Below are 44,783 nucleotides of genomic sequence, written 5' to 3' on the forward strand. Positions count from 1 at the left end.
ACGATCCGACGCTGATGCAAGGACAGTTGCAGGGGCCGTGCCAAATTCGTAAGTCATTGAGATTGCTAGAGCGACAAATCTCGTCGGCGGATTTTGCTGATTTTCTTGGGTGATTTTCGCCGTAGTTTGGCAATTTCTACCGCTGCCACGTCGGGCAAGGACGAGACAGACGTTTTGTGACGCGATCACCAGATCGCCCGGCACCGGCGATGGAGGTTATTCACCCGATCCGAACGCAGTTTCGGCCGTCGTTCTTTGCGACATAGAGGAGGCGATCGGCGCGCTGGAAGACGGTGCGCGCCGTGTCGCCACGAACGGCTTCGGCGATACCGGCCGACAGCGTGACCGCACCGAGCGGCGCGTCGGTTTCTCGCAGCTTGTACCGCTTGTCGGCAACGTGTCCGCGCGCGCGATCCAAGATGGCATGGACCTGATCCGCGGTCAGATCGCCCAACAGCACGACGAATTCCTCGCCACCATAGCGTGCGACAAAATGCCCGTCGCATTGCTCGGACAGGGCCGTACCGATCGCCTTCAGTACCCGGTCGCCAATGGCATGACCGAACCGATCATTGACCGACTTGAAATGGTCGATGTCGCACACCGCGAGCCACAATCTTTGGCCGAGGGCCAGGCGCTCGGCGAAGGCTTCCTCGAACGCGCGGCGGTTTGGCAGGTCGGTCAGTGGGTCGCGCCGCGCATTGTCACGCGCCTCTTCCAGTTCGGCGCGCAATTGCTCCGCCTCGCGCGTCGTCACTTCCAGCCGCGACTCGGCCGCCTGAACCCGCTCGGCGAGCGCGGCGGTCAGTCGAACGACCTCGTCGGTGTCCAGCGTCGTTCGGATCGCTTCGGCGCTGGCTGCCAGGTCGCGGCTGAAGTCGGCGGTGTCGGCGTGGAGGTCGGAAACGACATCGAACAGGCCTTCGATCTGCATCTGCGTGCGCGCGACCATTCGCGCCGCTTCCGCCTTCGCCTCCATCAACGCCTCGGCCGCGGGGGCGTTCGACACGTCCACGCCCAGCTCTTCGATGTCCTTGACCGTCAGGCGGACACCGCCGTCGGTCAGCGAGGCGACGGCCTTGGCCAGCGGACTGCCGGGCTGGCTGAGCACGTTGTGCGCGAAGACGTAGTTGACCGGATCAGGCGACAGCCGTTGCGCTGTCAAGAAGTCGCCGATCTGATCGAACAGGCCGGATGCCGCGCCGCGCGCGCCGGTCTGCGCTGCAGCGCCCCTTGCGACCATGCCAGAACGATTCCCGAAAGCCATCCGTAGCCGGCCTTAGAGAAGTTTTCCTAACAAGCGATTGACCAGCCCCTGCCGCACGACGGCTTCAACCCCGCTTAATCGCCTTAACCGCAGTTAGCGTTTTCTCGACATGGTGCGCGGCGTCAAGCTCGCTGTGCGCGAAAACGATGCGGCCATCGCGCCCGATGACATAGCTCGTCCGATTGGTGGCGTTGATCAGCGCGCCCGACGGCGTCTTGATCTGCCGACCGAGCGCGACGTCATATCCCGCGACGACCTTTGGCCCGGCACTCGCCACGGTAAATTTACCGGCACATTCCTTGGTCGAGAAATCGCGCAGAACCTCGACCGAGTCTGCCGACATGCCGAGCACCGTCGCACCGGCGGCGGTGAACTGCGGGATCGCCTGGGCAAAGGCCGCCGCCTCGGCGTTGCAGCCGGACGTGCCGGCGGCGGGGAAGAAATAGAGCACGACCGGCCCCTTGCGCAGCAACTGCGCCAGATGCACGTTCACGACCTTGCCCTGATAGCCGCCGCGCGTCTTGAAGTCGGGCGCCTTGGCCCCGGGGGCCAGCGCTGCGGTGGCGGGGGCGGCGGCGAGCGCCAGGGCGGCAAGAGCGAGAAGACGGCGCATCCGGTGAAAAGCCCTTTTGTTGATCCTGGCAAACCTAGCCTCGTCTGCCGCACTCCGCTAGTCGCAACATATGCCGGTATCCGCTTCCGATCTCGCCCTCGCCCATGCCCTTGCCGATGCGGCCGGCGGAGTCATCCGCCGCTATTTCCGCGCCGATTACGGGCTGGAGACGAAGGACGACGAAAGCCCCGTGACGCGCGCCGACCGCGAGGCCGAAGCGGCGATGCGCCGGCTGATCCTGGCCGAGGCACCGCGCGACGGCATCGTCGGCGAGGAGGAAGGCACGACCGTCGGGACGAGCGGGCGGCAATGGGTGCTGGACCCGATCGACGGGACCCGGGCCTTCATCGCCGGCCGCCCGATCTTCGGGACGCTGATCGCGCTGGTCGCGGACGGCTTCCCGGTGCTCGGCATCATCGACCAGCCGATCCTGAAGGAACGCTGGGTCGGGGTCATGGGCCGCGATACCGAACTGAACGGCAAGCCCGCGCGCACCCGCCGCTGTCGCGACCTTGCCGACGCATTGCTGGCGACGACGAGTCCCGCGCTGTTCAACGACGACGAACTCCATGCGTTCGAGCATCTGGACGCCAAGGTGCGATCGACCGTGCTCGGCGGCGATTGCTACAATTACGCCTGTCTGGCCTCGGGGCATCTCGACGTCGTGGTTGAAAGCGGCCTGAAGCTCCACGATTTCGCCGCACTGGTGCCGGTGGTAGAGGGTGCCGGCGGGGTCATGTGTGATTGGAACGGCGACCCGCTGCACGCCGGCAGCGCCGGCGACGTCATCGCCGCAGGCGATGCGGCGCGCGTGGAGGATATCCTCGAAGCGATGAGCTGTCGCGGTCACTGAGCGGGCGGCGCGCGATTTGCGCAAGCAAATCGCCGACTCGCCACGTCGGGCAGCGGTGCCGGCAACGCCGGCTCCGTCTGACGGCGTGGCGCCCCTAGGTCGCTCGCCGCCTTACCCCCAGCCCCAAAAAGTACACGACCAGCCCGACGACGTTCCATCCGAGGAACCACAGTTGCGTGGTGCTCGGCAGGCTCGCGAACAGGTACAGACAGCCCAGCACCGCGCCGGCCCCCACGACCCATGCTGCCGGCGTGCGGAACGGCCGGTGCATGTCGGGCGCGCGTCGGCGCATGACGAGCATGCAGACGGCGACGGCAACGAACGCCGTCAGCGTTCCCGCATTGGCCAGCGCGGCGATCGCATCGATCGGCAGGAAGCCTGCAAACACCATCACGACGGCCGCGGTGAACACGGTGATGCGCACCGGGACGCCGCGGCGCGATACCGTCGCCAGGCGTTCGGGCAGCAACCGGTCGCGCGCCATCACGAAGAAGATGCGGCTTTGGCCGTAGAGGAAGGCCAGAATGACGGTCGGCAGCGCGATGACGGCCGAGCCGGCAAGGAATGCCGCCGCGCCACCCTGCCCCAGTTCGCGCAGGATCAGTGCCAGCGGCTCCGGGCTGTCGGCAAAGCGCGTGTAACCGATCGCCCCGACCGCGGCGACCGCGACCAGCATGTAGATGGCGACGCAGGCGACCATCGACCCGACGATGCCGATCGACAGATCGCGGCCAGGATTCTTGGCCTCTTCCGCGGCGGTCGAGATCGCGTCGAAGCCGTAGAAGGCGAAGAAGATGATCGCGGCGGCTGCCATCACGCCGCGTTCGACACCCCCGTCCGACAGATGCTTGGCGAAGCCGTACGGCGAGAAGGGCTTGAGATTGGCGGCATCGAAATAGGGCAAGGCCACCGCGACGAAGACGGCCAGCGCGATCAGCTTCACCACGACCAGGATGGCATTCAGCGTCGCGCTTTCCTTGGTGCCGAGCATCAGCAGGGCGGAGACGACCGCGACGATGACCAGCGCGGGTACGTTGATGCCCCAGTTCGCGACCGCCCCATCGACCATCGTCGGCCCGTGCGTGAGCGCATCGGGCAGCGCGAGACCGAGGCCGTGGAGGAAGCCGACGGCATAGCCAGACCAGCCGACCGCCACGGTCGCGACGACGAGCGTATATTCGGCAAGCAACGACCAACCGACGACCCACGCGATGACTTCGCCGAGCACGGCATAGCTGTAGGTATATGCGCTGCCCGATACCGGCATCATCGTCGACATCTCGGCATAGGCGAGCGCGGCGCAGGCGCAGATCGCGCCCGCGATGGCAAAGGACAGGATGACCGCAGGCCCCGCGCGGTCCGCACCGACGCCGATCAGCGTCAGAATGCCGGTACCGACGATCGCACCGACGCCGAGCGCGACCAGATGCGGCCAGGACAGGGTGCGTGCCAGCTGGTGCTCCGCCGCCATCTGCGACGGTGGCACGATCGCCTTGCGCCTAAAAATCCCGCTGTCGCTCATGCCGGCTCCCCGTATCCTTTGTTACCACCGGGTGTAGCGCGCACGTCGGCCGGGTCCAAGTCTCACGATTTGTTAACCATTCCCGTCAATATCTCGTCCGCAAATCTTCAGACGAGACCGAACGATGGCGACGACGACCACAATCCGCGCCCATGAGATGGCGACCCTGCTCGACCGCGCGCCGGCCGGGATCACCACGCTGTCGCTCGACTGTTTCGACACGTTGCTCTGGCGAAATACGCATGCGCCGTGTGACGTCTTCGCCGAACTGGCCATTCCCGGCGGCGGCATCGAGCCGCGATCCTGGGCCGAACGCATCGAACATGGCCATGCGCTCAGCCGCACCGGATCGCATGAGGTGACGCTGGACGGCATCTACCGGCGCATGGTGGCGAACGGCGACGACGCGGATGTCGCGGCAGCGGTGGAACGCGAATTGCTGGCAGAAGCGCGCCATCTGTTCGCCTTCGCCCCGACCGTCGCCCTGATGCGGGCGGCCAAGGCGCGCGGTCTGCGCGTCGTCATCGTCAGCGACATGTATCTGTCGGAGACCCGGCTGCGGCGCCTGCTGGCCGACTGTGCCGGTACCGATGTGGTCGCGATGATCGACCATGTCTTCGTGTCGTGCGAATATGGTCGCGGGAAGGCGCATGGTCTGTTCGATCATGTCCTGCGGACCATCGGCGCCCGACCGGATCAGGTGCTGCACGTCGGTGACAATAAATCGTCCGATCACGACGGCGCCGCGCGCGCGGGCATTCATGCCGTCCATCTGAAACAGTTCGATGCGGACACCGCAACGCGGCTGCGATTGGAGATGGTCGCCAATGTGATGATCGACCCGGCCGTGCGGGTCAGCGTACCCGCCCTGCAGCCGCACCGCGCCGCGGTATCGATGAGGACCGACGACACCCCGGCACATATTCTGGGCCACGACGTGATCGGCCCGCTGATGCATAGCTTCGCCGAATTCGTCCATGCCGACGTCCAGGCGATGACGGAGCGCGTCGGCCGCCCGGTACGCCCACTGTTCCTGATGCGCGACGGCCATCTGCCGTTCGAGGTCTATACCGCCGCCTATCCCGACACCGGCGCCGTGCGCGTCGAACTCAGCCGCCTTGTCGCGACGCGCGCGTCCCTCGCCGACGAAGATCTGCTCGACCGATTCCTCATGCGGGACCTGACCGGTTACACCGGAGAGACGCTGGCTCGTCACCTGATGCTCGAGCCCGCGGAATATGCCGCTGCGGTCCGCAAGGCAGCGAAGGGAGACGTCTGCGCCGCCATCGCAGCCAGCGTACAGCGCGGCGACCTGCGCCGCCGTGTCCTGCGCCGGGCCGCTGCCTTCCGCACCCGCATGATCGCCCACCTGCGCGCCGCCGGCGTGCGTGATGGAGAGGCGGTGATGATGGTCGACCTCGGCTATGCCGGATCGGTCCAGAACACGCTGACCCCGGTGCTCGAACGCCAGATGGGGCTGACGGTCGCCGGTCGCTATCTCGTTCTACGCGAATCGGTGCGCAGCGGGCTCGACAAGCGCGGGCTGCTGGACACCGACATGTTCGACACCCGCACGTTGAACGCGATCACCAGCTACATCGCGGTCGTCGAGCAGATGTGCAACGTCGAGCAGGGATCGACGATCGACTTCACCGCCGATGGGACGCCGATCCGTGAGGAGTATCAGCCCAACGCCGCCCAGCACGCCGCGCGCATGCCGATCCAGTCGGCCTGTATCGCTTTCGCGCGGGACGCGCGCAACGCGATGCACACGACCGCTCGTTCCGACGACATGACCGCCCGGCGACGGATGGCGGGTGCGATCCTGACGCGCCTGCTATTCTTGCCGATGCCCGCCGAAATAGCGCTGTTCGAAGCCTTCGAGCATGACGACAATATGGGAACGTCGTCGATCCACAGCGTGCTCGATCGCAATCACGCCGCGACGGGGCTCCGCCAGCGCGGGCTGGCCTATATCAACGGCGCCCAACGCATCTTCGTTACCGCGGAGATCGCCCAGCACGGCTTGCCGCTCAGTCTGGCGCTGATGGCGACGAGCCGCTTCGGGCTCGACATTCGCAACGGCGATTTCCAGGTCGGCGGCATCGAGGTGCCCGTCCTGATGCTCGACGCGACGGATCAGACGATCATTCCGATCACCGCCTATCCAACCCATGACGGTTGGTACCGCATCGCGGTGCCCGTGGCGCGCGGCAGCGTCACAACCGCCGTGCAACTGGGTTCGGTCTGGTCCAGCGTCCAGATCGACGGCGCGACCTGGGTCGCCGCGGCCTATCACGATCTCGACTTCGACCCGGCCAGCCAGCGGCTGATCGTTGCGGAGCGGACGCCGGCGATCACCGTTCCCGACGCGATGAGCGAAATCGCTCCCGGCATCTTCAGTTGCGACGCGACCGGCGTCGTCATCATACCCCCTGCCGGTCGCGACGCGCAGGTGCTGAACCTCGTCTTCCGTCCACTTGCGGTTCGCGAAACCGCCGTTGCCGACGCACACAAGGTCGCTGCCTGACAGGCTTATCGCCGCGTTAAACCGATTTTTAGCGCCTGCGGGGGTAGCAGTCGCCGAATGACCAAGCTGCGCTATCCGCTGATCGCCCCGCGCCCGCCGCGTCCGACCTTGCTGGGGGAGGGCCTGGCCCGGATCGAGGCGGCCGGAATCTACAGCAACAACGGCCCCGAGGTCTGCCGGTTCGAAATGGCAGCTACCGAGCGCCTGTTCACCGGCCGCGGCGACTGCGTGACGGTCGCCAACGCGACGCTTGGCCTGATGCTGGCGATTCGCGAGGCGGCGGAACGGGTCGGGCGCCCCCGCGGCTATGCCCTGATCCCCGCCTTTACCTTTGCCGCGACCGCGCAAGCCGCGATGTGGGCGGGACTGACGCCGCTGATCTGCGATATCGACCCCGGCGACTGGGTGTCGTGCGCCGCGCATGAGGCGGAACTGCTGGCCCGCCATGGCGACCAGATTTCGGTTGTGGTGCCCTATGCGACGTTCGGCAATGCGATCGACCTGACGCGGTACGAGGCCATGGCGCGCACGCACGGTGTCGGCATCGTCGTCGATGCGGCCGCCTCGCTCGGGACGCTTGATGACGACGGCGTGGGTTTCGGCGCGGGCGCGCCGTTCGCGATCGTCTATTCGATGCAGGCGACGAAGCCGTTCGCGGTGGCCGAAGGCGGCCTGATCCACACCGGCGACACGGCGCTGGCCGCCAAACTGCGCACGATGGCCAGCTTCGGCTTCGAAGCGCCGCGCAGCGCCTCGCTGCCCGGCTTCAACGCCAAGCTGCCCGAAGTGCTGGCGGTCATGGCGCTGGCGAAGCTGGACGAGATCGAAGGCGTCAGCGACCGTCGCGCGAGCGTCGAGGCCGCCTATCGGGAAGCGCTTGCCCCGCTCGGACTGCAGACGCCGTATGGCAAGCGCCGCGCGATGGGCTTCATGCCAGCGCTGCTGCCGGCGCATCTGGCGACTCGACGCGGCGAGATCATCGCGGCTCTCGCCGACCGTGGGATCGGCGCCGCGACCTATTTCAGCCCGCATTTGGGCCAGCAGCCGCTGTTCCAGCGCGACGCGCAGATCGAGCCGACCCCGGTCGCCGACGATATCGGAGCCCGCATCCTGTCCCTGCCCGCGACCGACGGCCTGACCGCGGCCGATGCGGTCGGTATCGCGCATGCACTGCTCGAAACCATCGGCGTGTCGCGCGCCGCGCCCGCCGCGCGCACCGCGCCGGTCGCGCGGTTGCTGATCGTCGGCGGTGGCCCGGCCGGCACCGCGATGCTGACCGCCGCGGCGAAGGCGGGCAAGCTGAAGGAGCTTTCGCAGGGCCTGATCCTGGTCGATCGGGGCGATGTACTGGGCAACGGCCGTTTGGGTAACTACGCCATCGCTTCGGACAGCACGGCCCAGACCTTCCTGTCGGCGGTGGAGAACAATCCCGAACCCGCCATCGCCGCCCTCGCCGGCCACCCGACAGCGACCGCGGTCGGCGAATGGCGCGACAAGCTGGGCGTACCGCTGGCGACCGCGGGTCCCTTCCTCGCCGCGACCGGCGAGCGGCTGGCCACACTCGTATCCGGTTACGGCGGCGAAGTGCTCAAGGGGCATGAGGCGCTGAAGGCCACCCGCGCGATCGACGGCATCTGGACCATCCGCCTGCGCCGCCTGTCCGACGGCCATGAATTCGACGCCCGCGCCGAAAATCTGGTCATCGCGACCGGGGGCCATCAGCCGCTCGACCGGCTGGTCGAACAGCGCGTCGCCGGTGAGCGGCTGACCCGCCGGGTCGGCGATAGATTGCTTCAGTCGGACGAGGTGCTGGCCCTCGGCGGGCTGGACCGCGTCGCCGACCTGCTCTCAGGCAAGCGATCGCCGCGGGTCGCCGTGATCGGCGGTTCGACCAGCGCACTGACCACCGTCGCACTGCTGCTGCGTTCGCGGCCAGGCATCCCGTTCGGGGCGGGCGGCGTGACATTGCTCCACCGCCGTCCGCTGCGGCCCTTCTATCACTCGGTCGAAGCCGCACATGCGGAAGGCTTCACCGACTTCGGCGCCGACGACATCTGCCCGGTAACCGGCTTCGTCTATCGCCTTGCCGGTTTCCGGCTGGAGGCGCGCGAACTGGTGCTCAGGATGCTGGCGGTCGATGGGCGTGAGCCCGATCCCCGCGTCCGGATGCACCGCATCGGCGACGACGAAGGCCAGGCGCTCGATGTGCTCGACCGCGCCGATCTGGTCATCGCCGCGCTCGGCTATCGCCCGCGTGTCCTGCCGCTGGAGGATGCCGCCGGGCGTCCGCTCTCGCTGGCCGCCGCTCGAGATCGGCCGATGGTCGACGGCTATTGCCGCGTGCTCGATGGCGACGACGTGCCCATCCCGGGCCTGTTCGGCATTGGCTTGGCCGCGGGCTTCGTGCCGTCCGGCCGGCTCGGCGGCGAAGCGAGCTTCCAGGGGCAGGCCAACGGCCTGTGGCTCTGGCAGAACGACGTCGGCCAGTTGATCGTCGATGCGGTCCTGACCGGCGAGGCGAAAGCGCTCGCCGCATGAGCGCCGCCCCCGCCGTTTCGGTGGTCATGGCCGCCTATAACGGCGCGCATCTGATCGAGGAGACGCTGGCGAGCCTGCGCGACCAGACGCTCGGGAATTTCGAAGTGCTGGTCGTCGACGATTGCTCGACCGACGACACCCGTGCGGTCGTCCGCCGCTGGCCCGACGCCCGCGTCCGCCTGATCGAGGCGCCCGTCAACGGCGGGCCGGTCCGCGCCCGCAATCTCGCGTTCGCACAGGCGCGCGGGCGGTATATCGCAGGTCTCGACCAGGACGACATCTGCCTGGCCGATCGCTTCGCCACGCAGGTCGCCTATCTCGACGCGCACGCAGATACCGTGTTGGTCGCGGCGACCGCGACGGTGTTTGAAGGGCGCAGAGAACGCGCCTCGCAACAGGCTACCAATTCGACCCCGGCGCTGATCCGCTGGCTGCTTCACGTCAAGAATCCGCTGGTCTGGTCGACGACGATGACCCGGGCCAGCGTCGCACGGCAGCTCGACCCGTTCACCCGCCCCGACTGCCTCTATGCCGAGGATTTCGACCTCTACCACCGGCTGCTCGCCCATGGCGACGTCGCACGGATCGACCGGCCGTTGCTGCGCTATCGCGACCATCCCGGCGGCGCGTCGAACCGATATCGCGAAACGATGCTGGCAAACAGCGGCGCCGTGCTGGAGCGGGCGTGGCGCCCCGTTCTTGGCGACGATGCCGCCGATGCGGCGAGGCTGCTCGCGCAATATGTCACCGCGGGCGAACCATGCCAGGACCGCGCGACGCTGATCCGGGTCGGGGCGCTGCTCAGTTCGCTGCAATCGACGTATCTGGCGACCATTTTCCATGACAGCGAAAGCCGTCGCCTGATCAAATGGGAGACGGCACGGCTCTGGTGGCGGATCCTGCGGCACGCCGTCCGGTCAGGCGCGGTGCCGATGAAGGATGCACTGACGGTGCGGCCGGACCATCTGGGGCTTGGCTATGCCGGGATCGACGACCTGATGCTTTCGGGCCTGGTGGGCGGCGCCCGGTCGATGCTCGCCCGGCGCGTACGGGGTTAGCGGTCGGTTAACCATCGGTTGTTACCCATGGTCGGTCATCACTCGCAGACGAGACCCGCCGCTTGGCTTCCTTGCCCATTCCTGCCGCCGATCTGGAGCCCGCACGCAATGACGACGCGATCCGCGCCGTCGCGCGAAGTTGTGGGCAGCTCGCGGTCGGGTGCAGCGATGCCGCCGGCTATGTCGCCGGGGTGTCCGACGGCATCACGCGGCAGCTGACCGCTCTCGGCGAGCTCGAGATGGTCACCGCCGCGCTCGATGCCGACCAGCACGGCGTCGCCATATCGACCAGCGAAGCCCGACGCCTGTCCGAACAGGCGCGTTCCACGCTGGAACGCGAAAGCGCCCAGATTTCGACCGCCGTGTCCGAATTCGGTGCGCTCACCGCGCTGGTCGCCAGCCTGGGCACGCGGATGACCGATTTCGCCGCGGCAATGGAGCAGGTCCAGCGCGTATCCAGCGCGATCGACGCGATCGCGGCCAAGACGAATCTGCTCGCGCTCAACGCGACAATCGAGGCGCAGCGCGCGGGTGAAGCAGGCCGTACCTTCGCCGTCGTCGCCGCCGAAGTGAAGAAGCTGGCGCTCGAAACTCGCCAGGCGACCGACGAGATCAACCGGACGATGGAGACGTTCGTCGCCCAGGCCGGTCACGTCATTCACGACATCGACGAAGGGGTGAAGGCCGGCGAGCGTGCGCAGCGCGGCGTCGCGCAGATCAGCCACACCGTCGCCGAAGTGTCCGACCTGGTCACGAGCGTCGATGCGATTACCGACAGCATCGCACGATCGAGCGAAGTCGCGACCCGTGGCGTGGGTCGCGTGCGCGAGACGTTGGGCCTGTTCGGCATCCAGGCGCGCGAAGGCGCCCAGAATCTGGCCAGCGCGCACGAACGGATGCAGCGGCTGGAGGGGCTGTCGAACACCATGCTCGACCAGCTGGCGCATTCGGGCGTCACGATCGACGACACGCAATATATCGAGCTGATGCTGCGCGAAGTGACGTGCGTTCAGAGCGTCATCGAACGCGGCATCGCATCCGATGAAGTCTCGCGCGACGCGGTGTTCGATGTCGACTATGTGCCGATCCCCGGGACCGACCCCGTGCAATTCAATACGCGGTTCAACGACTTCGCCGACCAGCACATCCGTCCGATTCTCGATCGGTTGACCGCGATCGACAGCCAGCGGATCATCGGTGCCGCGATCGTCGACCGCAACGGCTATCTGCCGACCCATCTCACGGAAAAATCGCAGCCGCAACGCGCCGGCGATCCGGCGTGGAACGCGATCCATTGCCGCAACCGCCGCAATTTCATGGACGATATGACGGCTCGCGCGCTCGCGTTCGAAGGGGATTTCCTGCTCAGCGCCTATCGCCAGGATCTGGGCCAGGGGCGCTATCGGACCGTCAAGAGCGTGTTCGTGCCGCTTTGGATCACCGGGCGCCGCTGGGGCAATTTTGAGATCGGCTGGATCGACTGAGCGTAGGCTCCGTCCCCAATCACGATCCCGTCCTAGTCCATCGCGCGGTGGACGACGTCCAGCTTGCCGCCGTCGATGCGCAATTCGTTGAACCCTGGCCGCGTCTCCCGGGTGCGGCACGACAGCGTGCCCGCGCCGATCAGCCGGATCGTCCGGTCACCCTCCTGGTGCAGCTTGTCGAACGGGTCATGGACATGGCCCGACAGCACGACATCGGCGCCGGCGGCGGCCAGCGCTGCCAGGGCGTCCCGGCCGCCGTGCGTCCGCGCAGTGGCTTGGGTCCCCGCCTCGATCAACGGGTGATGGCAGGCAATGATGACGAGCGACGTCGAATCAGTTTCCGCGACCCCGGCCAGCGCGCGGCGCAACGATCCGTCGCTGACGCTGCCCTTCGACCAGTTGCGCCACTGGAACCGCGTCGTCGTCTTCAACGGCACGACCGCGACTCCGGGCAGCGCCAGCGGCTTCTCGATCATCGATTCGAGCTTCAGATACCGCCGATAGGGGCGGAACAGCCGGGCGAAAATGTTGAACAGCGGTAGGTCGTGATTGCCGACCTCGACCGTCACCGGCCGGTTAAGCCCTTCGAGCCAAGCTGATGCCGCCGCGAATTCCGCACTCTTCGCACGCATCGTCAGGTCGCCGGTCATGATCACGGCATCGGGGCGCTCATCGCGGACGGCGGCATCGAACCAGGCGATCGCGGCGCGATCTTCGGCACCGAAATGGACGTCGCTGACGTGGAACAGACGGATCATAGGCAGGGCAACGCGCCAAAGGCCGGTCGGTTCGCCCGCCCTCGGGCGAAACCGACACCGGCTATCGCGCGCCGGCCATCGTCATCAACGCCAACAGGCCGACGCCCATGCCCTTGATGCTTTCGGGCTTAGCGACGTCGGTCCATTCGTCGAGCGCATGCGCCCGCCCGCCCGACCCGCCCGAGCCGATCGTGACCGCCGGGATGCCCAGGCTCATCGCGATGTTGGCGTCGGTCGACGATGCCTCCAGCGACGGGCTCAGTCCCGCCGCGGTCGCCGCGGCCTGCGTCACCCGGACGATCGCGGCCCCCGCTGGCGTGCTGCCGGCCGGGCGGTCGCCAATCGGCTGGGGATCGGCCGTCACGACGCCGACGCGGGTCGACCGCGCCGCATTCTCGTCGGTCACTGCCTTGGCGACGATGGCCAACACCTGCTTTTCCAGAGTCGCGAGGGCCGCTGCGTCTTCCGAACGCATGTCGATATCGACAAAGACCTCGGACGGAATCGCATTCACCGACGTGCCGCCGCCGGTGACGCTGGCCGAATAGGTCGTGCGCGGGCTGGCAGGCGGGCGGAGGCGATAGATATCGGCGATCGCCGCGCCCATCGCCGCCATCGGATTGACGATGCCGAACGCACCGTAGCTGTGCCCGCCCGGCCCCTTGAACACGATATGATAGCGTTTGGACCCGACCCCGCCGTTCACCACCCGCGCGGGTTCCGCCCCGTCGAGCGAGAAGAAGGCGCCGATCCGGTCCTTGTACGCGCCCTTGGTCAGAAGATGCCGGACGCCGCGCAGATCGCCGCGCCCTTCCTCGCCGACCGTCCCGACGAACAGGATCGGTCGCTTCGTCCGCACCTTCGCTGCATCAAGCGCGCGGATATAGGCTAGCAGCGTCGCCAGCCCGCGCGTGTCGTCACCGACGCCCGGCGCCATCAGCCGCGTGCCCTGTCGGCGCACGGTGACGTCGGTACCTTCGGGAAACACGGTGTCGAGGTGTGCCGACATCACCACCATCTTTTCCGCCGGATCGGTGCCGGGACGCACACCCGTGACATTGCCTTCGGCGTCGATCGTCACCTCGCTCAGGCCGAGCGCACGGAATTTTTCGGCATAGGCCTTTGCCCGCTGCGCTTCCTTAAACGGTGGCGCGGGAATTTGCGTCAGTTCGATCAACTCGGCCACGAACCGATCATAGTCGCGGTCGATCTCCGCCATTGCCGCGCGGTACGGCGCCCCCGCCTGCGTCGCTTTGACGTCGGTCGGCTGCACGTCGCGCGCAGCAGCAGGGGCAATTGCCGCCAGGGCCAGGGGGAAGAGGAGCATATGCGGCAAGATCGCGAGACTGGTCATCGCACGACGATGGCCGCCACGGTGCCGACGGGCAACCCCTGCACCCGTCGATGGCGGTCGAAAGAACCGCATTCGCGCGCGAAGGCGTCTCGCACACAGGACGGTGCGTTTTGTGGCTCGAGCAAGGCTGGTCTAGACAGTGGCGTAGCGGAGGGGAGAGCTATGGACCTGGGCCTCAAGGACAAGGCGATCATCGTGACCGGTGGCGGCGCGGGGATCGGCGGGGCGATTTCGCTCGCGCTGGCAGCGGAAGGGGCGGTGCCGCTGATCGTCGGGCGCAGCCCGTTGACCCCGGACGTCGCCGCGACTCTCGACGCGTTGCAGCCGAACGCTTTCTTCCATCAGGCCGACCTGAGTGACGTCGCCGCGGCCGCGACGGCGATGGCGGCGATCGAAGGGGCAGGGTTCAGCCCCTATGGCCTGGTGAACAATGCCGGCGCCAACGACGGCGTCGGGCTGGATCGGAGGCCGGAGGAATTTCTGGCGTCGGTCGGCGCCAATCTGGGCCATTATTTCGCGATGGCGCATCATGCGCTGCCACATCTGAAGCGGCACCGCGGGGCGATCGTCAACATTTCGTCGAAGACCGCCCTGACCGGTCAGGGCGACACCAGCGGCTATGTCGCGGCGAAGGCCGCACAATTGGGACTGACCCGCGAATGGGCCGCGGCGCTGGCGGGCGACGGCGTCCGCGTGAATGCGGTGCTGCCGGCCGAGGTGATGACGCCGCTCTACCGCCGCTGGATCGACAGCTTCGACGACCCGGCCGCCGAATTGCAGAAAATCACCGCCAAGATCCCGCTCGACCACCGGATGACCGAGGATCGCGAGATCGCCGATATGGTGACCTTCCTGCTGTCGCCCCGATCGGCGCACACGACCGGACAGTGGATCATCGTCGACGGCGGCTACACCCACCTGGACCGCGCGCTGACCTGACAAATCAGGCGGATGCTCGCGCAGCCAGAAGAGCGGCCGTCAGCTGTTCGCCGTCGTGGTCGGCGTGTCCGGATGAGGCGCCTCGAACGTCGCCCAGTCGCCGTCGCCGCCGGGATGCGGCGGGGGACCGGCGATGCTGGTCGGCTCGACCACCGCCCCCGTCCGAAGCCGGTGCAGATGGACCTTCGCGATCATGTTGGCCGAAATGGGCGCGGTGATGAACAGGAACAGCGAGATCAACAGTTCATGCGCCGTCCACACGCCCTGTTTTGCCTGGAAGAAGACGACCGACGCGACCAGCAGCGCTCCCAGCCCCAGCGTCGTCGCCTTGGTCGGCCCGTGCAGCCGCTCCATGGTCGTGCGCAGGCGGACCAGACCCCAGCTGCCGATCAGCACGAAGCCCCCGCCCAGCAGCAGCAGCCCGGCAACCACGATGTCGGCGATGCCGGTCATTCGACGATGTCCCCGCGCAGGATGAACTTGCAATAGGCGATGGTGCTGACGAACCCGACCATCGCGAGCAGCAGCGCCGCTTCGAAATAGGTGTCGTTCGCTCCCGCGATGCCGATCAGTACGATGAGCGCGATGGCGTTGATGACCATGGTGTCGAGTGCCATGATGCGGTCGCCGAGCGAGGGCCCGCGCAACAATCGCCAGCCGTTGAGGACCAGCGCCAGTGCGACGCACCCGAGGGCGATGTGGAGCGCTGTGTCGATCATGCGAACACCTGCTGCAGACGCGCCTCGTACCGGGTCTTGATCCGCGCGACCTCGGCCGCTTCGTCGGCGACGTCGAGAGCGTGGACCAGCAGATAGCGGCCATCCGCCGACACGTCGGAGGATACCGTCCCCGGCGTCAGGCTTATGGTTCCGGCCAGCACCGTGACCGCTTCGGGCGTGTCGAGATCGATCGGGATCACCAGCCAGCGGGCCCGCAGATCGCGGTTGCGCCGGAACAGGATCAGCCGCGCGACATGGAAATTGGCGACGACGATGTCGTAGAGCACGATCAGGCAATAGATGCCGAGCGCACGCCCGAACCGCACCCGCGGCCGGTCGGGCCAGAACGGCTGGGTGAATTTCGGCAGGATCAGCGCAAACACCGCGCCTACCAGCGCCCCACCCAGCGTGATGGTGTTCGCCATCAACAGCCAGACGACCAGCAACATGCCCGACAGGGCGGGGTGCGGGAGCAGCGATTTCATTGCGCGTCGCTCCTGCCCAGCACGGCAGCGCTGTAGCCGTCAGGAGTAAAGAGCTGAGCGGCGGCGGCGTCGGCGCGCTCGACCACCCAGCCGGCGGCGATCGTATAGAGGGCGAGGACGCCCAGCAGCGCGGCCGGTGCGGCGAATTCCGCCCGCGACCGGCGGGGACATGCGATCGCCGTTCCCCCGTCATCGACCTTCCAGAACACGGTGCTGCCCATCCGCGCGAAGCCGATGACGCCGATCAGCGTCGTCGTCAGGATCGTCGCCCAGATCGCCCAGCGCTGCGGCTCCGCAGCGGTCGCGTCGAGGATCAGCAATTTGCCGACGAAGCCCGACAGGGGCGGCAGCCCGACCGCGGCGATGGCGGCGCCGAGGAACAGCAGTCCCGCGACGTCCTGCCCGGCGAAACGGGGCGTTGCGACCACCGCATCGGCATATTGACCGCGCCGTCGCAGCGTCACGTCGGCTGCCAGGAACAATACGCCGCCGGCCAGCGTCGCATGTCCGAGGTAGTAGAGCGCTGCCCCCGTCGCCGCTTGCGTCCAGCACGCGACCGCCAGCAGCAACGTGCCGGTCGATCCCAAGACGGCGAAGGCCGCCCCCTCGCGCAGTCCCCGCGACGCGAGCACACCGGCAAAGCCGATGGCGGCGGTCACGACAGCGGCGGGCAGCAGCCACGGTCGGGTGACCCACGCCGCGGCACCCGCGTCCGCGCCGAAGATCAACGGCACGACACGGATCATCGCATAGACGCCGACCTTGGTCATGATCGCGAACAGCGCGCCGACGACGGGCAGGGTTGCGGCATAGGTTCGCGGCAACCAGAGGTGGAGCGGCGCTACCGCCGCCTTCAGCGCGAAGACCGCGATCAGCAGCAGCCCGGCCACGCGGATCATGCCGGCATCAGCCGGCCCGAGCGCTGCGACACGTCGCGCCAGATCAGCCATGTTCAGCGTACCCGTCAGCGCATAGAGCAGACCGAGCGCGACCAGGAAGATCGCCGACCCGACGATGTTCACGACGACATAGGCGATCCCCGCCTTCAGGCGCAGCGCCCCCTGGCCGTGCAGCATCAGTCCGTAGGAGGCGATCAGCAGCACTTCGAAGAAGACGAACAGGTTGAACAGATCGCCGGTAAGGAAGGCGCCGTTCAGACCCATCAGCTGAAAATGAAACAGCGGATGAAAATGCCAGCCTTTGCGGTCGGCGCCGGTCACGACGGCGTGCGCCATCACCGCGCTCGCCAATATCGCGGCGAGCACGAGCATCATCGCTGCCAGCCGATCGAGGACGATGACGATACCAAAGGGCGCCGGCCATCCGCCGATCGGATAGGCGCGGACGGCGCCGTCCTGGGCCATCCCGAACAGCGCGACGCCCGTCGCCAGCATCAGGGCGCAGCCGACCGCCGACAGGACGACGCCCACCCGACGTTTTCGGCGCATCGCGATCAGCGTCAACGGCGCGATGATCGCCGGGATGACGATCGGCGCGATCGACAGATGGTCGAGCAGCGTCATGCCTCGCCCTCCCCGTCGACCTGATCGGTGCCCGTTTCCAGAAAGCCGCGTAGCGACAGGATGACCGTCAAGGCGGTCATGCCGAAGGTGATGACGATAGCGGTCAGGACCAGCGCCTGCGGCAGCGGATCGGCGTAATCGGTCACACCCTTGGCGTAGATCGGCGGCTTGTCGACGACCAACCGGCCGCTCGCGAACAGGAACAGATTGACCGCATAGGACAGGAGCGTGAGGCCGAGCACGACCTGAAAGGTTCGGGCTCTCAGTGCAAGATAGACGCCGCCAGCGACCAGCACCGCGATCGCGCTGGCGATCAGGAACTCCAGGCTCATGCCGCGTCCTCCGCATCGGGGACGCTGGCGGCGCGCTGGGCGACGTGGCTCAACTGCGCCAGTGCCATCATCACTGCACCGACGACGACGCAGGTCACGCCCAGATCGAACAGCATCGCGGTCGCCAGTTCGACCTCGCCGACCAGGGGTATATGGAAATAGCCGAAGGTGCTGGACAGGAACGGCGCCCCGAAGACAAGCGCGCCCAGTCCGGTCGCCGCGGCGATCAGCACCCCCGTGGCGATCAGGGGATGCTCGCCGATCCGCCGCCGTTCGTCCGTCCAGTCGAAGCCGGAGGCGAGATACTGCAGCAGGATCGCGATCGAGAAGACCAGGGCTGCGATGAAGCCCCCGCCGGGCTGATTGTGCCCGCGCAGGAAGATATAAAGGCCGACCAGCAACGCGAGCGGCAACAACAGTCGGGTCGCCATCACGAACATCATCGGATGGCGCTCGGGCGAATGCGGCATGTCCTCGCGCCATTCGCGCAACCGCCGCCCCGCGATCCCCCGCGCGGCAGGTTCGAGCAGCGCGAAGATCGCCAAGCCGGCAATGCCCAGCACGATGATCTCGCCCAGCGTGTCGAAGGCGCGGAAATCGACCAGCGTCACGTTGACGACATTCGTCCCGCCGCCCCCCGAATAGCTGTTCGCCCAGTGGAAGGCCGACACGCTGTCGAGCGCCGGCCGCGTCAGCATCGCCCAGGCGAGCCAGCCGGCACCGATGCCGATGGCGATCCCGATCGCGGCATCGCGGGTTCGGCGTCCGATGCTGGACAGGCGCGGCGGCGTCTTCGGCAACAGGTGCAACGCCAGGAGCATCAGCAGGATCGTCACGACCTCGACCGAAATCTGCGTGAGCGCGAGATCGGGCGCAGACAGGTGAATGAAGGCAAGCGCGATGACGAGGCCGATGACGCTGATGAAGACCAGCGCCAGGAAGCGCCGGCGCTGGGCGATCACCACCGCCAGGGTCGCCGCGACCAGCGCGAACCACGCGACCACCGCGGCGGGCGAGGCGGGCAACGTCGGGCGCGCGCCTCCCGAAATCCCGACCGGCGCCACCCCATAGGCACCGAGCGACAGGATGGCGGCGAAGAGGACGAAGAGATAGCGTTGCAACGAGGCTGCGTGCAGCGCTGCGCTCGCCGAGCGCGTCCCAGCGATCAATCCCGCGAGGCCGGCGTCGAACATCCGCTTCGCATCGGGGCGTGGCCGGGCCGCGACCCATGTCGCGATCGGCGCCAGTCGCCAGACCAGCAGGGCGCCGCCGACAACGGCGACGACGCTCAGCCCCAGCGCCAGGTTAAGACCGTGCCAGAGTGCCAGATACGGTTCGGGCGGCGCCGCTCGCGTCACTGCGCCGGTCGCCGCAGCTACGATCGGACCGGCCAGCGTCATCGGCACCAGACCGAGGAGGAGCGCCAGCGTGGCGAGCAATGCTGGCGGGGCGGTCATCGCTACGCCGGGATCGTGCGGCGCGGGGACATCGCCCGTCTGCCGTGGTCCGCCGAACACGCCCACCGCGAGACGGAACGAATAGGCCGCCGACAACAGCGCCCCCAGCGTCGCCAGCGCCGCGACGACCCACGCCTGCCCGGCGAACGCGACGTGCAGGCTCTCGTCGAGCATCAGTTCCTTGGAAATGAACCCGCCCATCGGCGGCAGGCCGGCCATCGCTGCCGCAGCCAGCGTGCCGATCGTCGCGGTTACCGGCATCAGCGCGGCGAGCCCGCCCAGCCGCCGAATGTCGCGCGTTCCGGTTTCGTGATCGACGATGCCTGCGGTCATGAACAGCGCGGCCTTGAACGCGGCATGATTGAGGATGTGAAGCATCGCCACCATCGCCGCCGCAGGCGTACCGAATCCGAGCAGCATCACCATCAGCCCCAGCTGACTGATCGTCGAATAGGCGAGGATCGCCTTCAGATCGTGACGGAACAGCGCGACCGCAGCACCGAACACCATCGTCACAAGGCCCGTCGTGGCGACCAGATAGAACCACAGGTCACTGCCCGCCAGAACCGGCCACAGCCGCGCCAGCAGAAAGACGCCCGCCTTCACCATCGTCGCCGAATGCAGATAGGCGCTGACCGGGGTCGGCGCAGCCATCGCGTGCGGCAGCCAGAAGTGAAACGGGAATTGCGCCGACTTGGTAAAGGCGCCGAGCAGGATCAGCACGAGCGCGACCGGATACAGCGGCGATGCCCGCACCACGTCGCCCTGCGCCAGGATCGTCGTCAATTCATACGATCCGGCCGCCTGCCCCAGCAGCACCATGCCTGCGATCAGCGCCAGCCCGCCCGCCCCGGTCACCGCCAGTGCCATTCGCGCACCCTGTCGGGCTTCGGCCTTGTCGCGCCAGAAGCCGATCAGCAGGAATGACGACAGGCTGGTCAGTTCCCAGAAGACCAGCATCAGCAGGACGTTGGCCGACAGCGCGATCCCGACCATCGCGCCCTGGAAAAGCATCAGATAGGACAGAAACCGCCCGGTCGGCTCCGACGGCGCCAGATATCCGCTCGCATAGATGACGACGAGCAGGCCGATTCCCAGGATCAGCCCGGCGAACAATAGCCCCAGGGGATCGAGCCACAGGCTGAGTTCCAGCCCGAGCGACGGAATCCACGCCACCCGCAGCGCCACCGGCTCGCCCGCCACGACCCCCGGCGCCAACGCGGCAAGGATGATCAGGCCGAGCGCACTTGCCCCCGCCGCCAGTGCGAAATGCCACTGACGCGACGCCCCCGCGAGCAGCGCGAGCAGCACAGCGCTCAGAAATGGCAAACACGTCAGGGCCAGCAGGGCCACCCTTTATCCTCCTTGCTGGTTCCGCCCACCCTTTCGCACCTCGATCGACGGGGGTCGACCCCTGTCGACGACAGCATCGCGTTTTTTGGTGCCCACCCCGTCAGATTGCGGCCCCGCGATGTGCGAATGCACCCGATTCACCCACACGCGCCAATCAATAACGATTCGCATTTGCGTTGACTCTGCGATCGACTCGCAATAGCGGGTTTCGTGAAGGGGGACGTGAATAATGCAATCCTATCTCGCACTCGGCTGCGTGGGTTTTCTGGCTACGGCACCGGCTGCCGCAGCGACGATCGATGATGTCACGACGCCGGTTGCCGGCCGTGCGGTTTCGCAAACCAGCACCGGCGAGCGCGACGTGGTCGTGACCGGGCAGAAGGTCGGTGCGCCGCTGGGCGTCGAAAGCCCGAAGGCGACCTCGGCCGTTCTCGACACGCCGCAGACGATCACGATCGTCAGCGAACAGACGATCCGCAAGCAAAACCTCCAGACGCTGCGCGACGTGCTCCAGACGATCCCGGGCATCACTTTCGGGGCGGGCGAAGGCGGCGGCGGCTACGGCGATTCGATCAATCTGCGCGGCTATTCGGCCAACAACGACGTGACCGTCGACGGCGTCCGCGACAGTGCCCAATATAGCCGCACCGACCCGTTCAACCTGCAGCAGGTGGAAGTCTACAATGGGGCGAACAGCGTGTTCAACGGGTCGGGCAGCGTCGGCGGCACGATCAACCTCGTCAGCAAGGTCCCGACACGCGACACGCTGACGATCGTTCAGGGCGCAATCGGCACCGACCGTTACTATCGCGGCGCGATCGACAGCAATGTCCGCGTCGACGACCTGGTCGCGGTGCGGCTGAATGCCGCCTACCACCACAACGACGTGCCAGGTCGCAACGTCGAGCGGTACAAGCGCTGGGGCGTCGCGCCGTCGGTCACCATCGGCATCGACGCGCCGACCAGCCTGACGCTCGGCTATGTCCACCAGCAGGACCGCAACACGCCGGTCTATGGCGTGCCCTATTTCGATAACGGCCTGTTCGATGGCTTCGCCCCCGATTTCGACCGCAGCGCCTATTACGGCATCGTCAATCTCGACCGGCAGGACATCACCGTCGATCGATTGACGGCAACCTTCCGTCACGATTTCGGAGACGGGGCAAACATACGCAACCTGACCCGCTGGCAGCGCGTCGGCCAGTATAGTGTGACGTCGGCACCGCAAGGCACCTTCTGCCTGGCATCGACCGGACGCCAGCCGGTGACGGCGACACCCGGCGCGACCGTCGGCGCGGCGTGTCCCGCCAATGTCCCGGCGGGATTCTACCTGCCAAGCGGCCCGCGCGGGCTGGTGCGTGATCAGGAAAATCAGCTGCTCTACAACCAGACCGATGTCCGGCTCGAACAGGGGCGGAAGGGGGCCTTGCGTAACGTGCTGAACGTCGGCGTGTCGGGAACGCTCGAGGATTATGCCTTGCGCCAGGGATCGCTCCTTCGGTCCGCGAACGGCACCGCCATCTCGCCGCTGCCGCTGATCAACATCGCCAATCCGGACACGACCTGGACCGGCCCGGTCAACGACACCACGACCGCGGTGTCACGCGGCGAGACGCGCAATATTGCGGTCTATGCTTTCGACACGCTCGAACTGAACCCGATGGTCGAGCTGAACGGCGGCGTCCGGTGGGAGTATCAGCACGCGACCTTCCGCAATGTGCCGTTGCTGTTCGTCCCGCCGGGCACGACCGCGCTGACCGCCCTCCAGACGCGACCGCAGCAAAGCCGGGAGCGGCTGTTCTCGTGGCGTGCGGGCATGGTGTTCCATCCGGTGCGCAACGTCAGCCTCTACGGCGGCTACGGCACCGCGAAGACCCCATCGTCGGCAACGGTCCGCCTGGGCTGCGGCGTGCCGACCGCGGCGGGGGCTGCCGATCCGTGCGCGGTCGCGCCGGAAACGGCGCGGAATATCGAGGTCGGGGCCAAGGCCGGCCTGTTCAGCCGCCGGCTGGAGCTGACCGCTGCACTGTTCCGTAACGAACGCACCAATTACCGCGTGCCGTCGAACGATCCGGCACTGCCGGCCAATCTGCAGGTGCTCGACGGGCGCAGCCGGGTGGACGGCATCGCGCTCGGCGCTTCGGGCAACATTACGCCCGCCTGGACGATCTTCGCCAATTACACCTATCTCGACGGCCGGGTGCGCCAGAGCATCTCGAACCATGACAAGGCTGCGGGCGTCGTCGACCTTCAGGCCGGACAGCGACTGGTACAGACGCCGGAGCATTCCGGCAGCCTCTTCACTACGTACAAGCTGCCGTTCGGGCTCGAGCTCGGCTACGGGCTCAACTATCAGGGTAAGTTTGCAACCAACGTGCCGGTCGCGGGCACCGCGCTGCAGTTCGAGGTGCCCGACTATCTGCTCCATCGCGCCTTTGCCGCATATACGATCGCGTCGCGCTGGACGGTGCAGCTGAACGTCCAGAACCTGACCGACGAGAAATATGTCACCGGCGTGCGGAACAACGTCAGTACGACGACCGGCGTCACGGGAGGTTGGGCGATGCCGGGTGATCGGCGGCAGGCGACACTCAGCCTGTTCCACAACTTCTGATTTTGCTAATCGTTATCGCGATGCTGATCGCCATCCCCTCCGTCCTCGATGCGAACGGCATCGCGCAGGTGCGCGGCGTCGTCGATCGCGGCCGCTGGGCGGACGGAAATGCGACGTCCGGCCCGCAGGCAGCGCTCGCCAAGCGCAACGAGCAACTGGTCGAGGACGATGCAGCGACGCTCGAGGCCGGTCGCATCGTCCTCGACGCGCTCGGACGGTCGCCGACCTTCATTGCTGCGGCTCTGCCGCTCAAGATCTTTCCGCCGCTGTTCAACCGCTACGCCAGCGGCCAGGCGTTCGACGCGCATGTCGACAATGCGATCCGGCTCAAGCGCGGTACCGATTTCCGCATCCGCAGCGATCTGTCCTGCACCCTCTTCCTGGAGGATCCGGCGGCCTACGACGGTGGCGAGTTGGTCGTCGAGGATCTGTTCGGCGAGCAGCGGGTGAAGCTCGCCGCCGGCGATGCCGTGCTTTATCCCGCGTCCAGCCTCCACCGCGTCGAACCGGTCACGCGGGGCACGCGCGTCGCCTCTTTCTTCTGGATACAATCGATGGTCCGCGACGACGGTGAACGCCGCATCCTGTTCGATCTGGACCGCGCGGTGCAGCGCGTCGCGGCGGCGCAGGGTCAGGGCGACCGCGCCACAATCGAGCTGACCGGCGTCTACCATAACCTTCTGCGCCGCTGGGCCGACGCATGACGACCGCCGCCAAGCCGAAGCGTCGCTGGCGCAGCTGGTATCTGAAGCAGCTGCACAGCTGGCACTGGATCAGCGCGGCGATTTCGCTCGTCGCGATGCTGTTGTTCTCGGTCACCGGCATCACGCTCAACCACGCCGCGACGATTTCGGCCACGCCGGTCACGACCGAACGCAGCGGCAAGCTGCCGACGGCGCTCGTCGGGCAGCTGGCCGGCAAATCCGGCGACGCGCCGCTGCCCGCTGCGGTCGCCGATGCGGTGCAGACGGCGGTCGAGCTCGACGCGCACGGCAAGCCCGGCGAATGGTCGGATGGCGAAGTCTATGTCGCTTTGCCGCGCCCCGGTGGCGACGGCTGGGTCTCGATCGACCGCACGTCGGGCGCGATCACCGCCGAGGTGACCGACCGCGGATGGATCAGCTATCTCAATGACCTCCACAAAGGCCGCAACGCCGGCACGGCCTGGTTCTGGTTCATCGATATCTTCGCCGCCGCGTGCATCCTGTTCACGCTGACAGGCTTGTTGCTGCTTCAACTTCACGCCCGACATCGCCCGAGCACCTGGCCGATCGTCATCGCCGGGCTCGCCCTACCCGCGCTCATCGCCATTTTCCTGATCCACTGAGGAGCCCCTTCATGCGCCTTGCCTCTCCCGTCCTGATTGCTGGCGTGCTTGCCGCGCCCGCGACCGCGGGTACCGTCAGCGTGACCATCCCGAAGCTCAGCGTCGCGGAATATCACCGCCCCTATGTCGCGGTGTGGATAGAGCCTGCCGCGGGCGGTCCGGCGCGGACGATCGCGGTATGGTACGACATCAAGAAGGGCGGCAACGAACCCGGCACCAAATGGCTCGCCGACCTGCGCGCCTGGTGGCGCAAGGGCGGGCGCAGCCTGTCACTGCCGGCGAACGGCATCAGCGGTGCGACCCGCGCGCCGGGAACCCACAGCATCCCGCTGCCGGCGGACCTGAAGCCGGGCGCCTACACGTTGAACGTCGAGGCCGCGCGCGAAACCGGTGGTCGCGAGCTCGTCCAAGTGCCGCTGACCGTCCCGAACAAGCCCGCGCGCGCCAGCGGCAGCCACGAACTCGGCGCCGTTACCATTGCCGCCCGCTAAGGAATCCGCTCGATGAAGATCTTCACCGCTCGCCTGCTCGCCGCTGCCGCCCTGCTCTCGATCCCGGCCGGCGTATCCGCCCACCGCCTCTGGCTGCTCCCGTCGGGCACGATCTTCTCGGGCACCGACAGCTGGGTAACCGTCGACATGGCCGCGTCGAACGACCTGTTCTATGCCGATCATCAACCCGGTCGGTTGGACGGCATGAAGGTCTGGCAGCCCGACGGCACGCCGGGCCAGATCCAGAACGGCGCGACCGGGCGCTATCGTTCGGTGTTCGACGTTCAGCTCAACAAGCCGGGCACGTGGAAGATCGGCACCGAGACCACCGCGCTGATGGGCAGCTTCAAGGTCGACGGCGTCGAGAAGCGGATTGGCGGCCGGCCGGCGATGGGCGCCAATGGCGAACGGATCGCCCCGCTGACTGTCGCCGACATTCCTGCGACCGCGACCGACGTTCAGCTGACCGAGGTCAGCGCGCGTAACGAGATCTTCGTGACCGCCGGCGCGCCGACCCGCACGGTACTGAAGCCGACGGGCAAGGGACTGGAACTCGACGCCGTCACGCACCCCGACGAATTGGTCGCGGGCGAAACGGCAAAGTTCCGCTTCCTGATCGATGGCAAGCCGGCCGCCGGCCTAAAGGTCACCGTCGTTCCAGGCGGCAAGCGCTACCGCGATGCCGAAGGTGCGCGGGAGCTGACGACGGGCGCCGATGGCGGTCTCGCGGTCGATTGGCCGACCGCGGGTATGTACTGGCTGAACGCAACCTATCAGGACGCGAAAGCGACCGCTCCGCGCGCGACCGGCCGGCGGATGAGCTACACCACCACGCTCGAGGTGATGACCCCCTGACCCCACGCATTGCACTCCCGCGTGCGATCGACCCGGCGGCGTTCGCCGGGCTCGACCCGACGCTGCCCATCGTCACCCTGGAAGGCGAGACGATGGGTACGACCTGGCGGGTGCTCTATGCCGACCGCAATGCCGCTGCCGACGACGTCCGCGCGGTGATCGAGGCCCGGCTCGACGCCATCGTCGACGAGATGAGTCACTGGCTGCCGACCTCGCAGCTGTGCCGCTTCAACGCGGCAACGGCAAGAACCTGGGTGTCGTTGCCGCCCGACTTCGCGAGCGTCGTGGAGATCGCGCTGCGTGTCGCCACAGCGAGCGCCGGCGCCTTCGATCCCACGATCGGCAAGCTGGTCGATCTCTGGGGGTTCGGCCCGCCGGGCGCGACGCCTGTGCCCGACGACGACGCGATAGCGGAAGCGCTGGCTGTCTCCGGCTGGCGCCGCCTGCGCTGGGACCGATCCAGCCGACGCCTGCGCCAGCCCGGCGGCCTGGCGCTCGACCTGTCGGGTATCGCCAAGGGCTTCGCTACCGATGCGATCGCTGATACGCTCGCCAATATCGACATCGCGCACACCCTGGTCGAGATCGGTGGCGAGCTGGTCGGCCGCGGTGTCCAGCCGAGCGGGGAACCCTGGTGGGTCGACCTCGAAACCCCGCCGGGCGTTGCCCTGCCCCCGCTGCGCGTCGCGCTTCACGGCTTGGGGGTGGCAACTTCCGGACGCTACGTTCGCGGCCATCACTCTCTGGACGGCCGCACCGGACGCCCTGCGGCAAACGACGTCATATCGGTCAGCGTCATCGCCCGCACGGCAAGCCTGGCCGACGCCCTCGCAACCGCAATCGCGGTCGGCTACCCCCATTTCGATGCAGCTGAAATGGATGTGGCAGCGCGCATCATCGTGCGAGACGACCGGCGTGTGACGGAGGTCCTGACGCCCCCGTTGCGGGACATGCTGTTGATTTGACGATATGTCCCGCTGGCACCCGGCTGCGCGATATCTGCGTAGGGCGAGGCAGCGGCAATGAAGCCGCCTTCAATCGGCAAACCAACCGTCTCGCTGCAACTGAGCCAAGGCGGACCGGCTGACGGGAGCGGTCACACCATTGGTCAGGACGAGCTCGCCGCGCCCCTCGCCCTTCACGGCCGCGGAGACCGCAGCGCGGGCGACCCACCACGACCGATGGGTTCGCGCGCCCTCCATGCCGTCGAGTTCGGCCATGGCATCGGTCAGTCGCAGCAGGATCAGGTCGGAGCCATCGGTCGTGTGGACGCGGACATAGTGATCCTCCGCCGCCAGCGCCAAGATCGCTGCGTGCCGGCGATGCGGTGGCAGCCGGCTCGATAGCCGCGGACGGCTCGCTCGCTCACCGGTATCTGCAACGACCGGCACCTGACGCACGGATTCCATCTCGGCTTGCCCGGCCACAGGCGCGGACGCTCCCGTCCGGCCGAGAGCATAGTTGATCGCCGTGATGGCCGCGGTGATGACGAACACCGCGACGAACAGGACCGCAGCCTCCCTCAGCCCGACGCTGCGGGCGCCGAAGAACAGTGCGGTCGCCCCGCTGGTGACGAGCGTCAGCGGCAGCGCGATCAGGATACTGATCAGCGTTCCCTCAAGCACCGGCCGGTCGGCCAGTCGCCCCCAGCCTCGGATGCCGCTCGATGCGCCGATTCCGATCAACGCGCCCGATTCCATTACGATCAGCCAGAAGGCCAGCCGCGGAAACAGCGGCACACCGGCGGTATCGAACGCGCCGACGAACGCCATCAGCAGCGCCGCCAGCGTCGCGACGATCAGCCCGCGACGATGCGCACCGTCCGTCATCGCCCCACCGTCTGCAACTGGCGCTTCGCGAACGGTCGTTGCCTGCAAGTCCCGCATTATCGCCGTCCATTCCCGAAAATGCGCGCGACGGGCCGGCCGCAGTGGGCCATCGATTGATCAGCGGCCACATCCGGCCGACCGGAGATCGTCACCATGCAGTTCCTCGACCTAATTTGCATTGCCGCCACCGCCGCCCTTGCTGCCACCGGCGCCGGCTCCACCCCGCCGAGCGTAGCCGTCACCCGTCCTGCGTCCGCGACATTGTCCGTAACCTTCACCGGCGTCGAGGCCAAGCAGGGACGCATCATGGTGGCCCTTTACGACGAAGCCGGGTGGCAGGGCGGCAAGCCGATCCGCGCGGAGATGGTCGACGTGTCGGCCGCTGAGACAGCGATCGATCTGAGCGATCTTCCCGCCGGGCGCTATGGCGTGAAGGCGTTTCACGACGTCAACGGCAATGGCAAGATGGACGCCAACCCCTTCGGCATGCCGATCGAGCCGTTCGCCTTCTCCAACAATGCCCGCGGCGAGATGGGGCCGGCACGCTGGGCCGATGCCGTCTTCACCGTCGCGCCGGGCGCCAACACGCAGACCATCACCATCCGCTAACGCATTCCTTGCCCTGCCACTGGAGCTCGTCATGACCTTCGATCCCGCCCGTCGCGCCTTTCTTGGCCAAGCGACCGTTGCCGCCGGAGCGACCGTCGCCGCATCGCTGCTGACACCCGAACGGGCGCTTGCCGCAGCCATGCCGGTGGACTGGCATCTCGGCTTTGCGGATGTGGAGGCAGACCTGGCGCCACGCCCGCTCGCGCTGGTGCGTGGCAAGGCGCCGGCGGGGCTGGCCGGCCGACTCTATCGCAACGGCCCCGCCAAGTTCCGGCGGGGTACCAGCGCTGCGGGCCATTGGTTCGACGGCGACGGCTTCATTCGCCGTTTCGCGCTGCGCGACGGGACCGTCGAACTGTCCGCTCGCTTCGTCGACACGCCGAAGCGCCGGATGGAAGCGGCAGCGAACGCGATGATCGTACCTGGCTTCGGCACCCCCGCAGGCGCGGGCGTTGCCCTGTCGAACAACGACGACGCCTCGGCCGCCAACACGAGCGTGATGATGGCCGGGGAGGAGCTTTGGGCGCTGTGGGAGGCGGGCTCGCCGATGCGCGTCGACCCCGATACCCTTGCCACGCGCGGCACGCGCACGCTGGGCGAGGGACTGGCTCACATGCCGTTCCTCGCGCATCCCCGCTTCGATTCCGACGGCCGGGTGTGGAACCTCGGCCAGTCGGGAAAGCGAGCCATCGTCTGGCAGCTGGCCGGGGACGGAACGCTGATCGAGGCGACTCCGATCGGATTGCCGCGGGCAAGCTACATCCACGATTTCACCGCGACGTCGCGGCACTTGGTGATCGTCCTGCAGCCGTGGGTGCACGACCGCGACGTCTTTCCGATCGTCGATGCGATGACCTGGCGACCGGTTCTCGGCACACAAGTGCTGGTCCTGGACAAAAGCGACCTGACCCGTCGCCGAACCTTTGAACTTCCGGCCTTCTCCTTCTTCCACCTCGGCGACGCTTGGGAGGATAGTGACGGGACCATCCGGTTCGATGCCTGTATCGAACGCGATCCGACCTTCGCCGCCAACGCCGCCCGGGCGCTGATCGCCGGCAATCGCACCGCGTCACCCTTGCCTCTGCTCGCGATGATTGCACTCCACCCGAACGGCCGGGGAGAATTGATCCCCACCCGCGTCGCCGCCGAATTTCCAAAGTCCGATCCGCGCCGCGCCGGATCATCGCGTCGCTACACCATTCACACCGGCCTCTACGACACCGGCCCGGTCGCGCGCGGCCTGGGGGTGTTCGACTGGAAGACGGGACGGGACGCGAGCTTCGACTTCGGCGCACACCAGATGGTCGAGGAATTCCTTTTCGTCGCCAGCGGGGCGGGTGAAAGCGACGGTTGGCTTGTCGGGACGACGCTGAACCTCGCGCGGCGCGCCAGCGAATTGCACGTCTTCCGTGCCGCCGACATCACCGCCGGACCGGTCGCCACATGGCGCGCCGATACCGCGCTGCCGATCGGGTTTCACGGCATGTTTGTGTCCTGAGCGTCCACTCGCGTCGGGGGGGGGCGTTCTCAACGATGCGTTGACGAAGATTTCGGGCGCAGCGGCGCGTCGATAGGATCCGGCCACGGGAAGCGAGGGACTTGGTGCAGCTGTTTTGCGGGAAGACCGCTCGTCCGGTCGAGGAGACTATCCGTAGCGGATATGCGGATGCCCTGTCGCGGCGTATCGAGAGCGTGGCGGTGTACGCGTACGGGGAGAAATCGCCTCGAGCGCGGATTGCGAATCTTTTGGCGTGTCTCACAAACGGCAACGCTGCCCCTCGGGGCGCCGCCGCGAGTTCTGCAATGTTGTAGAGACACGATTTGAAATTGTGGAACGGGCTACAGGCCGCAGACGAGAAATCCGTTCGACAACAGCATTCGCTTCACCCGCATCGACTATAGAGGCCTTTCGCACCATTCGGGGGTTATCATATGACCTGGATTCTAACGTCAATTGCCAGACATATTCTAGATTAAGTTCCGGATCGCAGTGAATCACTGAGCCGGATGTGCCGCGCCAGACTGTCCTGCATATGGCGGCGCGCCGCCGCCCTCGCACCGTCCGGGTCCAGGCGGGTGATCGCATCGACGATTGCGACATGCTGTTCGTGCACGAGGTTGGAATAGGCCGTGGCGCCGGTGCCGGGATCCGCGCGGAACGCCAGTTCGCGCGGCGGCACCAGCCGCACCCCTAAGAATTCGCAGAAACGGGTGAAATAGGCGTTCTTGGATGCATGGGCGATCGACAGATGAAAATATGTGTCCGCCTCCGCCGCAGCCGCGGGATCGGCGCTGACTTTCAAGATATTGTCCAGAGCAGCGTTCATTGCGCGAACGTCGTCCACGGTACGACGCATCGCCGCCAGCGCCGCCATTTCGGTTTCGACGGCCAGCCGCATCTCGAGCAGGAGGATGACGTCGGAAATGTCCCCCATTTCGTCGCGTGTGACCTGAAAGGCGCGGTAGCGTGCACCATCCGCTACATAGACTCCGTCGCCCTGGCGCGCTGTCGCATACCCCTGCGCCTCAAGCCGGGCGACCGCCTCCCGAACGACGGTGCGGCTGACGGCTTCATCGGAGGCAATATCCTTCTGCGCGGGCAGCCGGGAACCGGGCTCCCACTCGCCTGAGAGTATCTTCGCTTCGAACTTCGCGAAAAGCCGATCGGTCAAAGAAACCACGCTTCCCCTCCCCCATACGCTGCCCATGCGTGTTCAGGACGCAGAGGCGCTTGGCAACACTTGTATGAGATCATATAGATTGATGTTATAAATTGAAATGGGAGGGGGCATGCGAGAGGTCTTTGCTACGATCGGCATCGTCGTCCTGCTGCTCGCGGCCGGGGCCGGTGCCCAGGACCACGAACAGACCGTCCCCGCGCCGCCGCCTCCCGCCACCGCCTTGCCATCGCCGCCCTCCCGTGCCGCGCAGGCGGTCGTGACACTGGCCCCATACCGCCATGACGATCTGCTGTGGGAAAACGACCTGACCGCCCACCGCATCTATGGCCATGCGCTGGAAAGCGTCGAGCCGCCATCGGGCTCCGGCATCGACTCCTGGGGCAAGCGTGCCGCCTGGCCGTTTGCGGATCGCCAGCTGCGCACCGGCGACCAGCATAAGGACCACGGCGAGGGCCTGGATTTCTACAACGTCGGCACAGGCCGCGGCGCCGGCGGTCTCGGCATCTGGGATGACAACAAGCTGTGGACGTCGCGCAACTTCGTGCGTCACCGCATCCTCCAGACGGGCGGCCCGATCGCGGCATTCGAGGTCGACTATGCCCCCTGGCCGGTCGGTGTCGGCCGCAAGGTGTGGGAGACGCGCCGCTTCTCGCTGCCGCTCGGCACCCGCTTCACGCGCATGACGTCGACGCTGCAATCCGACCGGCGCGATCCGCTGATCGTCGGCATAGGCATCGGACGCCGGACGACAGGCCAGGACGCCGGCGACCTGACGATCGACCGGGCGCGCGGCTTCATGAGCTGGTGGGGGCCGGTCGACGGCAGCCATGGGCGAATGGCGATTGCCATCCGCGTGCCTCCCGAGCGGCTGGTCGATGTGAAGACCGATTTCGATAACCAGCTGATCCTGATCCGGGTCACCCCCGGCGAACCCTTCACCTATTATTCCGGATCGGCGTGGAGTGGCGGACGGGGCGGTTTCACGACACGCGCGCGGTGGGACGCCTATGTCCGCGACACGATGCTCGATTTCAATCCGAAGGATGGATGATGACCCAGGGAATCGAACGCCGCAGTCTCTTGGGCGGCTTGGCGCTCGGCGCGGGGCTGGGCCTTGGCAGTAGCGCGAGTGCAGCGGTCGTCGCCGCACAGGGCGCGGCCACGCCGGCGCTGCCCGATGGGGCGACCGACCGCGCGGAGAGCGTTGCCCTGCTTCGCCAGATCGCCGAGCCAGTCCTCAGTCGGATGGCGCGCGGCGGCTTGCAGCGGACATGGAAGCCCGAGCTCAGCCCGACCTGGGACGGCCGCGACCCGCGCGTTGGCTATATGGAGGCATTCGCCCGGCTGATCGACGGGATCGCGCCGTGGCTGGCGCTGCCCGACGATGCCAGCCCGGAAGGGCGATTGCGCAGCCAGCTGCGCGCGGACGCACAAGCCAGCTTGGCGCGCTCGGTCGATGCAAAGGATGCCGATTATCTGCTCTGGCGCGGGCATGGCCAGGCGCTGGTCGATTCCGCCTATTTCACCAGCGCGCTGCTACGCGCACCAAAGGCCCTCTGGGAGCCGCTGAGCGCCCAGACGAAGGCGCGGATCGTCACCGAGATCAAGCAATTGCGCCGCATCTCGCCGCCCTATCAGAACTGGATCCTGTTTGCGGCGATGAACGAAGTGTTCCTGTTCTCGATCGGTGAGGATTGGGACCCGATGCGGGTCGATCTGGCCATCAAGAAATTCCTCGAATGGTATGTCGGCGACGGTTGGTATGGCGACGGCGCGACGTTCCACTTCGATTATTACAACAGCTATGTCATCCATCCGATGCTGGTGCAGATCCTGACGGTCCTGGCCGCCGGAAAGCCCTCGTTCAACAATTTGAAGCCCGCCGAGGAACTGGCGAAGGCGACGCGGCGGATGCAGCGATATGCCGAACATCTCGAGCGGATGATCGGGCCCGACGGCGCCTATGCGGCGATCGGCCGATCGCTGACCTATCGCACCGCCGCCCATCAGCCGCTGGGATATCTGGCATGGCGCGGCCTGCTGCCGGACAGCCTGCCGCCGGGCCAGGTACGGGCGGCGACGATGGCGGCCCAGCGTCGCATATTCGCGGACCCCAGCAATTTCGACGACCAGGGTTTCCTGACAATCGGCTTTACCCGCCACCAGCCGACATTGGGCGACTGGTATTCGAACGCCGGCAGCATGTATATCACGTCCGAGGGCCTGATCGCCTTGGGCTTACCGGCGAGCCACCCCTATTGGACGGTGCCGGCACAGTCCTGGACGATGCGTCGCGCCTATTCCGGCGAGGATTTCCGTAAGGACTATCCGGTCAGCTACTGACCGTCCACGCGCCCGATCGAAAATCCCGATCGCTGGATCGCCGGCTCGATGGTTGTGGACCACTCCGGGCGCCGATGACTCGCTAGCTGGAGCGCCGGCGAGTCAATGTCATTTAGCGGCGCCATCGGGCGGCTGCGCGACAGTCGCCAGGGCAGTTGTGGCACTGGCTCGTTCCGCCGGAGTCATCGCAGCCTCCAGGCCGGCCAGCGCGGCGGCGGCGTCCTGTTGTCCGGCGGCGGCGGCACGCTTCATCCACTGCCATGCCAGCACGGGGTCGCGGGTCCCGCCGGCCCCGTTCGCGAGCGATGTGGCAAGGCTGAACATTCCGTCCGGATCGCCGTCCCGCGCGGCCGCCTCGTACCACTGTCGGGCGATGGCCGGATCGGCCTTGACGACGATGCCGTCCTGAAAATAGCTGCCGACGGCGACCTTCGCCGCAGGCAATCCCTTCATCGCCGCGGATCTAAAGAAGCTAAACGCGAATTCCGCGTTCTTCGGAACCCCGTTGCCGCTGTCATAGGCCAGCCCCAGCGCGAACATCGCATCGCGGTCCCCGTGCCGGGCGGCGGCCTGATACCAGCCGATCGCGGTTCGCATGTCGGGCTTCACTCCCTCTGCGCCGAATTCGAGGATGCCTGCCAGTGCGACCTGTGCCTGCGTCATGTCGAGCCGCGCCGCGCGCCGATAGTATCTGACGGCTTCCTTCGCATCGCGCGGCACGCCCAGGCCGCGATAATAGATGTCGCCCAACATCGTCGCGGCGGCGACATGGCCGACAAATTCGGCCCGGCGGTACCATTTGATCGCCGTCGCCATGTCCTTCGGCACGCCCGGAATGCCGACGCGGTGGATGCCGGCCAGGATCATCGCCGCTTCACCGATCGCGGTGTTGCGCTGCGGCTGGGCAGGATCGAACACCGGCATGTCGCGGATCGCACTGAAATTGGCGCTTGCGGCGCGCTCCAGCCACTTGAGCGCCTCCCGCGGGTCCTTCTCGCCGAAGCCGGCCAGGTTCAGCTTGCCGATGAACAGCGCGGCCTCATCGCCGCCATCGACGTCGCTGAGCTTGTCATAGGCCTTGTGGAACCAGGTCAGCGACTCGCCGTAGCGTCCCTGTTCGAACAGCGCGAACGCCATCGGCAGGGTTTTGTCCTCTCGAACCACGCGGGCGGTGATGTTCTCGAAGTTTCTCGCCGCGGCCCTGAAAGGGTCCCCCGCCGTCAGGCTGTCGACCGGCCCCTCGCCGGGGGCGACACCAGCGTTGCCGCCCCGCCGGAAGAGCGCGCGACAGGCCTGGGCGGCGGCGAGCAGCCCGGTCGGGTCGGCCTCGACGTCGCCGGCCGCCGCGCCGGTGGCGCGATCGAGTTCCAGGTTGGACAGCGCGCCGGGATTGGTACTGGTCAGGATGTTCGGCGTTTCTTCTACCCCGAACCGCGTGGCACCGAGTTCGGGAAGCGGCGAGCCGACCGGCACCTTTGGCGGCGCGCGATAGTCGGGATTGCGCGGCATCCGGGTCGGCAGATACATCTGCGGCATGGCGTAGAGGGCGCCCATGCCCGATCCGCCCAGCGCCGCCAGGTTTCGCTGGAACATCTGCGCCATCATCGGATTGCGCACGATCGCTTCGCATGTCGACTGCTTCGGCGCCTCCGCCGCGGGCAAGCGGCGCCCTTCGACGACCACCTCTTTGGTTTGCGGGGCCGTCTGTGCGGCAGACGGACTCGCTAGAACGATCGTTACCACACCAATGATCGACAATTTGACAGTTCCGAGCACCATCACAAACCCAACCATTGTTAAAGTATAGTTGCAAGACAACCCTTGGAGATTAAGTTATGAGCACCCCTTATGAATAGATAATAATGGACTCTAAATTTGGTGCGGAAACAATCTATTTAAACTTGTAGCTCACCCTCCCGCCATACACGCGAGCCATGTAGATCACGTCACGCGGCTGATCGGGATACCCGTAAAAGCTGCGGCGGGTACTGGCGAGCAGGTTCTGGACTTGCAGCGAAAAACCCAAGTCCTTCAGGGGACCGCTCGGGATCGTATAGTTGATCGCGGCGTCCATCCAGTCTCGCGGAACGATATAGGTCGTGTTGCGAACGGGATTGGCAATGCCGCCGTCGATCACGGTTCCGTTGTAGTTGTACGACAGTCGTGCGTTTAGGCTGCCGCGCTCGAACAGCGCAGCGATGTTGTAGACGTGCTTGGGCGTCCGCTTCGGGGGTGCTTGCCGGGGGCGCATTGCGGGCGCCCGGGATTGAACTGAACTCGCGCTTCGATTCGACGTAGGTGTAATTCAGCAGCACGCCGAAGTTACGGAGGATCCCGGGCAGGAAGGTGAAGAACGTCTGCAGCTGCGTCTCGACACCACGCCGATAGCCGCGACCCGCATTGTACGGACGCCATATTGTGTACAGGACGTCGGGAATCCCTTCCGGAATGACCTCCTGGGTCTGGAAGGACGCAAACTGGCCCTGACGCTTCCAATAGAACGGGTTGACGGCAATGAGCGCGTTGCGGCCGAAATAATATTCGAAACTCGCGTCGAACTTGATCGTCCGTTCGGGCTTCAGGTCCGGATTGCCGGCGGAGCCGCTCAAGCCCTCATCGTTAAGGCTGAGAAACGGCGTGATCTGGCCGACGCCCGGCCGGGTGATGGCTAAATTGTACGAGAAGCGCCCCTGGAATTTATCGGTAAAGCTGACGACCGCAGTCGCCGTCGGTTCGATGACGAGCAGGTTTGCCGTCGACGTGATCGGTTCCAGCGTCGTGACGAACGCATTGGTGACACCGATCCGTTCGCGATACGATATGATCGACGTATTTTTGCGAATGTCGTTGGTGACACGCGCGCCGATTAGGCCCTTTACTGGAAACAGGAAGTTAAATCCGTAGTTGAGCGTCCCGTAGAACGCCACCGAGCGCTCGTCACCATCGAACTTGCTGCTGATGTCCACCGGCGGCTCGTCCGTCGCGAACGCCGCGCCACCGGCCAGGCCCGACACGAACTGACGCAATTTGTCGTAATTGGCCCGTGCCGCAAATCGATCGTAGCTCAACCAGCGGGCGTTGTTGACGACGCCGGTCCCGCCGAAGCCTTCGGCGATCGGCACGAGCGTGTTGAAGCCCTCCGGCATATCGGCCAAGGCGATCTGCAGGTTGGAGATCGTCCTGTTCGCATTCTGACGGGTCGACGTCCGCTTGGCGAAACGCACGCCGAAATCCAGACGTCGGACGAAGCCGTCGCCCAGCTTGAGCTTCAGATCAGCGCGCGAGAACAGGTTCCGATTGCTGGCGACGTTATGCTGCTCGATGACGCCGAAGAAGCGATACTGGTTTGGATCCAGCATATCCAGGTCACGGAACGTCGCGTTCATCATCGGATACGGCGTATCCTTACTTGCGAAATCGACGTCGAACGTCGGCCGGTTCACGAACCGGTTTCGGGTTTCGATTTGTCGAAAATCGCTGTTCGCGCCGGCCGTACCGATTTCGACATAACCATCGACGAACTCGCCACGATGGGTGACGGCGAACTTGCCGAGGAAATTGCTGTCGTTGTTTTTGGAGATATACGCGATCGGCCCGATCTGGGTGACGGGCGATACCGTCATCGATTGGACGCGGTTGGTGCCCGGGACCAGCACGACATTGCTGAGCGCGGGAAGGTTGTTGGTCGAATTCGCCTGAATGACCGTAGGCAGGAACAGCTGGTTGGTGAATCGGTCGAACGTCGGCTGCGCGTAGTTGCCCTCCAGCGTGAAGGTGGTCCGTTCGTCCGGCGCCCACGACAGCGCTCCGCTCACAGTCGGCGTGGTCCTCGAGCCGGTCTGATAGAAGAACGCGACCTGGTTCGGCGCGTACGTCGGCAGAGGCAGGATATTCGGCCCGACAACCTGACGTTGCTGGATCGCCGCGAGCGGATCGTTGCGCGCCTGCGATTCGAGGAACGGGTTGTGGTTGACCGTACCGGCGAGCTGGATACCGAAATCGCCGATCTCGGTCGAACGCTTGTAATTGACCGTCGCCGTATAGGTCTGATTGACCCGCCGCGATTGGTTGTTGTAGCGCCCGGCGACCCCACCGCTGAAGAAGAATCCCTCGTCGAACTCGGTCGGTTTGCGGAATTCGATGTTGACCGAACCGGAACCCGCGCCCTCGACCTGATCGGGCGTCCGCGTCTTGTACACCTCGACACTCTTGACGAGGTCGGCCGGAAGATCGGCGATGGAGGCTACACGATCCGCGCCGCTTTCGATCGGGGTTCCGCCGATGGTTGTCTGCACGCCGAACAGACCGCGCAGCTGGATGTCGTTGACCTCGCCTTCGGTTCGGTAGACCGAAATACCGGGAACCGATGCGATGACGTCGCCGACGGTATTGTTGGGAAGCTTGCCGATATCCTCGGCCTCGACCACGTCGACGATCTGCTCCGCCTTGCGCTTCTTTTCGCGAGCGCGCGCCAGGCTTTCCCGAACACCGCGGACGATGACTTCTTTCGCCTTGTCCTCGGTCGCGGGCGCTGTGGCCTGGGTGTTCTGACCCGCGTCCGCTGCACCGGCGGCCGGCGTGGCTGAACCGGCGATCTCGTCCCGCGCCAGCGCCGGCATGGCCGATCCTACGGCCAACGCGATCGTCGATGCACAAAGCAAAAGCTGCTTGGAACCCATGGTCCCCCCTCCATTCGCAAGTCCAGCGCGCCTTTGCCGCTGGCATTCATCATGTCTGGTCACGACCCTGGCCCCGCGGTCGTGACCTCTGCTTCAGTTTGCGGTGCTCTGGCGAAGCACGCCGTTCAATCCGGACGGGAAGAAGCCGCCCGAAGTCGCCGCCGCGCGCGTCATGTAGAAGACGTTGATCGTCAGATCGGGGTTTCGGCCATAGATCTCGCCTTCGCCGTCCGACGGATTGATGTCCGCTGTGTTGCGCGTCGTTGAGCTGCTACCGGCGGCGACGCCGCGATCGTCATCCACCGGCGAATAGCTGTCCCGAAGATCGCTCAACAGGATCGAATTCTCGCGCAGACGGCTTGTCGACGGGGCGCCGCGAATGAAGAGCTGACTGCGGATGATCCCGGTGTGGAACGCCGATGTCGCCAACAGGCCTGCCGCCACATCGATGTTCGACGCGTTGGTCATCAGCGTCGATACGCTGCGCCATGCCACCATGACCGCGTCCTCGAGGATGAAGGCGCCCAGCAGAAACTGTTCCTGGTTGGCGTAAACGTCGGTGATCGTCGCCGTCGGGTTCGGCACTGCCGTCGTCGGTGCCGGCATCGAATTGATACCGTACATCGTGAACGTACCGGTCGCGTCGACCGCGAGGTTCAGCGCCGGTCGCGCGGGCGTCGCGCCGCCGAGCACCGATCGCAGCCGCACGACCTGGTCGATCTTCTCAGCGGCGATCTCGCGCATCGCCTCGCCCAGCAGGGAATCGGTGAACGTCACCTGCCGCGGCCCGCTGACCGTGCCGGCCGTTCCGGTTCCCGTAACCAGAGCCGGAGCCAGAGCTTCGCCGAGCACGGCGCGCGAATAAAATTCGGCCTGCAGGTAATGGAGCTGAGTCATCAACACCAGCATGTCGGTGTCGGTGAGTGCCAGAATACTCGGGGTCGCCGTCGGCGTAGGCGAGGCCGTCCCGGTCGGCGTCGGCGTCGGCTCGTTGGCGAGGGGCGATTCCAGACCTTCGGAACAGCCGGCGAGCATCGCGCCACCAAGGGCGGCTGTCCCCGTGATGGCACTCAAGAACCGACGGCGAGCGTTGATTTGAAAGTCACCATCGGTGACGACGGCCTCGGCGCCGTCGGTGATCGTCTCGTCATTCATGATCGAACTTTCGTCTGTGGCGGCGCATTCAGGCGCTGGCCCTGGCGCTGGCGCGGATGGTTCCGTTGACACCCTCCGGGAAGAATCCACCTGAGGTGACCGAACTGCTCGTGAGATACAGTTGGTTGAGCGTCTGCGCGGCGGATCGGCCGGCAACCTCGCCATTGGCTTGCGTCGGCGTCAGATTTGCAACGACGCCGGTCGACGAACTGCCAGGATAGCCGCGGGTCGTCGGCGCGACGCCCAGGAACGCCTGACCACCATTCAACGAACGCTGAAACGCTGCGATCTTCTCGGCATTTTCGCGCAGCCGCGGCGTGGTGGCGCCGCGCGCGTAGAGGTACGATCGAATCACCGAAGCGTGAATGGATTCGGTCCCGAGGATCCCCGTGAAGTTCTGCAGCACGACGCGGTTGGAGATCGTCGGCGCCAATCCGCGATATGCCGCGACGCTGATGTTCTTGAGCAGGAACATCGCGTACAGGAAATTCTCCTCGGACGCATAAGGGTCGAACGTCGCACCCGCCGCCACGACGCCGGCGCGCTGCATTGCCACACTGAACGGCGCGTTCGGCCCCGCGGAGATGTCGATCAGCGGCTGCCGCACGGACAATGCACCGATGATGACGCGGATCGGTACGAGATGGTTGCGGCTGTCCGCGGCGAACTCGATGATCGCCGACTGCAACGCAGTGTCGGTGAACGTGACAGCACGCCCCGGGATGACAGGCGTACCGGCGACGTCGTTGCCGGTCAGTCGATCCACCGGAACCACCGTTGCAACGGCCGCGCTCGCGAACTGCGCGAGCAGATATTCCAGATTCAGTATGAAATTGAGCGCTTCAATATCTGACGCGCTTTGCGCTCGAGCCAGCTTTGGCACTGTGGCCAGCGCCGCTCCCATGGCCGCGGCGCCGATAATCGCTCCACGTCGACTGACGCCCAGAGCCGCAATTGGAGATACCCCCGTCATGCCCCTCTCCTTCCCCCTAAACTGATATTCTCAATCTGGGATAGAATAAGCAACATTTGTCTGATTAATTTTGGTGTCACGACAGGGATTTGACGAGGCTGCCGCCCGTCAATCGCTAGAATCAAACGCAATCGTCGGAATTTATAAGACAAATGCGCAACGTTGGCTGAGCCGCTCGGCCTTCGCCTCGACGACGAAGCCTCTCGCTTCCCGCAGGGCTCGATCAGTTATTCGCAGCAAGAGCAGTCACGTCGACCACGGAAGCCTTTTCGGACGCGAAACGAAGTTGGACGTCGACGCCGGCAACGCGCGCCCCGCCGCGACCGGAAAGAGGGCGCCGTTAGCCGATAGAGGGGGGGGTCAGCCGCTGACCGACACGCTGCGACGGGTACCGACGGGGTTGTTAAAGGACGCTCGAAAAGAAGCACCAGCCCAGTCACTGACTTTGAAACGCACGAGCGTAGGCTAGTGTGACGACGACGGACAAGCGCCGCCGGGTACCCGGCCGAACAATGCATCAGAACGCTACAGTGTCGACAGGCAACCATGGAGCGCTCGTTGGAGGCACAGGCACCCGAAATCTGACAAATGATGTCACCGCATCACGCCGATCGCGGGGCCCGGTCAGAACACTCGCGCGCTTATCATATCAATTGACAGGTTTACTAATTGTCTGATTTAATATTTCATGTTTTGCTGGTCGTGCGACAAAGCGGGCAGTACCGCAGCGCCCGCTGCCATGAAGCAGGCTCGATATGGGTTGACGTGCGTCGAGAGGATCGAGGCTAGCCGCCTATTCGATTTCCAACCCGACGCCATTTGGCGCGAGGCATTTACGGCAATCGGCCTGGTCGCATGTCTTACTGTGCAGGCCGCTGTTTGATCGCCTTTGGAGGTCGCTCTATGATATTAGCCAGACGAACGCTGCTTGCCGCTGCCGCTGCCGCACCGCTGTCTGCGCTGGCAAAGAAACGGGATGCTTTCGAACCAGGAGCTCTATGGCCGGATAATACCGGCGTTCACATCAACGCCCATGGCGGCGGTATCCTGAAACACGGCGGACGCTATTACTTGTTTGGCGAACACAAGATCGCAGGGCCAACCGGTAATCAGGCGCACGTCGGCGTCCGCGTCTATAGCTCTTCGAACCTCTATTCCTGGCACGACGAAGGTGTCGCGCTGGCGGTCTCAAGCGATCCCGAAAGTCCGATCACCGCCGGATGTGTCATCGAGCGACCCAAGATCCTGCGTGATCCGACTTCAGGCCAATTCGTGATGTGGTTTCATCTCGAATTGGCCAATCAGGGCTATCGCAAGGCGTTTGCCGGCGTTGCGGTCGCGGATCGGATCACGGGTCCGTACCGGTTCATCGAAGCCGGGCGGGTGAACGCCGGGATCTGGCCGGTCAATGTGACGCCAGGAGATCGCCAGGACACCAAACTTGCCCTCGACATGCCGGGCGGGCAGATGGCGCGCGACATGACGCTGTTCGTCGATGCGGACGGACAAGCTTGGCACGTGTTTTCGTCGGAAGAGAACCGCACGCTCCAGGCGGCCGCACTGACGCCCGATCTCCGCAAGCACGACGGGCGGTACTGGCGCCTCCTGCCGGGCGGCGCGAACGAGGCACCGGCGATCTTTCGCGCGCGCGGACGCTATTACATGATCACTTCCGGCCTGACGGGCTGGGCCCCCAACCCCGCACGATCGTTCGTTGCAGACCAGATTTCAGGCCCGTGGACACCGCTTGGCAATCCGGTCCGCGGAACACCAACCGAGGCCGCCACGACGTTCGGCGCGCAGAGCACGTTCGTGCTCCCGCTGCGAAACCGCGACGGGACGGACACATTCGTTTTTATGGCCGACATCTGGCGCCCGCAGAATCCGATCGACGGTCGATATGTGTGGCTTCCGATCGCCTGGGAAGACGATAAGCCTGTCTTGCGCTGGCAAAGCCGCTGGACACTCCCCCGCTCCGTTATCGTGTAGGCAATGGCGAAACGGACAGGATCGCCGAGCATCAGCACTGGATTTACCGGGCAGGAACGTCCGCGGCCTGAGATGGCGGCCGGCGAGGCGAGGCCCGCGCTGCGCAACCTCATCGAGCTGATCGCCGCCGAACCGCGCGTCGAGGGGCGCGGACTGGACCTGCTGGTCCACGGCCACCTCGCCCAGATCCTGCACATAGCAAACGACCGCCCTGACTGAGCCAGGGCGATCGTATGGTCGGTGTGGTTGCGGGGGCGCGCAACAGCCCAAAACAACAAAAGGCGCCCGAAGGCGCCGAATGTATGTTTGGTTTGGTTGCGGGGACAGGATTTGAACCTGTGACCTTCAGGTTATGAGCCTGACGAGCTACCGGGCTGCTCCACCCCGCGCCACCATGGGATACGCTTGACTAAAAAGCGCGCCGCGCCGTGGAGGCGGGCGCGCTGGGTGAGCGTATCTGACAATGTGAATGGGTTTTGTGTGCGAATTTGCGCGCTGGCTTCAATGCCTGGCGACGACCTACTCTTCCAGAGCTTGAGCCCTAGTACCATTGGCGCAGTCTGGTTTCACGGCCGAGTTCGGGATGGGATCGGGTGGGTCACAGACGCTATGGTCACCAAGCAATGGAGCCAGCGCGTTAACTCGCGGTTTTCAAATCGATGCCCGTGCATGTTTTAGGCTGAGTTTAACCGCAACATCACTGACAGTTGTCAGCACTGATGTTGGAGGTGTGAACTCATCAAGCGCGAATAGGACAATTAGTATCGGTTAGCTCCATGCGTTACCGCACTTCCACATCCGATCTATCAAGGTCGTGGTCTCCGACCGTCCTAAGAAATCTTATCTCGAGGGAGGCTTCCCGCTTAGATGCTTTCAGCGGTTATCCCGTCCATACATAGCTACCCTGCTGCGCCGTTGGCACGACGACAGGTACACCAGAGGTATGTTCAACCCGGTCCTCTCGTACTAGGGTCAACTCCTCTCAAATTTCGACGCCCACGGCAGATAGGGACCAAACTGTCTCGCGACGTTCTGAACCCAGCTCACGTACCACTTTAATTGGCGAACAGCCAAACCCTTGGGACCTGCTCCAGCCCCAGGATGTGATGAGCCGACATCGAGGTGCCAAACAACCCCGTCGATATGAGCTCTTGGGGGTTATCAGCCTGTTATCCCCGGCGTACCTTTTATCCGTTGAGCGATGGCCCTTCCACGAGGGACCACCGGATCACTATGACCGACTTTCGTCTCTGCTCGACTTGTCAGTCTCGCAGTCAGGCTGGCTTATGCCATTGCACTCTAACGGTCGGTTTCCAACCGACCTGAGCCAACCTTCGCACGCCTCCGTTACTCTTTAGGAGGCGACCGCCCCAGTCAAACTACCCGCCACAGAGGGTCCCTGAACCAGTTTCATGGTTCGAGGTTAGACATCAGAAAACAACAGGGTGGTATTTCACCTATGGCTCCACATCATCTGGCGACGATGCTTCAAAGCCTCCCACCTATGCTACACAGTTCTTTCCTAATGCCACTCTGAAGCTGCAGTAAAGGTGCACGGGGTCTTTCCGTCTAACCGCGGGTACTCCGCATCTTCACGGAGAATTCAATTTCGCTGAGCATGTCCTGGAGACAGTGGGGAAGTCGTTACGCCATTCGTGCAGGTCGGAACTTACCCGACAAGGAATTTCGCTACCTTAGGACCGTTATAGTTACGGCCGCCGTTTACCTGGGCTTCATTTCGGAGCTTGCACCCCTCCACTTAACCTTCAGGCACCGGGCAGGCGTCAGACCCTATACGTCGTCTTGAAGCCGACTTAGCAGAGCCCTGTGTTTTTGCTAAACAGTCGCTACCCCCTGGCCTGTGCCCCCAACAAGAGCTTGCGCCTATGTTGGGCCTCCTTCTTCCGAAGGTACGGAGGCAATTTGCCGAGTTCCTTCAGGACACTTCTCTCAAGCGCCTTGGTATACTCTACCTGACCACCTGTGTCGGTTTCGGGTACGGTCTATACGGTGGGGCTATTTCCCGGGACAGTTTCGAAGCACGTCCAATCCGATAAGGACGTACAACACACACCATCCGTCACACACCACCAGGCCCACGAATATTAACGTGGTTCCCATCGACTACCCCCTTCGGGCTCGTCTTAGGGGCCGGCTCACCCTGCGCGGATTAGCCTTGCGCAGGAACCCTTGGTCTTTCGGCGAAAGGGCATCTCACCCTTTTTATCGCTACTCATGTCTGCATTCGCACTTCCGATACCTCCACGGTCGGTTACCCTCCCGCTTCACAGGCGTACGGAACGCTCCGCTACCGCGTGTTCATTCGAACACACCCTAAGCTTCGGTGCACGTCTTGAGCCCCGTTACATCTTCGCCGCAGGAACCCTTGTTTAGACCAGTGAGCTGTTACGCTTTCTTTAAAGGATGGCTGCTTCTAAGCCAACCTCCTGGTT

The 44,783-nt window shown here is 65.5% G+C and carries 35 protein-coding genes, 1 tRNA gene and 2 rRNA genes (1 of these 38 cut by a window edge); 18 read left to right on the forward strand and 20 right to left on the reverse strand.

The window, feature by feature from the left end; all coding sequences use genetic code 11:
- Window positions 1–220 precede the first annotated feature (220 nt).
- Together JW805_14660 and JW805_14665 are read right to left on the reverse strand one after the other, a co-directional pair.
- Entirely contained in the window at window positions 221–1,243 is a 1,023-nt protein-coding gene (locus tag JW805_14660; GenBank protein MBN2973258.1) for a GGDEF domain-containing protein, read from the reverse strand.
- Window positions 1,244–1,331: 88 nt separating this feature from the next.
- Complete coding sequence (locus JW805_14665) at window positions 1,332–1,880, reverse strand: redoxin domain-containing protein (GenBank protein MBN2973259.1); 549 nt, start codon at window positions 1,878–1,880, stop codon at window positions 1,332–1,334.
- Window positions 1,881–1,950: 70 nt separating this feature from the next.
- Between JW805_14665 and hisN the strand changes: the two genes are divergently transcribed.
- Window positions 1,951–2,733, forward strand: a complete 783-nt coding sequence (gene hisN / locus JW805_14670; GenBank protein MBN2973260.1) for a histidinol-phosphatase — start codon at window positions 1,951–1,953, stop codon at window positions 2,731–2,733.
- A gap of 94 nt (window positions 2,734–2,827) precedes the next feature.
- On the opposite strand, the gene JW805_14675 is transcribed toward hisN, so the two are convergent.
- Entirely contained in the window at window positions 2,828–4,204 is a 1,377-nt protein-coding gene (locus tag JW805_14675) for an amino acid permease (protein ID MBN2973261.1), read from the reverse strand.
- 175 nt (window positions 4,205–4,379) lie between these two features.
- Here JW805_14675 and JW805_14680 point away from each other — a divergent pair, with 175 nt between their 5' ends.
- From JW805_14680 to JW805_14695, 4 genes are all read left to right on the forward strand, one after another.
- The gene (locus JW805_14680; protein ID MBN2973262.1) at window positions 4,380–6,785 is read left to right on the forward strand and encodes an HAD family hydrolase; all 2,406 of its coding nucleotides are present in this window, start codon (window positions 4,380–4,382) and stop codon (window positions 6,783–6,785) included.
- Window positions 6,786–6,842: 57 nt separating this feature from the next.
- A complete protein-coding gene (locus JW805_14685; protein ID MBN2973263.1) occupies window positions 6,843–9,323 on the forward strand; it encodes a DegT/DnrJ/EryC1/StrS family aminotransferase in 2,481 nt (826 codons plus the stop codon).
- Entirely contained in the window at window positions 9,320–10,381 is a 1,062-nt protein-coding gene (locus JW805_14690) for a glycosyltransferase family 2 protein (GenBank protein ID MBN2973264.1), read from the forward strand. Before JW805_14685 ends, JW805_14690 begins: the two co-directional genes overlap by 4 nt.
- Window positions 10,382–10,443: 62 nt before the next feature.
- Window positions 10,444–11,865: a hypothetical protein gene (locus JW805_14695; GenBank protein ID MBN2973265.1), complete on the forward strand. Its 1,422-nt coding sequence runs from the start codon at window positions 10,444–10,446 to the stop codon at window positions 11,863–11,865.
- A gap of 32 nt (window positions 11,866–11,897) precedes the next feature.
- Here the strand turns inward: JW805_14695 and JW805_14700 are convergent, their stop codons facing one another.
- On the reverse strand, window positions 11,898–12,623 hold the full coding sequence (locus JW805_14700; GenBank protein MBN2973266.1) for a metallophosphoesterase: 726 nt from the start codon (window positions 12,621–12,623) through the stop codon (window positions 11,898–11,900).
- Between the two features lie 61 nt (window positions 12,624–12,684).
- Complete coding sequence (locus JW805_14705) at window positions 12,685–13,950, reverse strand: M20/M25/M40 family metallo-hydrolase (protein MBN2973267.1); 1,266 nt, start codon at window positions 13,948–13,950, stop codon at window positions 12,685–12,687.
- A gap of 189 nt (window positions 13,951–14,139) precedes the next feature.
- Between JW805_14705 and JW805_14710 the strand changes: the two genes are divergently transcribed.
- Entirely contained in the window at window positions 14,140–14,916 is a 777-nt protein-coding gene (locus JW805_14710; protein ID MBN2973268.1) for an SDR family oxidoreductase, read from the forward strand.
- Between the two features lie 39 nt (window positions 14,917–14,955).
- Here JW805_14710 and JW805_14715 read toward each other — a convergent pair whose 3' ends face one another.
- The 6 genes from JW805_14715 to JW805_14740 are packed head-to-tail and all read right to left on the reverse strand — an operon-like array spanning window position 14,956 to window position 20,785.
- Window positions 14,956–15,369, reverse strand: a complete 414-nt coding sequence (locus tag JW805_14715) for a Na+/H+ antiporter subunit G (GenBank protein MBN2973269.1) — start codon at window positions 15,367–15,369, stop codon at window positions 14,956–14,958.
- Window positions 15,366–15,635 carry a K+/H+ antiporter subunit F gene (locus tag JW805_14720; protein ID MBN2973270.1) on the reverse strand — a complete coding sequence of 90 codons (270 nt, stop codon included), beginning with the start codon at window positions 15,633–15,635 and terminating at the stop codon, window positions 15,366–15,368. Before JW805_14720 ends, JW805_14715 begins: the two co-directional genes overlap by 4 nt.
- Complete coding sequence (locus JW805_14725) at window positions 15,632–16,120, reverse strand: Na+/H+ antiporter subunit E (protein ID MBN2973271.1); 489 nt, start codon at window positions 16,118–16,120, stop codon at window positions 15,632–15,634. Before JW805_14725 ends, JW805_14720 begins: the two co-directional genes overlap by 4 nt.
- Complete coding sequence (locus tag JW805_14730) at window positions 16,117–17,643, reverse strand: monovalent cation/H+ antiporter subunit D (protein MBN2973272.1); 1,527 nt, start codon at window positions 17,641–17,643, stop codon at window positions 16,117–16,119. Before JW805_14730 ends, JW805_14725 begins: the two co-directional genes overlap by 4 nt.
- Window positions 17,640–17,969, reverse strand: coding sequence for a Na+/H+ antiporter subunit C (locus tag JW805_14735; GenBank protein MBN2973273.1), 330 nt, complete (start codon window positions 17,967–17,969; stop codon window positions 17,640–17,642). The genes JW805_14730 and JW805_14735 overlap by 4 nt, the downstream gene beginning before the upstream one ends.
- Before the next feature lie 2 nt (window positions 17,970–17,971).
- Window positions 17,972–20,785 (reverse strand): monovalent cation/H+ antiporter subunit A, encoded by a 2,814-nt coding sequence (locus tag JW805_14740; protein ID MBN2973274.1) that lies wholly within the window; start codon window positions 20,783–20,785, stop codon window positions 17,972–17,974.
- 229 nt (window positions 20,786–21,014) lie between these two features.
- Here JW805_14740 and JW805_14745 point away from each other — a divergent pair, with 229 nt between their 5' ends.
- The 6 genes from JW805_14745 (at window position 21,015) to JW805_14770 (ending at window position 27,037) form a co-directional block, all read left to right on the forward strand.
- A complete protein-coding gene (locus JW805_14745) occupies window positions 21,015–23,399 on the forward strand; it encodes a TonB-dependent receptor (protein MBN2973275.1) in 2,385 nt (794 codons plus the stop codon).
- Between the two features lie 20 nt (window positions 23,400–23,419).
- On the forward strand, window positions 23,420–24,103 hold the full coding sequence (locus JW805_14750) for a Fe2+-dependent dioxygenase (protein MBN2973276.1): 684 nt from the start codon (window positions 23,420–23,422) through the stop codon (window positions 24,101–24,103).
- Entirely contained in the window at window positions 24,100–24,726 is a 627-nt protein-coding gene (locus JW805_14755) for a PepSY-associated TM helix domain-containing protein (GenBank protein MBN2973277.1), read from the forward strand. Before JW805_14750 ends, JW805_14755 begins: the two co-directional genes overlap by 4 nt.
- An 11-nt stretch (window positions 24,727–24,737) precedes the next feature.
- Complete coding sequence (locus JW805_14760; GenBank protein ID MBN2973278.1) at window positions 24,738–25,217, forward strand: DUF2271 domain-containing protein; 480 nt, start codon at window positions 24,738–24,740, stop codon at window positions 25,215–25,217.
- A gap of 12 nt (window positions 25,218–25,229) precedes the next feature.
- Complete coding sequence (locus JW805_14765; GenBank protein ID MBN2973279.1) at window positions 25,230–26,072, forward strand: DUF4198 domain-containing protein; 843 nt, start codon at window positions 25,230–25,232, stop codon at window positions 26,070–26,072.
- A 92-nt stretch (window positions 26,073–26,164) separates the two neighbouring features.
- A complete protein-coding gene (locus tag JW805_14770; protein ID MBN2973280.1) occupies window positions 26,165–27,037 on the forward strand; it encodes an FAD:protein FMN transferase in 873 nt (290 codons plus the stop codon).
- A 69-nt stretch (window positions 27,038–27,106) separates the two neighbouring features.
- Here the strand turns inward: JW805_14770 and JW805_14775 are convergent, their stop codons facing one another.
- Window positions 27,107–27,958, reverse strand: a complete 852-nt coding sequence (locus JW805_14775) for a LytTR family transcriptional regulator DNA-binding domain-containing protein (protein MBN2973281.1) — start codon at window positions 27,956–27,958, stop codon at window positions 27,107–27,109.
- Between the two features lie 96 nt (window positions 27,959–28,054).
- On the opposite strand from JW805_14775, the gene JW805_14780 reads away from it, so the two are divergent.
- Both JW805_14780 and JW805_14785 read left to right on the forward strand, forming a co-directional pair.
- On the forward strand, window positions 28,055–28,510 hold the full coding sequence (locus tag JW805_14780) for a DUF2141 domain-containing protein (protein MBN2973282.1): 456 nt from the start codon (window positions 28,055–28,057) through the stop codon (window positions 28,508–28,510).
- 31 nt (window positions 28,511–28,541) lie between these two features.
- Window positions 28,542–30,008: a carotenoid oxygenase family protein gene (locus JW805_14785; protein ID MBN2973283.1), complete on the forward strand. Its 1,467-nt coding sequence runs from the start codon at window positions 28,542–28,544 to the stop codon at window positions 30,006–30,008.
- 475 nt (window positions 30,009–30,483) lie between these two features.
- Here the strand turns inward: JW805_14785 and JW805_14790 are convergent, their stop codons facing one another.
- Window positions 30,484–31,191, reverse strand: coding sequence for a FadR family transcriptional regulator (locus JW805_14790; GenBank protein ID MBN2973284.1), 708 nt, complete (start codon window positions 31,189–31,191; stop codon window positions 30,484–30,486).
- Window positions 31,192–31,300: 109 nt separating this feature from the next.
- Between JW805_14790 and JW805_14795 the strand changes: the two genes are divergently transcribed.
- Both JW805_14795 and JW805_14800 read left to right on the forward strand, forming a co-directional pair.
- The gene (locus JW805_14795; GenBank protein ID MBN2973285.1) at window positions 31,301–32,242 is read left to right on the forward strand and encodes a DUF4861 family protein; all 942 of its coding nucleotides are present in this window, start codon (window positions 31,301–31,303) and stop codon (window positions 32,240–32,242) included.
- Entirely contained in the window at window positions 32,242–33,534 is a 1,293-nt protein-coding gene (locus tag JW805_14800; protein ID MBN2973286.1) for a DUF2264 domain-containing protein, read from the forward strand. The genes JW805_14795 and JW805_14800 overlap by 1 nt, the downstream gene beginning before the upstream one ends.
- A gap of 108 nt (window positions 33,535–33,642) precedes the next feature.
- On the opposite strand, the gene JW805_14805 is transcribed toward JW805_14800, so the two are convergent.
- From JW805_14805 to JW805_14820, 4 genes are all read right to left on the reverse strand, one after another.
- On the reverse strand, window positions 33,643–35,196 hold the full coding sequence (locus tag JW805_14805; GenBank protein MBN2973287.1) for a tetratricopeptide/SEL1-like repeat protein: 1,554 nt from the start codon (window positions 35,194–35,196) through the stop codon (window positions 33,643–33,645).
- A gap of 284 nt (window positions 35,197–35,480) precedes the next feature.
- Window positions 35,481–38,213, reverse strand: coding sequence for a TonB-dependent receptor (locus tag JW805_14810; protein MBN2973288.1), 2,733 nt, complete (start codon window positions 38,211–38,213; stop codon window positions 35,481–35,483).
- A gap of 93 nt (window positions 38,214–38,306) precedes the next feature.
- Window positions 38,307–39,368: a ferritin-like domain-containing protein gene (locus JW805_14815; GenBank protein MBN2973289.1), complete on the reverse strand. Its 1,062-nt coding sequence runs from the start codon at window positions 39,366–39,368 to the stop codon at window positions 38,307–38,309.
- Window positions 39,369–39,396: 28 nt separating this feature from the next.
- Window positions 39,397–40,341 (reverse strand): ferritin-like domain-containing protein, encoded by a 945-nt coding sequence (locus JW805_14820; GenBank protein ID MBN2973290.1) that lies wholly within the window; start codon window positions 40,339–40,341, stop codon window positions 39,397–39,399.
- Window positions 40,342–41,160: 819 nt separating this feature from the next.
- Here JW805_14820 and JW805_14825 point away from each other — a divergent pair.
- On the forward strand, window positions 41,161–42,330 hold the full coding sequence (locus tag JW805_14825) for a family 43 glycosylhydrolase (protein MBN2973291.1): 1,170 nt from the start codon (window positions 41,161–41,163) through the stop codon (window positions 42,328–42,330).
- Window positions 42,331–42,333: 3 nt separating this feature from the next.
- Window positions 42,334–42,549 (forward strand): hypothetical protein, encoded by a 216-nt coding sequence (locus tag JW805_14830; GenBank protein ID MBN2973292.1) that lies wholly within the window; start codon window positions 42,334–42,336, stop codon window positions 42,547–42,549.
- 93 nt (window positions 42,550–42,642) lie between these two features.
- Here JW805_14830 and JW805_14835 read toward each other — a convergent pair.
- From JW805_14835 to JW805_14845, 3 genes are all read right to left on the reverse strand, one after another.
- Window positions 42,643–42,719: transfer RNA gene (locus tag JW805_14835), tRNA-Met, on the reverse strand.
- A 117-nt stretch (window positions 42,720–42,836) separates the two neighbouring features.
- Window positions 42,837–42,951: ribosomal RNA gene (rrf, locus tag JW805_14840) — 5S ribosomal RNA — on the reverse strand.
- A 117-nt stretch (window positions 42,952–43,068) separates the two neighbouring features.
- Window positions 43,069–44,783, reverse strand: a 23S ribosomal RNA gene (locus tag JW805_14845); it runs 1,081 nt beyond the window's last position.

Source organism: Roseomonas aeriglobus, assembly GCA_016937575.1.
GTDB lineage: Bacteria > Pseudomonadota > Alphaproteobacteria > Sphingomonadales > Sphingomonadaceae > Sphingomonas > Sphingomonas aerigloba.

Bases quoted from the DNA above. Each gene is read 5' to 3' on its own strand.
- JW805_14660 (MBN2973258.1), bottom strand. From the start codon at position 1,243: ATGGTCGCAAGGGGCGCTGCAGCGCAGACCGGCGCGCGCGGCGCGGCA.
- JW805_14665 (MBN2973259.1), bottom strand. From the start codon at position 1,880: ATGCGCCGTCTTCTCGCTCTTGCCGCCCTGGCGCTCGCCGCCGCCCCC.
- hisN (MBN2973260.1), top strand. From the start codon at position 1,951: ATGCCGGTATCCGCTTCCGATCTCGCCCTCGCCCATGCCCTTGCCGAT.
- JW805_14675 (MBN2973261.1), bottom strand. From the start codon at position 4,204: ATGGCGGCGGAGCACCAGCTGGCACGCACCCTGTCCTGGCCGCATCTG.
- JW805_14680 (MBN2973262.1), top strand. From the start codon at position 4,380: ATGGCGACGACGACCACAATCCGCGCCCATGAGATGGCGACCCTGCTC.
- JW805_14685 (MBN2973263.1), top strand. From the start codon at position 6,843: ATGACCAAGCTGCGCTATCCGCTGATCGCCCCGCGCCCGCCGCGTCCG.
- JW805_14690 (MBN2973264.1), top strand. From the start codon at position 9,320: ATGAGCGCCGCCCCCGCCGTTTCGGTGGTCATGGCCGCCTATAACGGC.
- JW805_14700 (MBN2973266.1), bottom strand. From the start codon at position 12,623: ATGATCCGTCTGTTCCACGTCAGCGACGTCCATTTCGGTGCCGAAGAT.
- JW805_14705 (MBN2973267.1), bottom strand. From the start codon at position 13,950: ATGCTCCTCTTCCCCCTGGCCCTGGCGGCAATTGCCCCTGCTGCTGCG.
- JW805_14710 (MBN2973268.1), top strand. From the start codon at position 14,140: ATGGACCTGGGCCTCAAGGACAAGGCGATCATCGTGACCGGTGGCGGC.
- JW805_14715 (MBN2973269.1), bottom strand. From the start codon at position 15,369: ATGACCGGCATCGCCGACATCGTGGTTGCCGGGCTGCTGCTGCTGGGC.
- JW805_14720 (MBN2973270.1), bottom strand. From the start codon at position 15,635: ATGATCGACACAGCGCTCCACATCGCCCTCGGGTGCGTCGCACTGGCG.
- JW805_14725 (MBN2973271.1), bottom strand. From the start codon at position 16,120: ATGAAATCGCTGCTCCCGCACCCCGCCCTGTCGGGCATGTTGCTGGTC.
- JW805_14730 (MBN2973272.1), bottom strand. From the start codon at position 17,643: ATGACGCTGCTCGACCATCTGTCGATCGCGCCGATCGTCATCCCGGCG.
- JW805_14745 (MBN2973275.1), top strand. From the start codon at position 21,015: ATGCAATCCTATCTCGCACTCGGCTGCGTGGGTTTTCTGGCTACGGCA.
- JW805_14750 (MBN2973276.1), top strand. From the start codon at position 23,420: ATGCTGATCGCCATCCCCTCCGTCCTCGATGCGAACGGCATCGCGCAG.
- JW805_14755 (MBN2973277.1), top strand. From the start codon at position 24,100: ATGACGACCGCCGCCAAGCCGAAGCGTCGCTGGCGCAGCTGGTATCTG.
- JW805_14760 (MBN2973278.1), top strand. From the start codon at position 24,738: ATGCGCCTTGCCTCTCCCGTCCTGATTGCTGGCGTGCTTGCCGCGCCC.
- JW805_14765 (MBN2973279.1), top strand. From the start codon at position 25,230: ATGAAGATCTTCACCGCTCGCCTGCTCGCCGCTGCCGCCCTGCTCTCG.
- JW805_14770 (MBN2973280.1), top strand. From the start codon at position 26,165: ATGGGTACGACCTGGCGGGTGCTCTATGCCGACCGCAATGCCGCTGCC.
- JW805_14775 (MBN2973281.1), bottom strand. From the start codon at position 27,958: ATGCGGGACTTGCAGGCAACGACCGTTCGCGAAGCGCCAGTTGCAGAC.
- JW805_14780 (MBN2973282.1), top strand. From the start codon at position 28,055: ATGCAGTTCCTCGACCTAATTTGCATTGCCGCCACCGCCGCCCTTGCT.
- JW805_14785 (MBN2973283.1), top strand. From the start codon at position 28,542: ATGACCTTCGATCCCGCCCGTCGCGCCTTTCTTGGCCAAGCGACCGTT.
- JW805_14795 (MBN2973285.1), top strand. From the start codon at position 31,301: ATGCGAGAGGTCTTTGCTACGATCGGCATCGTCGTCCTGCTGCTCGCG.
- JW805_14800 (MBN2973286.1), top strand. From the start codon at position 32,242: ATGACCCAGGGAATCGAACGCCGCAGTCTCTTGGGCGGCTTGGCGCTC.
- JW805_14810 (MBN2973288.1), bottom strand. From the start codon at position 38,213: ATGGGTTCCAAGCAGCTTTTGCTTTGTGCATCGACGATCGCGTTGGCC.
- JW805_14815 (MBN2973289.1), bottom strand. From the start codon at position 39,368: ATGAATGACGAGACGATCACCGACGGCGCCGAGGCCGTCGTCACCGAT.
- JW805_14820 (MBN2973290.1), bottom strand. From the start codon at position 40,341: ATGACGGGGGTATCTCCAATTGCGGCTCTGGGCGTCAGTCGACGTGGA.
- JW805_14830 (MBN2973292.1), top strand. From the start codon at position 42,334: ATGGCGAAACGGACAGGATCGCCGAGCATCAGCACTGGATTTACCGGG.